At 46.2% G+C, this 57671-nt stretch carries 50 protein-coding genes and 1 pseudogene (1 of these 51 running past the window's edge); 45 read left to right on the top strand and 6 right to left on the bottom strand.

Annotated features, from left to right (window positions below; all coding sequences use genetic code 11):
- The 8 genes from MKY66_RS25855 to MKY66_RS25820 form a co-directional block, all read left to right on the top strand.
- Positions 1-854 carry the 3' portion of a sensor histidine kinase gene (locus MKY66_RS25855; protein ID WP_076212837.1) on the top strand. It extends 79 nt beyond the left edge of the window, so the window shows 854 of its 933 coding nt (coding positions 80-933); the start codon falls outside the window, past its left edge; the stop codon is at positions 852-854.
- Positions 855-981: 127 nt separating this feature from the next.
- Positions 982-1905 carry an ABC transporter ATP-binding protein gene (locus MKY66_RS25850; protein WP_076212834.1) on the top strand — a complete coding sequence of 308 codons (924 nt, stop codon included), beginning with the start codon at positions 982-984 and terminating at the stop codon, positions 1903-1905.
- Positions 1898-2596 (top strand): ABC transporter permease, encoded by a 699-nt coding sequence (locus MKY66_RS25845; RefSeq protein ID WP_076212832.1) that lies wholly within the window; start codon positions 1898-1900, stop codon positions 2594-2596. The genes MKY66_RS25850 and MKY66_RS25845 overlap by 8 nt, the downstream gene beginning before the upstream one ends.
- Before the next feature lie 105 nt (positions 2597-2701).
- Positions 2702-3514, top strand: coding sequence for a bifunctional hydroxymethylpyrimidine kinase/phosphomethylpyrimidine kinase (thiD, locus tag MKY66_RS25840; protein ID WP_017692191.1), 813 nt, complete (start codon positions 2702-2704; stop codon positions 3512-3514).
- A gap of 252 nt (positions 3515-3766) precedes the next feature.
- Positions 3767-4447 carry a response regulator transcription factor gene (locus tag MKY66_RS25835; protein WP_076212829.1) on the top strand — a complete coding sequence of 227 codons (681 nt, stop codon included), beginning with the start codon at positions 3767-3769 and terminating at the stop codon, positions 4445-4447.
- Positions 4444-6192 (top strand): HAMP domain-containing sensor histidine kinase, encoded by a 1749-nt coding sequence (locus tag MKY66_RS25830; protein ID WP_076212826.1) that lies wholly within the window; start codon positions 4444-4446, stop codon positions 6190-6192. The genes MKY66_RS25835 and MKY66_RS25830 overlap by 4 nt, the downstream gene beginning before the upstream one ends.
- A gap of 21 nt (positions 6193-6213) precedes the next feature.
- Entirely contained in the window at positions 6214-6759 is a 546-nt protein-coding gene (gene pssA / locus MKY66_RS25825) for a CDP-diacylglycerol--serine O-phosphatidyltransferase (RefSeq protein ID WP_076212824.1), read from the top strand.
- A gap of 13 nt (positions 6760-6772) precedes the next feature.
- On the top strand, positions 6773-7258 hold the full coding sequence (locus tag MKY66_RS25820; RefSeq protein ID WP_076212821.1) for a DedA family protein: 486 nt from the start codon (positions 6773-6775) through the stop codon (positions 7256-7258).
- Positions 7259-7454: 196 nt separating this feature from the next.
- On the opposite strand, the pseudogene MKY66_RS25815 reads toward MKY66_RS25820, so the two are convergent.
- Positions 7455-7805, bottom strand: a pseudogene (locus tag MKY66_RS25815) (transcriptional regulator); the annotation flags it as partial.
- 212 nt (positions 7806-8017) lie between these two features.
- A complete protein-coding gene (locus tag MKY66_RS25810) occupies positions 8018-9208 on the bottom strand; it encodes a cation:proton antiporter (protein ID WP_076212818.1) in 1191 nt (396 codons plus the stop codon).
- A gap of 378 nt (positions 9209-9586) precedes the next feature.
- Between MKY66_RS25810 and MKY66_RS25805 the strand changes: the two genes are divergently transcribed.
- From MKY66_RS25805 to MKY66_RS25780, 6 genes are all read left to right on the top strand, one after another.
- Positions 9587-10159 (top strand): DUF420 domain-containing protein, encoded by a 573-nt coding sequence (locus tag MKY66_RS25805; RefSeq protein ID WP_017692198.1) that lies wholly within the window; start codon positions 9587-9589, stop codon positions 10157-10159.
- Positions 10160-10232: 73 nt separating this feature from the next.
- Positions 10233-10976, top strand: coding sequence for a 2,3-diphosphoglycerate-dependent phosphoglycerate mutase (gpmA, locus tag MKY66_RS25800; RefSeq protein ID WP_076212816.1), 744 nt, complete (start codon positions 10233-10235; stop codon positions 10974-10976).
- Positions 10977-11148: 172 nt separating this feature from the next.
- Positions 11149-11322, top strand: coding sequence for a hypothetical protein (locus MKY66_RS25795; RefSeq protein ID WP_179088546.1), 174 nt, complete (start codon positions 11149-11151; stop codon positions 11320-11322).
- A 178-nt stretch (positions 11323-11500) separates the two neighbouring features.
- On the top strand, positions 11501-12409 hold the full coding sequence (locus tag MKY66_RS25790) for an aldo/keto reductase (protein WP_076212813.1): 909 nt from the start codon (positions 11501-11503) through the stop codon (positions 12407-12409).
- Between the two features lie 85 nt (positions 12410-12494).
- Positions 12495-12821 carry a thioredoxin family protein gene (locus MKY66_RS25785; RefSeq protein WP_076212810.1) on the top strand — a complete coding sequence of 109 codons (327 nt, stop codon included), beginning with the start codon at positions 12495-12497 and terminating at the stop codon, positions 12819-12821.
- A 248-nt stretch (positions 12822-13069) separates the two neighbouring features.
- A complete protein-coding gene (locus MKY66_RS25780) occupies positions 13070-13252 on the top strand; it encodes a hypothetical protein (protein ID WP_076212808.1) in 183 nt (60 codons plus the stop codon).
- Positions 13253-13521: 269 nt separating this feature from the next.
- Here the strand turns inward: MKY66_RS25780 and MKY66_RS25775 are convergent, their stop codons facing one another.
- Positions 13522-14307: an undecaprenyl-diphosphate phosphatase gene (locus MKY66_RS25775; RefSeq protein WP_256704276.1), complete on the bottom strand. Its 786-nt coding sequence runs from the start codon at positions 14305-14307 to the stop codon at positions 13522-13524.
- A 238-nt stretch (positions 14308-14545) separates the two neighbouring features.
- On the opposite strand from MKY66_RS25775, the gene MKY66_RS25770 reads away from it, so the two are divergent.
- From MKY66_RS25770 to MKY66_RS25635, 28 genes are all read left to right on the top strand, one after another.
- A complete protein-coding gene (locus MKY66_RS25770; protein ID WP_076212805.1) occupies positions 14546-15178 on the top strand; it encodes a TetR/AcrR family transcriptional regulator in 633 nt (210 codons plus the stop codon).
- A gap of 114 nt (positions 15179-15292) precedes the next feature.
- Positions 15293-16144 (top strand): transporter substrate-binding domain-containing protein, encoded by an 852-nt coding sequence (locus MKY66_RS25765; RefSeq protein WP_076212803.1) that lies wholly within the window; start codon positions 15293-15295, stop codon positions 16142-16144.
- A 32-nt stretch (positions 16145-16176) separates the two neighbouring features.
- The gene (locus tag MKY66_RS25760) at positions 16177-16821 is read left to right on the top strand and encodes an amino acid ABC transporter permease (protein ID WP_017692207.1); all 645 of its coding nucleotides are present in this window, start codon (positions 16177-16179) and stop codon (positions 16819-16821) included.
- 16 nt (positions 16822-16837) lie between these two features.
- Positions 16838-17584, top strand: coding sequence for an amino acid ABC transporter ATP-binding protein (locus MKY66_RS25755; protein ID WP_076212787.1), 747 nt, complete (start codon positions 16838-16840; stop codon positions 17582-17584).
- A gap of 100 nt (positions 17585-17684) precedes the next feature.
- Positions 17685-18107: an OsmC family protein gene (locus tag MKY66_RS25750; protein WP_017692209.1), complete on the top strand. Its 423-nt coding sequence runs from the start codon at positions 17685-17687 to the stop codon at positions 18105-18107.
- Between the two features lie 331 nt (positions 18108-18438).
- On the top strand, positions 18439-20229 hold the full coding sequence (locus MKY66_RS25745; protein ID WP_076212785.1) for a histidine kinase: 1791 nt from the start codon (positions 18439-18441) through the stop codon (positions 20227-20229).
- A complete protein-coding gene (locus tag MKY66_RS25740; protein WP_076212782.1) occupies positions 20222-21814 on the top strand; it encodes a response regulator transcription factor in 1593 nt (530 codons plus the stop codon). The genes MKY66_RS25745 and MKY66_RS25740 overlap by 8 nt, the downstream gene beginning before the upstream one ends.
- Before the next feature lie 175 nt (positions 21815-21989).
- Positions 21990-24899, top strand: coding sequence for a glycoside hydrolase family 2 (locus MKY66_RS25735; RefSeq protein WP_076212779.1), 2910 nt, complete (start codon positions 21990-21992; stop codon positions 24897-24899).
- Between the two features lie 277 nt (positions 24900-25176).
- Positions 25177-26160 carry a sugar ABC transporter permease gene (locus MKY66_RS25730; RefSeq protein ID WP_036606891.1) on the top strand — a complete coding sequence of 328 codons (984 nt, stop codon included), beginning with the start codon at positions 25177-25179 and terminating at the stop codon, positions 26158-26160.
- Positions 26161-26175: 15 nt separating this feature from the next.
- Complete coding sequence (locus MKY66_RS25725; protein ID WP_036606894.1) at positions 26176-27078, top strand: carbohydrate ABC transporter permease; 903 nt, start codon at positions 26176-26178, stop codon at positions 27076-27078.
- 187 nt (positions 27079-27265) lie between these two features.
- Positions 27266-28954 carry an ABC transporter substrate-binding protein gene (locus tag MKY66_RS25720; protein ID WP_076212777.1) on the top strand — a complete coding sequence of 563 codons (1689 nt, stop codon included), beginning with the start codon at positions 27266-27268 and terminating at the stop codon, positions 28952-28954.
- A gap of 376 nt (positions 28955-29330) precedes the next feature.
- Positions 29331-31034 (top strand): ABC transporter substrate-binding protein, encoded by a 1704-nt coding sequence (locus MKY66_RS25715; protein WP_076212774.1) that lies wholly within the window; start codon positions 29331-29333, stop codon positions 31032-31034.
- A gap of 332 nt (positions 31035-31366) precedes the next feature.
- Positions 31367-33052, top strand: coding sequence for an ABC transporter substrate-binding protein (locus tag MKY66_RS25710; protein WP_026081466.1), 1686 nt, complete (start codon positions 31367-31369; stop codon positions 33050-33052).
- A 187-nt stretch (positions 33053-33239) separates the two neighbouring features.
- Positions 33240-35621 carry a glycoside hydrolase family 95 protein gene (locus MKY66_RS25705; protein ID WP_076212771.1) on the top strand — a complete coding sequence of 794 codons (2382 nt, stop codon included), beginning with the start codon at positions 33240-33242 and terminating at the stop codon, positions 35619-35621.
- Between the two features lie 16 nt (positions 35622-35637).
- Complete coding sequence (locus MKY66_RS25700; RefSeq protein ID WP_076212768.1) at positions 35638-36999, top strand: GH1 family beta-glucosidase; 1362 nt, start codon at positions 35638-35640, stop codon at positions 36997-36999.
- Positions 37000-37358: 359 nt separating this feature from the next.
- On the top strand, positions 37359-37622 hold the full coding sequence (locus MKY66_RS25695) for a hypothetical protein (protein WP_036606904.1): 264 nt from the start codon (positions 37359-37361) through the stop codon (positions 37620-37622).
- A 318-nt stretch (positions 37623-37940) separates the two neighbouring features.
- On the top strand, positions 37941-38915 hold the full coding sequence (gene cyoA, locus MKY66_RS25690; RefSeq protein WP_076212765.1) for a ubiquinol oxidase subunit II: 975 nt from the start codon (positions 37941-37943) through the stop codon (positions 38913-38915).
- Between the two features lie 21 nt (positions 38916-38936).
- Positions 38937-40907: a cbb3-type cytochrome c oxidase subunit I gene (locus MKY66_RS25685; RefSeq protein WP_076212762.1), complete on the top strand. Its 1971-nt coding sequence runs from the start codon at positions 38937-38939 to the stop codon at positions 40905-40907.
- Positions 40908-41528: a cytochrome o ubiquinol oxidase subunit III gene (gene cyoC / locus MKY66_RS25680; protein ID WP_036606911.1), complete on the top strand. Its 621-nt coding sequence runs from the start codon at positions 40908-40910 to the stop codon at positions 41526-41528.
- Positions 41529-41858: a cytochrome o ubiquinol oxidase subunit IV gene (gene cyoD / locus MKY66_RS25675; protein ID WP_036606914.1), complete on the top strand. Its 330-nt coding sequence runs from the start codon at positions 41529-41531 to the stop codon at positions 41856-41858.
- Between the two features lie 223 nt (positions 41859-42081).
- On the top strand, positions 42082-43065 hold the full coding sequence (locus MKY66_RS25670) for a zinc-dependent alcohol dehydrogenase family protein (protein ID WP_076212759.1): 984 nt from the start codon (positions 42082-42084) through the stop codon (positions 43063-43065).
- Positions 43066-43225: 160 nt separating this feature from the next.
- A complete protein-coding gene (gene kduI, locus MKY66_RS25665) occupies positions 43226-44065 on the top strand; it encodes a 5-dehydro-4-deoxy-D-glucuronate isomerase (RefSeq protein ID WP_036668043.1) in 840 nt (279 codons plus the stop codon).
- A gap of 87 nt (positions 44066-44152) precedes the next feature.
- A complete protein-coding gene (locus MKY66_RS25660; protein ID WP_076213059.1) occupies positions 44153-44911 on the top strand; it encodes a DeoR/GlpR family DNA-binding transcription regulator in 759 nt (252 codons plus the stop codon).
- Between the two features lie 77 nt (positions 44912-44988).
- Positions 44989-45741: a 2-dehydro-3-deoxy-D-gluconate 5-dehydrogenase KduD gene (gene kduD / locus MKY66_RS25655; protein ID WP_076212756.1), complete on the top strand. Its 753-nt coding sequence runs from the start codon at positions 44989-44991 to the stop codon at positions 45739-45741.
- Between the two features lie 37 nt (positions 45742-45778).
- Positions 45779-46624, top strand: a complete 846-nt coding sequence (locus MKY66_RS25650; RefSeq protein ID WP_076212753.1) for a sugar phosphate isomerase/epimerase — start codon at positions 45779-45781, stop codon at positions 46622-46624.
- A 238-nt stretch (positions 46625-46862) separates the two neighbouring features.
- Positions 46863-48170, top strand: a complete 1308-nt coding sequence (locus tag MKY66_RS25645) for a homocysteine synthase (RefSeq protein WP_076212732.1) — start codon at positions 46863-46865, stop codon at positions 48168-48170.
- 420 nt (positions 48171-48590) lie between these two features.
- Positions 48591-50603, top strand: a complete 2013-nt coding sequence (locus tag MKY66_RS25640; protein ID WP_076212726.1) for a heavy metal translocating P-type ATPase — start codon at positions 48591-48593, stop codon at positions 50601-50603.
- A 130-nt stretch (positions 50604-50733) separates the two neighbouring features.
- Entirely contained in the window at positions 50734-51543 is an 810-nt protein-coding gene (locus tag MKY66_RS25635) for an alpha/beta hydrolase (protein ID WP_076212723.1), read from the top strand.
- 123 nt (positions 51544-51666) lie between these two features.
- On the opposite strand, the gene MKY66_RS25630 is transcribed toward MKY66_RS25635, so the two are convergent.
- Positions 51667-52398: a ZIP family metal transporter gene (locus MKY66_RS25630; protein WP_076212721.1), complete on the bottom strand. Its 732-nt coding sequence runs from the start codon at positions 52396-52398 to the stop codon at positions 51667-51669.
- A gap of 256 nt (positions 52399-52654) precedes the next feature.
- Between MKY66_RS25630 and trxB the strand changes: the two genes are divergently transcribed.
- Positions 52655-53596 (top strand): thioredoxin-disulfide reductase, encoded by a 942-nt coding sequence (gene trxB, locus MKY66_RS25625; protein WP_036668032.1) that lies wholly within the window; start codon positions 52655-52657, stop codon positions 53594-53596.
- 62 nt (positions 53597-53658) lie between these two features.
- Positions 53659-53889, top strand: coding sequence for a glutaredoxin family protein (locus MKY66_RS25620; protein ID WP_076212704.1), 231 nt, complete (start codon positions 53659-53661; stop codon positions 53887-53889).
- A 139-nt stretch (positions 53890-54028) separates the two neighbouring features.
- Here the strand turns inward: MKY66_RS25620 and MKY66_RS25615 are convergent, their stop codons facing one another.
- Both MKY66_RS25615 and MKY66_RS25610 read right to left on the bottom strand, forming a co-directional pair.
- The gene (locus MKY66_RS25615; RefSeq protein ID WP_017692236.1) at positions 54029-54226 is read right to left on the bottom strand and encodes a hypothetical protein; all 198 of its coding nucleotides are present in this window, start codon (positions 54224-54226) and stop codon (positions 54029-54031) included.
- A gap of 147 nt (positions 54227-54373) precedes the next feature.
- Entirely contained in the window at positions 54374-55540 is a 1167-nt protein-coding gene (locus tag MKY66_RS25610; protein WP_076212702.1) for an ROK family protein, read from the bottom strand.
- 198 nt (positions 55541-55738) lie between these two features.
- Between MKY66_RS25610 and xylA the strand changes: the two genes are divergently transcribed.
- The gene (gene xylA, locus MKY66_RS25605) at positions 55739-57055 is read left to right on the top strand and encodes a xylose isomerase (protein WP_036606941.1); all 1317 of its coding nucleotides are present in this window, start codon (positions 55739-55741) and stop codon (positions 57053-57055) included.
- Positions 57056-57671 lie beyond the last annotated feature (616 nt).

The following is a 57671-nucleotide window of genomic DNA, read 5'->3' as shown; positions in this document are numbered from 1 at the left end:
CCCAACACCTGTCCTATATTCATCAGAAAATATCCGCTATTCTGGATCAAGGCACCTTTGAGCGTTTGCTTGTATTCAATAGTGATGACCAAGTCAGTCAGCTTCTGAAAGACATGAACCAGCTGCTGGATCATGCGCACCGCGCCAAAGCAGGGTATGCGAACCAGGAGAAGGAGATGCGTAATATGCTCTCGAACATTTCGCATGATCTGAAAACGCCACTCACCGTTGTGCTGGGTTATAGTGAGACCTTACTGCACAGTCCATCATTGTCCGATCAGGAACGGAAGATGATGACGGAGAAAATACAGGATAAGGCGCAGGAAGTGCTGCGTTTGATCCATTCCTTTTTTGATCTGGCGAAGCTGGAATCCGGAGATACGGAACTGGTGCTTAGTCGAGTGAATATAAGCGAATTATGTCGGTTGAAGATGCTTTCCTTTTATGAAATGTTGACGAATCTCGGATTGCAAGTCGAGCTGGAGATACCTGCTGGTGATATCTTCGTGCAAGCGAATGAAGAAGCATTGGACCGTGTGCTGGATAATCTCATAACCAATGGAATGAAATATGGAGCAGAGGGTAAGGTAATGGGGCTTTCACTGGATCATTCGATAGGTGGACCTGTGACGTTACAGATCTGGGACCAGGGAAAAGGAATTCCGGAGAGCGAGCATAGTCGTGTGTTTGAACGCATGTATACACTGGAGGATTCCCGCAATCGACTCTATCAAGGCAGCGGCCTGGGTCTGACCATTACGAAACGGCTAGTTGAGCGGATGGGTGGAAGTATTCACTTGCATAGTGTGCCACATCAACGGACTGTATTCTCGGTTACCTTAAAGGCTTGGTAGACCCTGCGTTGGCGTGTCCGGTCAGACTTAAGGTTTTTGTAAGATTTGATTAATAAAAAAGAAGACTTTTCTCTTTACAATATAGATATAGGAACCCGGACAGGGGACGTAAAGGAGAACAAGGACGATGAATTATATCGCACGAACAATAGATGTGACCAAAGTATATGAAGGGGTGGAGGTTGTATCCAACTTCAATATGAATATTAAGCAAGGTGAGATCTATGGATTCCTCGGTCCGAATGGTGCTGGTAAAACAACCATCATGAAGATGCTCACCAATCTCGTCAAACCAACCACAGGGGAGATAGAACTGTTTGGGGAGAAGCTTACGCCGACCTCCTATGAAGTGCTGAAGCGAATGGGCAGTATTATTGAATATCCTTTTTTCTACGATAGACTGTCTGCTCGCGAGAATCTGGAGCTTCACTGTGAATACATGGGGTTTCACAACAAAAAGATTATCGACAATACGATGGAAACGGTAGGGCTGAAGGATACAGGCAAGAAACCGGTCAAGGACTTCTCCTTGGGCATGAAGCAGAGGCTCGGACTGGCTCGTGCACTAATAACCACACCTGAACTGCTCATTCTGGATGAACCGATCAACGGATTGGACCCTGTAGGGATCCGGGAGATGCGAGATTTGTTCAAGCGCCTTAGCAATGAGTATCGCATTACCCTGTTGGTCTCCAGTCACATTCTTGGCGAGATCGAACAGATTGCGGACACAGTTGGTGTCATTCGCGGCGGTCGTTTGGTGGAGGAAGTATCGATGGAGAGCATTCGTGGAAGTCAAAATGAGTACATTGAGTTACAGGCGGTGGATATCCGCAAAGCGACCTATGTCATTGAACACCAGCTTGGTTTGAGTAATTATAAACTGGTTGATGACCAAACGTTACGCATCTATGATCCGGGAATCATTCCATCGGAACTGAACACCAAGCTGATCCAACACGGCATTGAGATCGAATCGATATCCAAACGGGCTCATTCCCTGGAAGAACACTTCATGAAGCTTGTGAAAGGGGATGAAGACGTTGCTTAAACTCATCAGACTTGAGTTGCGGAAGCACCGTTTTGCACGTAATTTTGCAGGTGCAGGTATTGCCAGTATAGCCATTCTTCTTTTCCTGATCATGATTGGATTCGTGGATGTGGGAGCAGAAGATTATGCCTATGCCGATTACCAGACCGCCTTTATGATTATCGATACGTTTGTGAGAGCGACCTTTATCATATTTGCAGGAGCTTTATTATCCAAGCTGGTGATCAGTGAGTATAGAAATAAAACGATGAACGTCATGTTCACCTATCCCATCCAGCGTCATAAAATCATTGCTGCCAAATTGATTATCGTGTTTGGTTTTACATTTGTGATGATTATGGTTACCGATCTGTTGATGGGTTCACTGCTGTTAGTTGTTAATCATTTCTACTCCTTCATTCCTGGATCATTGACGAATCAGGATATATGGGGACTTCTGGCGAAGTACAGTATGAGTTCTTTATCGGCTGCGTGTATGGCACTCATTCCCCTATTCTTCGGTATGCGTAAGCATTCTGTTACAACTACAATGGTCTCGTCCATTTTGCTGGTTTTGATTGTCTGCTCCGGATTCAACGGGTCGGAAGTTTCCATTCATTCGCTTATTATTATCCCTCTGACCCTTGGAGCAATAGGGATATGGATTGCTTCGATGTCCATGGTTCGTCTGGAGACAAAAGATGTGAACTGAATCATTCGGAAAACCATGCTCTGTATGGCTTCAGATGCCATTGACATCCGCTCGTACAAGGGATAGGATAATGTCAACTGAGACACGAAGGAGAATGCAACTACCATGACGATTCCAAAAACATTAACAATAGCTGGTTCGGACACGAGCGGCGGTGCAGGTATTCAAGCTGATTTGAAAACTTTTCAGGAGCTGGGTGTGTATGGCATGACCGTACTGACTACGGTTGTGGCAATGGAGCCCGAAACATGGGATCACCAGGTCTTTCCTGTTGAATTAAATGTAGTTGAAGCGCAGCTTCGCACTGTTCTGGACGGTATCGGTTTCGATGCCATGAAGACAGGTATGCTCGGTTCTGTAGATATTATTGAACTGGTAGCAAAACATATTCGCCGCAGCGGTCTGCCACAGATCGTTATCGATCCGGTAATGGTCTGCAAAGGTACAGACGAAGTACTGCAACCGGAAAATACGGAAGCGATGATCGAATTCCTGTTGCCAGGTGCTGATTTGGTTACCCCTAATCTGTTCGAAGCATCCCAACTGGCGAAGAGTGGACCGATTCGCTCCAAGGAACAGATGGAAGCAGCGGCAGCAGCAATTCATGCCCATGGCTCGAAACATGTCCTGATCAAGGACAGAGGTGTCATTAGCCCGGGTAAAGCAATGGATCTACTCTATGATGGAACCAACTACGAATGGTTTGAAGCCGATGTTGTCGGCTCCGGATATACGCATGGTGCGGGCTGCACGACGTCTGCGGCGATTACCGCTGGATTGGCTCGTGGTCTTTCAGTGAAAGAGGCTGTTCGTGAAGGTAAAGCCTTTGTGACCAAAGCGATTGCCGGCGGATTCCCGCTGAACCGTTTTGTTGGTCCGACACTGCATGTGGCACACCGTCTGGAGCAACAACGCTAAGTGTTGCCAGGGAGCGCACAGTAGCCCATCAATTCTGGATAACACACTTCGATTTCATTCAAGTAGCTGTCAATGAGCAGGAGCTTGCTCGTTGATAGCTTCTTTTTTTATGCGAATTTTTATAAAAAATAGTAACTTTTGGCTTATATTAATCGTATATATCATGGGAGCATTCCAAAACAATGTATGGACACATGAACGACACATGGAATAGGTATGTTAACATCAGAAATCTAAAAAGGAGAGTCGGTCATGATCAGAACAGTGCTTCTGGTGGAAGATGAAAGCCGCATTCGTGAGATTGTGGCCGATTATTTCATAAAAGAACAATGGAACGTCATAGAAGCAGAACATGGAGTACAGGCACTGGAACTGTTGGCTCTGCATGAGGTGGATCTGGTTATTCTGGATGTTTTGATGCCTGAAATGGATGGATGGACGTTATGTGGGCATATTCGATCCCAATCCACCGTACCTATTATCATGCTGACTGCACGGTCCGAGGATGACGATAAAATTCATGGATTTCAGCTGGGCGTAGACGATTACGTTACCAAGCCGTTTAGTCCACGTGTGCTGGTTGCACGTGCAGAGACATTAATGAAGCGTGTTGAAGGTGCATTTGGACGAGAGCAGGGTGTGATTCGCTTTGGTCAGGTAACCCTTGATCCATGGGCCAGACGCCTGGAGAAGGACGGAATTGAAGTGGAACTTGCACCAAAGGAATATGATCTGTTGCTTTATTTGGCACGTAATGCAGGCATTGTGTTGTCCCGGGATGCCATTTTGAATCGGATCTGGGGATTTGATTTTGAAGGGGACTCACGTGTTGTGGATACTCACATCAAGAAGTTGCGCAGCAAATTGGGTGATGAAGCCAAGTGTATCCGGACGGTGATTGGCACTGGATATCGTTTCGAGGCAGAAGCATGAGAAGAAATGGCGTAACGATGAAGCTTTTTCTGGTCATGGCAGGATGTCTGGTTCTTCTATATGGTACGACGGTTTTTGCCCAGTTGGTCTGGTTCCCCGACTTCTATCAGCATCAAAAGGTCAGCAGTATGAAGAAAAAGCTGTCTAAGTTCGAACAGCAATATTCCAATGGACATTGGAGTGATTTACAGCTAGCCAAGGAGACCGGGAAATTCATGCGTCAGAATCAGTCACATCTGGTCATTCTGACGAATACCGGAAGACTGGTTAATGACCCGTTCCACATTACGTTGCTTCAAGAAGATGGAAGTCACGTGAAGGTGTCCTTGTCCTTGTTTATCAATAGTGAGAATGCTGGCTGGATTACATCCCATCTGAAATATGGGCAAGAACTGACGGTGAAAGGTCCGGCCAGCGAGTCCATGGTCTATCCATTCAAAATCCAGGATGCCACTTCTGCCGCATGGGGAACAGAAAGCTTTCAGGAATCAATTGAACCGGTAAAGGAATGGTCCGGCGTATTGACCGAGGTCGTTCTTCCCAATCTGGCAACGTGGAGTCAGAGGCAGGGCCTGCTGGTGCAAGCACTGGATAGCCGGTTCCCTTTGTCCACCGAAGACCAACTGGCCTTGGCGAATGGCAAAATGCTCAATGAAGAATGGATGGATAGCTGGAGCGGTGTTCGCAATGTCATCACCATTGCTCCAGTGCATCGTTCCGGACCTGAGCAACAATTGATCTTCTCGCTCACCTCTCTACAGGAGATGAGGGAAGCGAATGAGGCAACACGATTGTTCTATGCGTATTTCGGCATAGGGGCATTTATATTGATTCTGTTGCTGGCGTTACTCCTGTCCCGAATTGTAACGAAGCCGCTCTTGGCCTTGAACCATGTCGCCAAGAAAATGTCTACGTTGGATTTCACGGTGAAATCACCCATCCGGCGTAATGATGAGATCGGCAGTCTGTCTAACAGCCTTAATGCCTTATCGGGAACCTTGGGTCAGACACTGGAAGAGCTTAGGCAGGCCAACACGCAGATGCGTACAGATATGGAAATGAAGCAGGAGATTGAACAGCGTCAGCGCAAGTTTTTTGCCGATGCATCACATGAACTTAAGACGCCAATCAGCATTATTAAAGGATATTCTGAAGGGCTGAAGGATGGCGTGAGTGAGAGCAAACGGGAGCGTTACATTGAGATCATTGCCGATGAGGCGATCAAAATGGAAACGATGGTTGAAGAGATGCTGGATCTGGTGCGACTTGAATCCTCAGCGGTTCAATTGAATACGGATGCTGTTGCACTGGCTGACATGATTGAAGATATCGCCGGCCGTCTGGGTCCGCAACTGAAGGACAAAGGATTGGATGTGGTGCTTGTATCCACAACAGAACAGACGGTTGAGGGTGACCGAAGCAAGCTGGAGCAAGTTATTTTCAATATCATGATGAATGCTATACGTCATGCGATACCACATACCGATATAACTATTGAGATTAGCAGGCGTGAAGGTTTTGTCCATATTTCCATTGAGAACAAGGGCGAGCAGATAGCTGAAGCTGAGCGGCAGTATATATGGGAGAGGTTCTATCGGGTAGAGCGCTCACGTAATCGTAAAATGGGGGGGACCGGGCTTGGTCTGGCCATTGCGAAGCAGATTCTTGATCTGCATGGGTGCAGTTATGGAGTGGAGAACACACCGGATGGAGTCCGTTTTTATATTATTTTTCCTAAAGCCTAGTACGAAAGGGAGTCAAATCTTATGAAGTCTTTACCATCGATTTTAACCTTGGGGAATCTGAGTTCAGGCATGCTGGCAGTCATAATGGCTATTCATGGTGAATTTGCCTTTGCTGTGATGATGATATGGGTAGCGATGTTCTTTGATCTGTTTGACGGGTATGCGGCTCGTAAGTTGCATTGTGAGGGTGAGTTCGGCAAGTCCCTGGACTCACTTGCGGATGTAGTTTCATTCGGAACAGCACCTGTGCTGATTCTGTACCTGAATTCCATGCTTGAAGTGAGTGTGCTGGGGATGGCACTGACTGCATTGTTTCCGGTTTGTGGTGCTTTGCGTCTGGCCCGTTATAACTGTCAGAAGACAGCAAGCAGTGGTTTTGTCGGGATGCCGATTACATTTGCCGGAGGTCTGATGTCCTTTTTCGCACTCTGGAGTCCTTATTTCACACATGGTGTAGCCTATCTTGTCATTATTGTATTATCCGGTCTCATGGTGAGCCAAATCCGATTCCCGTCTCTAAAACAAGTGTTAGCCTCACATGAGAAGGATATTGTGGAACCGAAATAAGGAGCGAGTCAGTATGGAATTTGCAAAAGAATTTATTGGTCAATATGGTTATTTCGCAATATACGGACTTCTGGCTCTTGGTGTTATTGGCATGCCGATTCCGGATGAGGTGATGATGACTTTTGTCGGTTATCTCGCCTCTATCTCGGTATTGAATTACTCCGTATCCATCGCCGTCAGTTTCGGTGGTGCATTTACCGGAGGGCTGCTTAGCTACATGATTGGCAAGAAAGCGGGCAGGCCGCTGGTTGAAAAATACGGCAAGTGGGTCGGCGTTAATGCCAAACGATTCAGCAGGGTGGAGTCGTGGTTCATCAAATATGGGTATTGGTCCATCATTCTGGGTTACTTCATTCCAGGCATTCGTCATCTGATGTGCTGTTTCTCCGGGATTAGCCGCATGGCGATTGGCAGGTACGTAGTTGTATCCAGCATTGGTGCATTCGTCTGGTGTGTTGTCTTTATCTCGATTGGTTTTTATGTTGGCGTGTTAACTTAAAATGGGACAGCCTGTTGTAGTAACGGGCAAGGATGGAAGACCTCTTGAGTGTAAGGTGGTCTTTTTTTGTTTTTCTATATATGGTCGGAGACCTCATTCTAAGTAATTTAATCGACTACAAGTAACTTACCCTTGGAACTGTAGGCTAGCCCGCAAGATGTTTCAAGAAAATTCAAGCTCAGAGCTGTTTCTCCGAGTAATTCTCCGGCGTTAGCAGACAATGCCGCCAGCATAAATCTTTAAAACGCCGTACATCCAGATCACGGGCATGTGGCCCGTATCCTTGGATTTCAATACCTCCTTTAACGCCGTTACCTGGCATGTATGCAAGATACAGATACCGATAGCCGTTATGAAAGTCTCGAACTTCCCATTCGGGTTACAAATGGTTAAACTTTTTCATCACCGGAAACCAGACTGAATGCAAAAATTCCAATGTGCCATGTTCAAGTCCATTTTCTAGTCTGGACAGCACTCTGGGGTTCGTTTCCTCCTCCAAAAGGGAGTGCATCCAAACTTCGTAAGCCTCGTCAAAATCAATGCTCATCGTCTTCATCTCCTCTAAAAAATAAAATAGAACGAACGTGAACAGGGCTTCAGGTCGTCATGTAAAAATACAAAAAGCCGCTCCGACCATTTCCAACCTTCGCGTTGAAGGGGAAAATGGATCAAAGCGGCGTGTGCTTCACGACCGATATATTACATTTCTAAAGCAAGTATAGCTTTAAATACGGAATAATTTCAATACCTTTCAAACAGTTACCCACTTAAATGAGATTCTTCAATTCCTCTTTCGACTTGTTTTTCCCCTTTTTTGCGAGCAAAGGTGATTTTGAGGAGTGGTGGAGTGACCAGTGTAGTCACAATGACCATGATCACGACACTCGTGAAGTATTCCGGATCAAGTAATCCGGAAGCAAGACCGGTTGAAGCGATAATCAGTGCAACCTCACCTCTTGAAATCATTCCTGAGCCAATGGCAAGAGACGATATTCGATCAAATCCGGTAAGACGTGCACCGGCTCCGCCGCCAAGAAGTTTAGTTGCAATGGCAATGAGACTGATAACAACAATAAACCAAATTTGTGAACCCACGCCATCAAAGGTGACATTTAAGCCAATACTTACAAAGAACACTGGAACAAAAATTCCGTAGGCGATCGGTTCCAGTTTGGTTTCAACTTCATGTTTGAAGTTGGTTTGAGAGATGGCAATACCAGCGGCAAAAGCACCAATGATTCCAGCCACACCCATCCACTCTGCGAAGTAGGAAAATCCGAAACAAATAATCAGTCCCGCAGTAATAACGGTCTCCGTTACCTTCAGTGGTGCCATCCACTTCATAATGCGTGGAACAAGGAACCAGCTGGCAGCGATGATGATCACAAAGAACAACAGCTTCTTACCAATAAGCAAAGAGATCGAAGTGTCTCCTCCACCTGTACCTAACAAGCTCATCATAACGGCAAGAATGACAACGACCAGGACATCATCAACGACAGCTGCACCAAGAATTGTTGTACCCTCACGTGAGCTGAGTTGATCCATGTCTTTCAGTGTCTGAACCGAAATGCTGACGGAAGTGGCACAGAATAAAAGTCCAAAGAACAGAGCATGCGTTGTCGACATACCAAAGGCTATGGCCGAGCCGTATCCTCCGATAAAAGGCAAAATAATACCGCCGACCGCTACGGCAAAGGCCGCCTTCCAGTTTTTCTTTAATTGCTCCAGATCAGTTTCCAATCCGGCAATGAACATTAACAGTAGTACCCCGATCTCGGCCATATAATGAACGAAATCACTTTGCTGAACCCAACCGAGCAGTGCAGGCCCGAGGACGACACCTACAATTAATTTTCCCAAAACGGATGGCTGACCCAATCTTACGGATAGATCACCAGCAAGTTTGGTAAAGATCAAAATAAGTGCAAGAACCAAAATAAATTCCATAGGTGTACTCCTCTCCAGTAGTTGCGTTTTTATAGGATTACCTGCCCAAGGGCGATCCATTCTCAGCTTCAAAAAGACAAAAAGACACAGAAAGGCATTAGGAAAAGTGCCGTTCTGTGCCTGAAAAAGACAAAGAGGGGCCCTTGGTGACAGGCTCCTCCAGTTTCAACGCGTATGTGATTAATTGCATTAATTATACCACAAATATGGACTTGGGTAAATGGGAGCTGGTTTGGATTTGATTGAAAATGGCCGTAAAGGGGCATTTTATCATGTAGTACTAAGGTTTTTGTTCAGAGTGTTGTCACTTAACAGTCCGGAATTGCCGAGATATAATGATATAGAACATAGAAGTTAGGATATGAGGAGGATTTTGCATTGGGCAAAAATAACAAAGGGGAGCCGAACATTCCATCCCCGACGAGTAATAAAAATTTCGCAGGCATCATTATCACCATTTCCATTCTCGCTAATGTCATTATTTTATTATTGTTCTTCGCGCCGTCGATTGGTTACAAAGGTGATGTAACCTTTGATATTACGGTGTTGCCGCGGTTTAATGCCGTGTTTAACAGCTTTACCTTCATCTTCCTGCTCGCAGCCCTTATTGCGATTATCAAGCGGAATGTGAAGCTGCACAAACGATTTATTCTTGCTGCATTCTCAACAACACTGTTATTCCTTGTGACCTATCTGACGTTTCATTACCTCTCACCAGAGACGTCCAAATACGGCGGCGAGGGCATCATTCGTTCGATCTATTTCTTCATTCTGATTACCCATAGTATACTGGCAGCCCTGATTGTTCCATTGGCATTGTTCACACTGGTCTGGGGTTGGACGAATCAATTGAAGAAACACCGCAAAATTGCACGTTGGACTATGCCAATCTGGCTCTACGTCAGTTCTACAGGTGTTGTAGTATATCTCATGATGGCACCATATTATTAATGTAATGAACGTTTCACTGTGCTAATTAGTTTGACTTGCGGGTAATGTTTCCATGGAAGGAGGGTTCACGTTTATGTACAGAGTTGTTTTGATTCGCCATGGACAGAGCATGTGGAATGTAGAGAATCGTTTTACCGGATGGACAGACGTGGATCTGACGACGGATGGTTACGGAGAAGCTCGTAAAGCAGGGAAGATCATGAAGGAACAGGGATTTGATTTTGATTACGCCTATGCATCCGTGCTGAAACGTTCTATCCGGACACTCGATATTGCGCTGGATGAAATGGACCTCATGTGGATTCCCATTACGAAGACTTGGAAGCTGAATGAACGCCATTATGGTGCGCTGCAAGGACTGAACAAACAGCAGACGGCTCTGAAGTATGGGGAAGACCAAGTAAAGGAATGGAGACGATCCGTGAATGTATCTCCCCCGGCACTGGACGAAACTGATGCCCGATATGTGCAGGATCTGGACAAGTACAAGCGGCTCGGATGTACCATCCCTTTTACGGAGAACCTGATGGATACCTCGAAGCGTGTACTGGAGTACTGGAATGCGGAGATTAAACCGATGGTGTCTGCTGGCAAAAGAGTGCTGATCTCTGCGCATGGTAACACGCTCCGTTCACTCGTCATGCATCTGGACCAATTGTCCGAAGCAGACGTGATGGCGCTCAATATCCCGACAGGCATTCCGCTTGTCTACGAATTGGATGAAGATCTGCATCCCATCGGACACTTTTATCTGACCGCCGATGGTTCGACCTACAAACATGAAGAAATGACCCATGTGGCAACGCAATCTGATTAAACGGGTGTGAACGTTTATGCCTCAACAGAGCAAGTGAAAGATGGCCTCTGAATTTTAATTCGAAGGTCATCTTTTTTTCTGCGATCAAGCCTGCACTTCGTTTCGTTTTGCTCCCACAGGGTAATTGTCAAGCAAGACACGATGTACATTTATCCTGAAGGAGGAGAAGCACATGTCTAAAAGAAGAGGAATTATCATGACGGCTATCGGCGCAGGTGTGACTTATCTGATGAGGAACAAACAAGCAAGAGATAAGCTGTTTAGCACTGTCTCGGGTATGATGAAAAACTCCAATTCGTCGTCCAATGGAACAAGTAAAACCAGACCACGCGTGGAAGTGAAATAGATTGCGATAGTTCGTTTATCGTTGAATTAAAATGATGATCATGAGAAACCTGGAGATGAAGTCGTTCCAGGTTTTTTTGTGCACTCAAAAGCAATCCTTTGCTTTTGTGTGTAAAGCGATTTTTGCCAGCAAGAATGATACAATGGATACTTGCAGAACGTATGGAGGGAGATGCAATATGAAGAAAAATCGTCTGGGTACATCCGAACTGATGGTGTCTGAGATTGGGCTGGGATGTATGTCACTTGGAACTGAAATGGATCATGCTATGGGCCTGATTCATGAGGCTCTGGATCATGGGGTCAATCTGCTGGATACTGCCGATCTGTACGACGCAGGGCGTAATGAGGAAATTGTAGGACAAGCTATTAAAGGGCGTCGGGACCAAGTCATTGTGGCGACCAAAGTAGGTAATCGTCGTCTGCCGGGTAAAGAGGGCTGGTCTTGGGACCCGTCCAAAGCCTACATTAAGCAGGCTGTACATGAAAGTCTGAAGCGATTGCAGACCGATTACATCGATCTGTATCAGCTGCATGGCGGGACCTTGGACGACCCCATCGAAGAGACGATCGAAGCGTTTGAGGAACTGAAGAAGGAAGGACTTATCCGATATTACGGGATTTCCTCCATTCGTCCCAATGTGATTCGGGAGTATGTAAAGAGGGCATCCATCGTCAGTGTGATGAACCAGTACAGCATTGCTGACCGCAGAGCGGAAGAAGAAGTGTTGCCTTTATTGGAACAAAAGGGAATCAGCGTAATTGCCCGTGGGCCTGTAGCTAGCGGAGTGCTTGCCGATTCCGGATCTGCCAAGGCAGACAAAGGTTATCTGGACTACACGCCAGAGCAACTATATACCATTCGGCATGGGCTAAGTCGTCTTGTTACAGACCAACGCAGTATGGCTCAGACGGCTATTCGCTACGCGTTATCCCATCCTGCCGTAGCAGCAGTTGTCCCTGGTGCCAGTTCAAGAGAACAGTTGCTGCACAATATTGCTGCTTCGAATTCGCCTGAACTCACCGCTGCGGAAATTCAGGAAATACGAGAACTCAGTCCCGCTAATCTGTACAAGCAGCATCGTTAACTTGATCCAGCCTATTTTCAATTGTAACTATACGAGGTACAATGAAGATCAGCCAAAAAAGGAACATATAAGGGAGAGAAGACATATGGAAAGAATTCAAAGTGAACAGCAGTATTTGGATACAATTAACTCTGATGGTTTTACCGTCATTAAATTTGATACAACCTGGTGTCCGGATTGCAAAAACCTGGATCGTTTTATCGGGGATGTTATCGACCAACATTCGGACAAAACCTTCTATGCCCTGGATGCAGAAAAGTTCCAGCCTTTTGCCGAAGAGAATGGTGTACGCGGCATTCCAAGCCTGCTCGTCTTCCAGAACGGCAAGAAAATCGCACATCTGCATAGCAAATGGGCTAAAACACCTGCTCAAATCTCCGAGTATCTGGAGACGCTGGAATCCAAAGTTTAAGCGTACGAAGGCATCAGTAGTTTGTTTAATTAACTTAGCTAAGGAGACCTCTTCTTGTCCTGCGACAGGAAGGGGTTTTTCTGCTTCATTCCAGCACGCACGATGTGCATTCAAATGTGCATTCAAATGTGCATTCAAATGTGCATTCGAATAACTCAAGTGGAGAAACAACGCTTGTTTAGAATTTGTTCAGTGCTCCCATGTATACTGTGAGAACAAACTGAATATTTGGAGTGAACAAGATCCATATGAAGAATGAAATTTTTGAGGAAATGCACCAATTAAGTCACAATGATGACCGGAGATATCGATTGTTGATGATCGGAGTGAAGCAATTGCTTCAGGAACAAAAGGAGAATAGATATAATCTGCGTGAGAGATTAAAGAGTCGAAAGAAACACCGGAACATTCAAGTGAAAAAGTGGTACTAGCCAGCCTGCATTTCAGAAGTGAACATAAATATGGATGTCCATGATACATAGTAAACCTAATCGGCATCACCCATGATCCAACCCAGCAAAGAAGGAAGTAATGAAGGGTCAAACTTCTTCTAATTACAGATATTCCTGTCTCTGAAGCAGGAACAGAATCGTGAAGCAACAGAAACGTAGCTCAGAATATAAAATATGGCGGCCTCGCTTCCCAAGGGAACGTGAGGCCGCCATTAATTTTGCCGTTCTAATTACTTGAATTGTAATGCTTACATCAAAATAATAAAGAACACGGCTGCCAAGACAAAGCGATACACAGCAAAGACGGTCAGGCTCAATTTTTTCAAAATGGACAGGAACGTCTTGATCGCAAGCATGGCGACGATGAAAGCAGCGATGAATCCAATCGCAAAGATTGGGAAATCACTACCGTTCAGGTGATCGATACTTTTGTACAGGTCATATCCCGTAGCACCGATCATAATTGGCACAGACACAAGGAATGTGAACTCCGCAGCGGCTACACGGCTTACCCCTGCAAAGAGACCGCCTGAGATCGTTGACCCGGAACGGGAGAAGCCTGGCCACAATGCCAAGATCTGAAATATACCCACCGTGAATGCCTGTTTGTAAGAGATATCGTCAACATCATGGGTAGTAATTCGTTCACTCTTACGGCTCCAGCGTTCGGCCACGATCATCAATATACCACCTATAACGAGGCTGTACAGCACTGTTTCCGGACCAAACAAATGTGCTTTGATCCAGTCGCGGAATACAAGTCCGATGACTACGGCAGGAACCATCGCCAGGAAGATATGTCCCAGATTGAGGCGGCGGGAGTAAGGTCTGCTCCCTCCGGTGAAGCGGAACATATCAATGAATTTGTTCCAATACAGTACAACAACAGCAAGTACAGCTCCGAGTTGAACAACCACCTCAAACGTTTTGACTGACTCGTTGTCCTCTGATAAACCGAGCAAATGGGCAGTCAGGATCATATGTCCAGTGGAGGATACGGGCAAAAATTCTGTCAAACCTTCGATGATGCCCATAATAATGGATGATATAATATCCAATTCTCTTCCTCCTTGAAATGCAGGTGACAGCACAGGCTGTCCTGCTTGACCATGCCTGTTCATTTGAACAAGGCTATCACCTATTATGATCACAAATGCACTCAACTTCAACTTCTGCTTGTAACCATTTGTTTAAAACTATATTGACAAAAACCTAGTTATCCCATAGGATATAAATTAACTGACTGACTGATCAATCGGGAGGGTTACATGAATGACCAAAATTAACGGTTTGGAACCCGGTGAAGAACGCCGGGACCAAATAATACGCATAGCGATGGAGCGTTTTGCAACCCAAGGCTACCATCAGACGAAAATTTCCGATATCGTCCGCGAGGCTGGTGTGGCGCAAGGGACATTCTACTGGCACTTCAAGAGTAAAGAAGCCATTGCTTCGGAGATTGTTTTAACGGGCAAGGAGGAGTTGCTTGATTCGATTGGGCAAGGGTACCGCAAGGATGCAGGATCGGTAGAGGATATGGTGAAAGCATCGGAAAGGCTGTTCACTGACTTGTTCTTGTTTGCTGCGCAGAATCGCTATTTTATGGAACTGTTGCTCAAAGGCATCGTGACAGAAGAATCCGTACAACGCCTGGTTGAGGAGACACGTAATGCTGTCGAAACTGCGTTTCGTCACAATATGGAACGAGCCATCGAGCTCGGTATGTTGCCTCAGGGCATGGATGTACCGCTTCGAGCAGCACTACTGGTAAGCATGATTGAAGGCATGATATCACGCTGGTTGTTCGGTTCCGATGAGTTGCACAGCAAATTCTCAGGCATGACAGCTTCATCGCTGGCAGCTGAGGCAGCAAGCTTTGAGTTTTACGGACTGCTAGGCACATAAGATTCACATGATTAAACAAATAGCAGGGAATAATGGGTACAACTGCGGTTTAGTCACAATAAAGTAACCCAATGTACATCCAGATTAATACACGACTGAGAGGAAGTTAACGTAATGAACAACACATATGGATCGAAAACTCGTAAAGGCTGGTCTTTGACAGCAATTCTGCTGATGACCGTGCTGGTACTTAGTGCTTGTGGAAGTAAGGCAACAGATGGTGGAAGCACAAATGGTGCACAGGCAAGTAATGAACTGGAGCAGATCAAGTCGGCTGGCGTTATCAAAGTGGGCATGATGGGCACATACGCACCGTACAACTTCCTGAACGATAAGAAAGAAATGGACGGCTACGATGCTGATATTGCACGTGAAGTTGCGAAGCGTCTTGGGGTTGAAGTTGAATTTGTATCCCAGGAGTTCTCCGGTCTGACACCAAGTCTGCAAGCCAAAAAGCTGGATGCCATTATCAGCCAGATGACGATTACCGATGATCGTAAGAAAGTACTGGATTTCAGTGATCCGTATATTACGAACCAAGTTAAAATTATAGTAAAAGAAGATAATAACGATATTACCAAGCTGGAAGACTTCAAAGGGAAAACGATTGGTGTAGGTCTGGGTACAAATGATGAATCATATCTGCGCAATGAAGTATTGCCAAAAGTGGGAGACTTCACGATCAAAACCTATGACGATGTCATCTCTTCACTCAAAGATCTGAATGCTGGACGGATTGACGCAACAATCAACAATATGTACGCTCTGAAACCGATTGTGGATGCCAACGGATTGAATATTAAAGCTGTAGGTGAACCGATTAAGAGTGACCAGGCAGGTATTGCTGTTCGTAAAGACAATCCGGAACTCGTAGCAGCACTGAATGATGCTCTCAAAGGCATGAAAGATGATGGCACGTACAATACCATTTTCAAAAAATGGTTTGGTGAAGAGCCTGCGCAATAACGAACCTGCAAGGCGAAGGGAAGATTTGACCCATGGAACTGGTATTTGAGAATATCCCCTTCTTTCTGAAGGGGGCTTATTATACGCTGTATGTAACTGTGATCTCCATGTTTTTTGCGTTCATCATCGGGGTGCTTGTTGCGATTGCTCGTCTGAAGGGACCGATGTGGCTTAGGTTGATCGCAAGGTTTTATGTATCCATCATGCGGGGAACCCCGCTGCTGGTGCAATTATTCGTTATTTATTACGGATTGGTCGATTATGGAGTGACCTTGGGATCACTCACCGCAGCATGTCTGGGACTGAGCCTGAATGCAGGAGCGTTTCTGTCGGAGACGTTCCGTGGAGCCATTCAGGCTGTACCAAAAGGACAGACAGAAGCTGCATATGCAACGGGAATGACCCCGGCTCAGGCGATGAGACGTATTATCTTCCCGCAGGCTGTGCGCATTGCCATCCCGCCGATGGGTAACACGTTTATTGGCATGTTGAAGGAAACATCACTTGTGGCGGCGATTGGTGTTACCGAGTTATTACGGTCAGCACAGCTGCTGGTATCCCAATATGCATTGAATATGCCTTTTTATCTGGCGATTGGTGTGATCTACTGGATCATGAGTATCGGCTTCTCGGCCATTCTGGAACAAGTGGAGCGCCGGCTGGCTCGGGCTTACTGATGGGAGGAGAGAACCAATGATTACAACAACTGGACTTACCAAACGTTTTCAGCAAAATGAAGTGCTTACGAACATCGATCTTCATGTCGATGCCAAAGATATTGTTGTATTGCTCGGACCGAGTGGTTCAGGCAAAAGTACCTTACTGCGCTGCCTGAATGGACTGGAAGAGCTGTCCGGAGGACAGATTGAAGTCAACGGCATTGTGGTTAACAGCGCAGATCCGCTGCGAGTCCAGCGTGCCAGGGTATTGGAGATTCGTCGCCAGACCGGCATGGTATTCCAGCAATTCAATCTGTATCCGCACAAGACAGTGTTGGGTAATGTGATGGAAGGTCTTGTTACGGTAAAAAAAATCAAGCGTGACGAAGCGGCTGAACGCGGCCGGATTCTGCTGGATCGGGTCGGCTTGTCGGACAAGCAGGATGCGTATCCATCCCGATTGTCCGGTGGACAACAGCAGCGGGTAGCCATTGCACGTGCACTTGCGATGGAGCCAGAAGTGATGCTGTTTGATGAGCCAACTTCAGCCCTTGATCCTGAACTGGTCGGAGAGGTACTATCCGTCATGAAGGAGCTTGCAGAGGAAGGCATGACGATGCTGGTTGTGACGCATGAATTGAAGTTTGCCCGTAATGTGGCGAACAAAATCGTCTTTATGGCGGATGGATCGATTGTGGAAGAAGCAAGTCCACAGGAGTTCTTTGAACAGCCGAAGCAAGAACGCACTCGCCGTTTCTTGCAACAAATTACTGAATTTTGATGAAGATAACAGCGATCGGAAGGTTATTCTGTCATCGGAGTGGTAAGTGCAAACCTTTTTCGCTTGAACTTAACCTATTCTAAGAAAGAAGGATAACATCATGAATGTAACAACCGTATGGAAAGGCAAACGTGCGTTTACTTCCGAAGGACCCTCTGGCTATGCCGTTGGCATGGATGCCACTGCTGCTTATGGTGGTGACAGCAAGGGAGCTACCCCAATGGAATTGTTGCTAGCGGGTCTCGGGGGCTGTATGGGAATCGATATTACGATGATTCTGGACGCTTTCCTGGACAAAATTGAGTCGATTGAGATTGAAGCGCAAGGCACACGCAGTGAAGAGATGCCTAAAGGGTTCACATCCATTGATCTGATCTTCAAAGTCGATGGGGATATTCCGGATTATCGCATCTGGAAAGCCATCCAAATGGCTGAGGAAAAATATTGTGCAGTCTCCGCTTCGCTGAACGCCGATATTCATCCTAAACTGATCCTCAATGGGGTAAGTACACCTCGTCCTTAATAGCTAGCACACGAGCAGATTCTATACTAAGCAGGCACTACCAATCGTGGGAGTGCCTTTTTTTTGCTTTTCTAACACTTCAACAGGGATTCCGCCCATTTAGGAGTCACTAAACTTCTGTCAGTAGAAAATAATTCAGTAAGCCCGGTCGCCATGTTAATGGCGGCCTCTTCTGCTGAGGTAGGCTGGCTTGTAGGCCTGGCAATATATTACCCATTGCAATGACAATCCGAATTCTGGCGGTTATGTGGTATGATTAATTCTGAGGACAGAACATCCTGATCCTGCTGTTTATATGTAAGCGCTTATACAGATGACGGAAGGTGCAGACATGTTTAAAAGGCTGATACGAACCACTAATAATCTCAAATTAAAGCATAAATTGCTCATTTCCTATGTACTGGTTGTCATGATTCCGGTCCTGATTGTTGGTCTTGCTGTGACCAGTTATTTTCGCCAGCAAGCCCTGGACAATGCGATAGGACAGACGATCATCAATGTAGACAAGATCAAGAGCCAGACGGCAACCATGCTGCGTGTACCAACCGATATATCCAATCTTTTAATGTTTAATGCGGATCTCAAGGAGATCGTGAATAAACGGTACAAGAGCGTTGTGGAGTTAACCTCAGCGTATCTTGCATACAAAGACTTTCAGGAGTACAGGCGTTTGTACCGTGAGATAGCGGGCATTCGTTTTTACTCAACTAACCCAACATTGATCAACAACCTCGAATTCATCCCGGTAGACAAGCAGACGGAAGAGAGCTACTGGTACCAACAGGCACTGAAAACAACCAGCATCGGTTGGTTCTACATTCCGGACAAGGAAGATAATCCTGTACACAAGCTCAGCCTGGTGCGCAAAGTACCTTTTGCCGAGTATCGGACAGAGGGCGTGTTGATGATTGTGATCAATCAGGATGAGCTGAATGGATTGTTGCGTCAGGAACAGTTTGAGACGATGATTACGGACGAGCAGGGCTATGTGGTTGCAGCCAAGAATACCGAGCTGGTGGGTAAAACGCTGGATGAGCTTGATTTTGGCGTTGATCTGCAGAATCAGGCGAAAGGCACCATAGAGGGGGATTTCCGGGGGGAACCATCTAATATTGTTATTGATGAGCTGGGCCCTGGATCGAGTATGAACAGCCTGAAGGTGATTTCGGTTTTTGCCACCAAAAATATCGTCAAAGACGCCAACACCGTTAGCTTGATCGGCATGATTTTTATTATACTGGTGCTGGTGATCGCCCTACTATTCGTATATATCATCTCGTTCCTCACTTCGAACCGATTGCTCCGGCTGAGTAAACACCTCAACAAGCTTGCATTAGGAGACCTGAACGTGACTTCACGGATAGATGGAAACGATGAGATTGGACAACTATCACGACAGTTCAACTATATGGTGAAAAGTATCAATGAACTCATGACGCAGGTGGTAGAAGCGACTGAACAGAACAATCAATTGGAAATCGCGCAAAAAGAGATTAAACTGAAAATGATGGCGAGCCAGATCAATCCCCATTTCTTGTTTAATGCACTGGAGTCCATTCGGATGAAAGCGCATATTAAGGGAGAAGCAGAGATTGCCAACATCGTCAGGCTGTTGGGCAAGCTGATGCGCAAGAGTCTGGAGATTGGCAGTGGAAAAACAACCTTCAGGGCTGAACTTGAAATGGTACGTTCCTATTTGGAAATTCAGAAATTTCGTTACGGCGACCGCCTTGCATTCCAGATCCATATCGATCCCGAGGTGGAGAAGATGTACATTCCGCCTTTGATTATTCAACCTTTGGTTGAGAATGCGATTGTCCATGGTCTGGAGAACAAAGAGGGGACAGTTCGTGTTGATATAAGTATTCGTTTAGTAGAGAACATTGTGCAGATCCGTGTGGATGACAATGGTGCAGGCATAACGCCAGAACGACTGGCTGAGGTGATGCAGTTTATCTGTGGACCGGAGGAACAGGAGAAGAGTCGGATCGGCATGCGTAATGTACATCAGCGCTTAACATTGACGTACGGCGAGCCATATGGATTACAGATTAAGAGTGTATATGGGGAAGGAACAGAGGTTTCTTTCACTTTGCCAGCAGGAGGGGACCAACATGTATAAAGTGTTTTTGGTGGATGACGAACCGAGCATACGTGAGGGACTGACAACCATTATCGAGTGGGAAAAATACGGATTCCAGGTCATTGCTACAGCTGCCAGCGGGCGTGAGGCCATTTCCCGGTTTGAGGAATTGGAGCCTGATCTGACGATTATTGATATTCGTATGCCCGGTATGACCGGGCTGGATGTGATTGAAGAAGTGCGCCGGAGTCATCCGGATTCGCACTTTTTGATATTAAGTGGTTACGCGGATTTTGATTATGCCAAAAAAGCCATCAGTTTTGGTGTGGATGGTTATCTGCTCAAACCGGTGGATGAAGAAGAGATTATTGGTGAACTGGAGCGTATTGCTACAATCCTGACCCGTGAACGGGAGACAATTGCACGTCATGCTGGTGAAGATACCGTTTTTAGGGAGCATCAGATCGAGGCTTTGCTCTTTGACAGTCTGGAGGGTGCGGGTAGCATGGAAGAAGATAGCCTGGGACTGCACTGGCCTCACTATCAGATTGTGCTGTTTGAGCTGCATGTAGCCCCCGACCTGCAACGGGGAAGTGTTATGAAACGCAAACTGATAGAAGCATTTGACCATAAAGACCGAGGCATTGTATTCTCGTTCCATTCAGGTCTGGGGTTGTTAAGTAAGGAAACAATCACATCCGAGTCATCTGCAAGAAATCTGTACAATGAGCTGGAAGGACTGCTGGGAGAATGGGAGGTTCACATGTACGGTGCTGCGGGAGAACCTGTACATTCCACTTCTGAAATTGCGCGGTCATACACGCAGGCGAATCGTTTACTCGGGGAACGCTTCTTGTTCACGGAGCAACGCATCATTCTGTGGAATGAAGAAAGCGAAAGCGTTCTTAAGCCAGAAGTTGAAGCTGTGGACGGAGCACATGAGCCAGTTGAGGACGAACTCGCGGACAAGCTGTATTATGCGCTAGACATCCGCAGTAGTGAGTCCGTTATGCGGGTGCTGGGTGAGATGGAAGAGCGCCTGGTTCCATATTACCGAACAGAGCAAGCGATCAAGACGGCGTTCTCACAGGTATTTTCCCTGGCGTTTAACAAACTTGCAGCGACGAATCAACATATGCACTCCATTATGCAGGAACATTCGGTTCTGATTAATGAAGTCTATCATCAATTTACGATGTCTGATCTCAAAGTGATGGCATCGGAACATTTGAATCGACTTATTCAACGTATGGGTGGGGGAAGCAAGGATACTGTATTGAAACAGATGATTGAATTTATCCAGCGTAACCCTGGCGAGAATCTCAAGCTCGAAGTACTGGCAGAAGTGTTTAACTACAACAGTAGTTACTTGGGTAAGTTGTTCAAGAATCATACTGGAGAGTATTTCAATGCATTTCTGGACAAGGTTCGTATGGAAAAGGCCAAAGAATTGCTGGACGAAGGACTAAAGGTCCATCAGGTTGCGGCGAGAGTGGGGTATGCCAATGTGGACTACTTCCACGGTAAGTTCAAGAAATATGTAGGGGAATCCCCTTCTGCTTACAAACAGGCCAGAACCCAATCATCAATTAAAGGAACGGCTACGGATACAAACGAGGAATAAGTGCGAAGTGCTGGGCCTTGCCCTTGCCTATTGTGTAAAACGTTTTCGGTATTGCTGAGAAATTCCCAGATTCATCATATTGTCCATGCACTTCCCATGATAAGCAATGGTCACGGAATGTTTCACATTTTAGACTGGATTTACAAGAATCCAGTTGAAGGGATGGCTATACGATATGAATGTATCTGATATAGGTGCTGTACGTCATACATTGAACTTAAATGGAACATGGCAGTTTTGTTTGGATCTGGAGTCCGATACACTCGTTGAACAAGAGATATTACCGCCATCACAGTGTGAAAACACATCATGGGAGTCCATTCAGATTCCCGGTTCATGGGAAGAGCAAGGATATGGAGATGAGCCTGAATATGAAAGGCTTGATACCTGGACCAAGGTACGCGAGTATGAAGGCTCAGCCTGGTATGCTCAGGATGTTCATGTTCCATCAGACGATCCCGGATGCCACCATGTATTCAGATTGGAAGGTGTCCGATGGACAACGCATCTCTGGATCAATGGACAGTATGCCGGGCAGCAGGATAGTCTGGTGAATCAACAGAAGTGGGATGTCACTTCTCTGGTGAAGCAGGGAGAAGTGAATCGGGTGGAGATCCGCGTGGATAATACGATGAAACTTCCGCTGGCGGGTAGCCATATTCATTCATTGCATACGGCCACAGCCTGGGGGGGGATCACAGGTGGTGTTTATCTGGACAGTATGCCCCCCTGCCGATTACATACGTTACGTATTCAACCAGATGCTGAGAACGGAACCATTCTGGTTGATTGTACTGTAAGCGCTCCCGCAAATGATTCCGCTAGATCGATGCAATTACATGTGGATATCCAGCATCCGGACGGCACATGGCTTGATCGATATAGTTGTCATGTGAATCTGAGTGATCCATCACATGTGGATACAAGCTCAGCAGAGTTAACTGAAAGTAACGCTGTAATAGATCAGTGGCGATTGGAACTTGGAACAGAGAAGTCTATCGCAAAATGGTCGGATGAATCCCCTGAATTATACAAGGCTGTAATCCGTCTCCATGAAGGTGAACAGGAACTGGATCGACTGGAGCAATCATTTGGTGTACGCTCCTTTGTAACAAAAGGGAAGCAGCTTGAATTGAATGGGACACCAGTATATCTGCGTGGATACGTCGATTGCTGTATTTTTCCACTGACGGGTTATCCCGTCTGGGACAAGGAGCATTATCTTCAGCAATTTCGAATCGCCAGATCGTATGGCTTCAATCATGTCCGACTGCATGGGTGGAGCGCGCCGGAGCCTTTCTGGGATGCTGCTGATGAAGCGGGCATGCTGGTGCAGGCAGAACTTCCCCATTGGTCTCGTTTCTTTGAACAATCAGATCAGTCTGCGCCAGCTGAAGTATTGACCTATCTGACACAAGAACTGGACGGGTTGCTTCAGTCGCTGCATAGACATCCCTCATTCGTTATGTTCTCCATGGGGAATGAACTCCTTGGTCCGAATGGCCACCCTGAACTCAATGCATTAGTATCTAGGGCAAGGGATATGGACCCGACCCGGTTATATACGGACAATACAGGTTTTGGACAGCTTCCGGCGCAAGGGCGGGAAGGTGATTATTATATTCAGTCGTTGAACTGGCATCCCCCGCTGGAATCCGCATATTCTGCTGTGCCGGATACCACGCTGGACTATCATGCAGTCACCCGGCTTGCGGAGCATCCCGTCATTGGGCACGAACATGCACAGTACACCATGTATGTGCGGCCCCAAGAGCGAGCCAAGTATACTGGCGTATTGCGTCCTAGCTGGTTACGACCGATCGAAGAATCGTTAACAAACAAAGGCATGATAGAGGACCTCAAGCATTTTCAACAGGTCAGTGGTACCCATCTGGTACGTTCCTTAAAAGAAGCCATGGAGCGAATTCGGCGAACACCGGACGCTGCGGGCGTACAACTTCTGGACATTCGCGATTTTCCAGGGCAGGGACATGCTACGACGGGCATACTGGATGTATTTTGGGATGACAAAGGCATTACAACACCAGAAGAAGTCATGCGTTTCAACGCAGATGTGGTGCTGTTATTAAGCTGCAAGGAGCGTACATTTTACGCCGGAGAATCCATTCATGTCGATGTGCGCATCTCTCACTACGGTAAGGAGCCGCTTGAGGACGCGGTCATTCAGTGGAGGTTAATAAGCGATGATGTGATACTCACTGAAGGAGAATGGAAGACCGGAGATATTCAATGTGGGTCTGTCATGTCACTGGGAAGCATCGTCGCTACAGCACCTCGGGAAGCAGCAGCGGCTTTTCGGATTGAGGCGGAGTTGATATCAGGCAATTCAGAAAGAACTGTAGCGAATGTATGGCAGGGCTGGTCGTTTCCTTTTTATCAGTCTCATCCGAATTCGAATCGGTTCTGGAATACCATGGCAGAGCTGCAGCCACTTCTCGGGGAAGCACAACATGATTGCGTAGATCGCATCGATGGATTTCAGTTGTTGAAAAATCGGGAGATTGACTTGGTTATCGTTCAGTCATTAACACCCAATGTCGTTGATTGTGTGGTTAACGGGGGGAGTGTTTGGCTACAGCCAACCGCAGAAGGGTTATATGATTCAGTGGAGACCAAGTATCTGCCTGTATTCTGGAATTACCTGATGTTTGCTACACAGCCTGGTGCAACGATGGGCATGGTTTTGAGAGAACAGCTAGCACTACTAGGCTCCTTCCCGCATGATGGGGCTTCGGACTGGCATTGGTATCACTTGGTGAACGGCACACCAGCGATATGTTTGGATACGTTGCCCGGGGTGGAGCCGTTGATCGAAGTGGTGGACCATTTCCATCGGGCCAAACGACTCGCTTATGCCTTTGAGGCAAAAGTAGGGAAGGGCAAGATTTTGATATCCTCACTTCCGTTTGCCAACCTGGCTGTAATGAAGCGTCCGGAAGCCGCCTTTTTATTTCAGGAGATACTTGCGTATCTGCATGGAGATCAATTCCGTCCAGCAACCTCCATATCCGTAGCGCAATTGCTCGGCATCGTTAAACTGCAAACCATTCAATTTACATTGTAATCAGAGGGACCCGAAAGGGTCCTTTTTGTATGCAATCAGGTTGAAGTAAACGATTTCTATAAAACGTTTTCGAAATTTACCAATTTAGATAATGTATTACTTAATATAACTTTTCTTTCATTTAAAAGTAGAATTTATCACTGATTTTAACGAATTAATGTCTGATTATATATGTCTATATCTAATTTTTATATGATTTTCTCTAAAATCCAGATGGTATTTTGAAAACGCTCTATCAGGTATGATTATTTTATAAAACAGAGGAGGGGGAACGGAGATGGAAACGCTAACAAAAAAATCCGCTTCCGCGAACAGAAGCAGTGACCCCAAACCGCCTTTAAAGAATCGGCGGAACGGAATTTGGGACAGAATGAAACAGCAGAAATATCTCTATCTCATGTCATTGCCATTCGTAGCTTGGGTTTTCGTATTTAACTATCTGCCACTATGGGGATGGACGATGGCTTTCCAAAATTATAAACCTGCCAGATCGTTTGGTGATCAAGAGTGGGTTGGCTTTAAACACTTTGTAGAGCTGTTCAGTGATGATCGTTTCTATCTGGTACTTCGAAATACGCTTGCAATGAGCTTGATGGGACTGGTTGTCGGTTTTATCGTGCCGATATTCTTCGCTATTCTCCTGAATGAAATGAGAGGCATGTTCTTCAAACGTGCCGTGCAAACGGTATCATATCTGCCTCACTTTGTATCCTGGGTCGTTGTGGCAGGTATTATCACCAAGATGCTCTCCACCGATGGCGGGATTATCAATGATCTATTGGTAGGACTGAACATTATCGATCAGCCGATCCAATTCATGGCCAAGGGGAACTTGTTCTGGTACATTGTAACCGCTTCAGATATGTGGAAGGAAACCGGTTGGAATGCCATCATCTATCTGGCGGCGATTACAGGTATCGACAATGAGCTGTATGAAGCTTCCCGTGTAGATGGAGCCAACCGCTGGAGACAGATGTGGCACATCACGCTGCCTGGCATACGGACCACGATTTCCGTACTTTTCATCATGTCAATTGGACATCTTATCAGTATCGGTTTCGAGAAGCAGTTCTTGCTTGGCAACAGTCTGGTCACAGACTACTCGGAAGTACTTGATCTATACGCGCTCAATTATGGTTTGAATATGGGACGATTCTCGTATGGTACAGCCATAGGTATATTCAACTCCGTTGTCAGTATCATCCTTCTGTTTACTGCGAACGGCTTGTTCAAAAAATTCACTAAAGAAAGCATCATGTAGGGAGGGGACGACATTATGGCGAACAAAGCATTCAATGCTACTCGGGGCGATAAACTGTTCGATATATTCAACATCCTCGCGATGACCATGGTGCTGGTTGTAACACTTTATCCATTCCTTAACGTACTAGCCATCTCACTCAATAACTCGACAGATACAGTACGTGGCGGAATTTACTTGTGGCCTCGCGAATTCACATTACAGAACTACAAAACGATTTTCCAATATGATGGATTGCTACAAGGTTTGCAGATCTCCATTCTGCGTACACTTGTAGGTACCGTTCTCGGATTGATCAGTTCATCCATGATCGCCTTTACACTGAGCAGACCTGATTTTGGACTTAGAAAATTTGTTTCCACTACGCTCGCGCTCACGATGTATTTCTCCGGTGGTCTGATTCCGGTGTACATTCTGATGCGTGACTTGAACCTGATCGGTACATTCTGGGTATATGTATTGCCTGGCATGATCAGTGCATTTAACGTGTTCATCATCCGTTCATTCATTGATGGCCTGCCATACTCATTGCAGGAATCCGCGAAGCTGGACGGAGCGAATGACTTTACAATCTATTACAGAATCATCTTGCCATTGTGTAAACCAGTGCTTGCTACCATCGCATTGTTCCTGGCTGTAGGTCAATGGAATGCGTGGTTCGATACGTACCTGTATAATGGTTCAAAGGCACATCTGACCACGCTCCAATATGAGCTGATGAAAGTATTGCAAAGTACGCAGCAAGGCTCAGGTGCTGGACGAAATGCCAATGATATGGCACAGCAAATGACACAGATTTCACCGGAATCGATCAAAATGGCGATTACGATCGTTGTAACGGTTCCAATCCTCATTGTATATCCATTCCTTCAGAAGTACTTTGTTGGCGGTATGACACTGGGCGCAGTAAAAGGTTAAACAATTGGGTACAGGCTGCCACATAGAGCGGCCGTACATCTACAAATGAAGCATCAGGATACCCGAAGCGCAGCCATTTGGTCTGCGCTTCACCGTATAGGGCTGCGGTGTGGTATTCATGAAGCTATAGACAGGGACAAAAAAGTCCCGGATAAGACAGACATATGAAACAGGGAGGATTACCATTATGGCAAGTTCCAAAATGAAGATTGCACTGGCACCAGTGCTTGCAATGTCTTTACTCGCAGGTTGCGGTGGAGGAAGCGGCAGTGATACGTCGTTCAAGGATACAAGCGCAGAGACAACTCCACTTACTTTTGATTTCTTCAGCGTTGACCCCAGTCCGAACTGGAATGGCATGAAGGATGAAGTAGGTAAAGTCCTTACGGAAAAAACAGGGATAACCCTTAACGGTGAATTTGCCGTTAGTGGTGGTCAAGATAAAATATCCTTAATGGCGGCGAGCGGAGACTATCCGGATATTGTCTCCCCCAAAGGAGAACTCAGCAAACTGGTGGATGCCGGAGCAATGCTCGATCTGACAGATCTGATCGACCAATATGCTCCCAATCTGAAGAAGCTGTATGGTAATTACATGGACCGGTTGAAATACAGTAATGAAGATCAGGCTATTTATGTGCTACCGACGTATTATGCGGTAGACCAGAAGTACTTTGATGCAGGTGGTGGATTTGGCATTCAGCACCGTGTACTAAAAGAACTCGGATACCCGGAAGTGCGTACACTTGAGGATTACGAGAATGTATTGAAGGCGTACAAAGAGAAACACCCAACAATTGATGGTCAGCCAACGATCCCGTTAACACTGGACGCGGATGATTGGAGAATCATGATTACCGTAACAAACCCTGCCTTCCAGGCAACAGGAGCTCCGGATGATGGTGAATACTACATCGATCCAGAGACGTATGAAGCAAGTCTGCATTACAAACGTCCAGAGGAAAAAGAGTACTTCCGCTGGTTGAACCATATGTACAATGAGGGACTGCTTGATCAGGACAGCTTCATCCAAAAAACAGACCAATACAAATCCAAAATTGCAAGTGGACGTGTTCTGGGTGTCATTGACCAGGATTGGGGTTATTCCGATGCAGAAAATGCACTGAAATCCGCGGGCAAGGATGAAGCAACGTATTCACACTTCCCGGTAACCCTGTCCGAGGATATCAAGGATCATGCCTACCAAGACCCAGGTTTTGTATCCGGTTGGGGTGTAGGGATTACCACATCGAATCCTGACCCGGTTCGTACGATCAAATTCTTCGATTACCTGGCTTCTGAAGAAGGGCAAGTGCTGATGAACTGGGGAATTGAGGGCAAACAGTACGAAGTGAAGGACGGCAAACGTGTCATTCCTGCCGACGTTCTGAATCAGAAAACCAATAATGCAGCCGTATTCCAGAAAGAAACGGGGATTGGACTGTACACCAATATGTCTGGTCACTATGGAGACGGTGTGAAGGATTCAACGGATAACTACTACACTACGAATTTCCCTGAACAGATCGTGGCAGCATATTCCGATGCAGAGAAAGAAACACTCAAAGCTTACGGTGCTACGACGTGGAAAGATCTGTTCCCGAGTGAAGACGAGTTCCCGATCAAACCATGGGGAGCAGCATACAATCTGCCAACACCAGGTGACTCCAACTACAACGTCATCTTCAAGAAAACACAGGATATCATCCGGAAACGTATCCCGGAAGCCATTCTGAGTACTCCTGAGCAGTTCGATGCCATCTATGACGGCATGATTGATGAAGTGAACAATGCAGGAGCAGAGGATATGGAGAAACAATACACAGAACTCGTTCAAAACCGTGTTCAATTGTGGAGCGGTGAAGAGGCTAAATAAACGATTAGCAATGCAGATCTAAAACGAGTAAGAACCCCGAATATCGGGGTTCTTTTTTTATCTAAAACGTTTTCTAAAAAACGTTTTCAATTTTATAAATTCACTATTGACAAGGGATATAGGAGCGATTATTATTCAAGTATGAAAGCACTTACATTTGCTTGTACATCATGTGATATACACCAGAATCTCAAAGTTAACACTTGCAGGAATGAAGAGGAATAAGGTAAGAGAAGAACATTTTTTTATTTTAAGAAAACGCTTCTAATGTTATAAAAACAAGAAAATTACATTTGTTTCATCTGGTCACGGTATGTGCAGGTCAGCCTGTTATACAAATATACAGCTTCATTAATATCCATAAGGGGGATTACACATGAAGGGCAAAACACCAAAAACATTCGCAATGCTTCTGTTAGCCAGTGCACTTGCAATTACAGCAGGATGCAGCGGCAGTGGAGGAGGAACTAACGCTTCAGAAAAGCCGGTTGATTCCGGAGATACAACCAGTCCAGTGACCTTTACATTCTTTGGTGCAGATGCAAGTCCAAGCTGGAACAACATGAAAGATGCAGTGGGCCAAGAGATTACCAAAAGAACAGGTGTTACAATTGAAGCAGAATACGATGTGAATAATGGTGGCGACCAAAAGATACCTTTGATGGCTGCCAGCGGTGATTACCCTGATATTATCTTTCCTAAAGGTAACCTGTCGAAGCTGGTGGATGCAGGCGCAATGCTGGACCTGACTGACCTGATTGAGGAACATGCACCTAACCTGAAAAAGATATATGGCGATCAGATGAATCGTTTGAAATACAGTCTGGAAGATCAAGCGATCTATGCTATTCCAACCAACATGGGTGTAGATAACGTCGCTTTTGATGCAGGTGGTGGATTCGAAATTCAGCAAAGAGTGTTGAAAGAACTGGGATACCCAGAAGTGAAAACACTTGAGGATTACGAAAACGTTCTTAGAGCGTATTATGAAAAGCATCCAACGATTGATGGTCAACCAACCATTCCACTGACACTCAATGCAGATGACTGGAAGATCATGATCACGGTAACGAACCCGGCCTTCCAGGCAACAGGTGCACCGGATGATGGGGAATATTACATTAATCCTGAAACGTATGAAGCGATGCTTCACTACAAACGTCCAGAGGAGAAAGAATACTTCCGCTGGTTGAACAAAATGTACAATGAAGGCCTGCTGGACAAAGATACTTTTGTTCAAAAAGATGATCAATACAAATCCAAAATCGCCAGTGGCCGTGTCCTCGGTCTGATCGACCAAGACTGGAACTATGGCGAAGCTGAGAACGCTCTCAAAGCAGCAGGTAAGGACGAAGCCACATATGCTCACTTCTCCGTGTCCCTGAACAAGGACATTGTGGATCACACATTCCAGCCAACAGGATTTGACGGTTATGGCATCGGGATTACAACTTCGGCCAAAGATCCGGTACGGATTATCAAATTCATGGATTGGCTCGCTTCCGATGAAGGCCAAGTGTTGAGAAACTGGGGTATTGAAGGCGAACACTACAATGTAGAAAATGGCAAACGTGTGATTCCTGACGAGGTTCAGGAACGTAAAACAAATGACAACTCCAATTTCACGAAAGAAACAGGAGTTGGGTTGTACAATATTTTCAGCGCAAGATACGGTGATGGTGTAAAAGATTCTACAGACAACTACTATACAACGAACTTCCCAGAGCAGATCCAAGCAAGCTACACTCCAGCTGAGAAGGAAACGTTGAAAGCATACGGTATCACAACATGGAAAGATTTCTATCCATCCGAAGACGAATTGAAATTGAAAGATTGGGGCGCAGCGTATAATATGCCTGTACCTTCTGACACAGACTACAACGTAACGTTCCAGAAAACACAGGATATCATCCGCAAACGGATCCCAGAAGCGATCCTTGCCAAACCTGAGAACTTTGACAGCGTGTATGACAGTCTCCTGGCTGAACTTGATAAAGCAGGTGCAGTAGAAATGGAGAAACAATACACGGTTTGGGTGAAAGAACGTGTCTCCCTGTGGACTGGAAAAGATGTGAAATAAGCTTGAAAACGAAGCATTAAAATTAAGAATTTTCATAGCAAAAAAAGCCCTTGAGAAAGGGCTTTTTTTGTTGTTGACGTAAGGTGATGGATAGCCTATAATCTATCATGTAAGCACTTTCAGTAAGCGGTTTATTTCATTTCCGAAAACGTTTTACGTCTGTTAGCAGAATAATCTTTTTTTTACAGAATTGAAATGTCAACTTCACTAAAAACATCGGAATGAATGAACTCGAAAGCGTATTCAAAAAAAGTGGTATCCTCAGGCATAAAGCCTGTTATACAGATAAAACCTTCATAAATAATAGGGGGAACTAGACAATGAGAGGCAAAATGAAAGGCAATACACCCAAGACGTTTGCAATGTTGATGCTCGCAAGTGCAATGTTGGTTACAGCTGGCTGCGGGAATTCGGGAACCAAAGAGACTTCGGAGTCCAGCGGAACCGAACCGATCACAGTTACATTCTTCGGGGCGGATGCTAGTCCGACCTGGAACAAGATGCAAGATGCTGTTGGTAAAAAGATTACGGAGCAAACAGGCGTTACCATTGAAGCAGAGTATGATGTAAACGATGGTGGTAACCAGAAGATTGCACTGATGGCTGCCAGTGGTGACTTTCCTGATATGATCTACCCTAAAGGTAACTTATCTAAGCTTGTGGATGCAGGCGCGATGCTGGATCTCACGGATCTGATTGAGGAGCATGCTCCCAATCTGAAAAAAATCTATGGGGAACAGATGAACCGCTTGAAATACAGTCTCGAAGATCAAGCGATCTATACCATTCCAACCAATATGGGTGTCGATAATGTTACGTTTGACGCTACAGGTGGATTCGAAATTCAGCAAAGAGTATTGAAAGAGCTTGGGTACCCTGAAGTGAAAACACTTGAGGATTACGAGAACGTACTCAGAGCCTATTATGAAAAACATCCAACGATTGATGGTCAACCAACCATTCCATTAACATTAAATGCAGATGACTGGAAGATCATGATCACGGTAACGAATCCAGCTTTCCAGGCAACAGGTGCACCGGATGATGGGGAATATTACATTGACCCTGAAACATATGAAGCAAAATTGCACTACAAACGTCCAGAGGAAAGAGAATATTTCCGCTGGTTGAATAAAATGTACAATGAAGGCCTACTGGACAAAGATGCATTTGTTCAAAAGGATGACCAATACAAGTCCAAAATTGCCAGTGGCCGTGTCCTCGGTCTGATTGACCAAGAGTGGAACTATCAAGAAGCGGAGAACGCGCTTAAATCATCGGGCAAGGATGATGCCACATACGCTCACTTCTCTGTATCACTTAACGATGAAATTGTGGATCACACGTTCCAACCAGCCGGATTTGACGGTTATGGCATCGGGATTACTACTTCGGCCAAAGATCCAGTGCGCATCATCAAATTCATGGATTGGCTTGCTTCCGATGAAGGACAAGTTCTGAGAAACTGGGGTATCGAAGGTGAACATTACAACGTAGAAGATGGTAAACGCGTGATTCCAGATGACGTTCAGGACCGCAAAACGAATGACAACTCCAATTTCAGTAAGGAAACAGGAATTGGGATGTACAACGTATTTAGCGCCAGATACGGTGATGGTGTAAAAGATTCTACGGATAACTACTACACAACAAACTTCCCTGAGCAGATTGTAGCTGGTTACACCGCTGCAGAGAAAGAAACGCTGAAAGCTTATGGTATCACGACATGGAAAGAGTTCTATCCTGCTGAAGAAGATCTGCCAGTTAAGGATTGGGGCGCAGCGTATAACATGTCCGTACCTTCCGGTACAGACTATGAGGTAACGTTCCAGAAAACGCAGGATATCATCCGTAAACGGATTCCGGAAGCTGTTCTGACTACACCAGCAAACTTTGATGCAACCTATGATGCTTTACTGGCTGATTTGGACAAAGCGGGTGCAGTTGAAATGGAGAAACAATTTACGGTTTGGGTTAAGGAACGTGTCTCTCTGTGGACAGGAAAAGACGTAAAATAATACGAATTGTCTGCAAACCATGGTTACACAAGAAAGGGCCCTATATGGGGCCTTTTTTTGTGGATGATGTGATGATTTGCATTGACGCAAATTTTGAAATCACATATAATTTTATTATTGTAAGCACTTACCGAAAACGTTTTACGACATAAGATATATACAGCTGATTCAGGAACAGGAGCTAATCATGTCCCAACACAATAACCAAACTAAAATCAATCGTCTATGGTATCGACAACCGGCAAAACGCTGGGAAGAAGCATTGCCCATCGGAAACGGCCGTCTTGGAGGCATGGTGTACGGTGGCGCAGCAGATGAACGAATTCAGCTCAATGAAGATACATTATGGTCAGGGTTTCCACGGGATACGATTCAATACAGCAGCCAGCGGTATTTGAAGCAGACGCGAGAGTTGATTATGTCTGGGCAGTATGGTGAAGCTGAGGATTTGTTGAACCGTGAAATGCTTGGTCGTGATGTAGAGGCCTACCAGCCGATGGGTCATTTTCTATTGCACCATGAGGGTCTGGATGATCTTTCGTATGATGCATTTGAACGGGAGCTTGATCTGGAATCGGGTATTGCTACCACAACCTACTCATTGGAAGGAACTCAATACGTACGTGAAGTGTATTCCAGTGCTTCGGATGATCTGATGGTCTGCACATTGACTGCTGATCAGAAGGGCGCTGTGAGTGTAAGTGTTACGCTAGACAGTCCCCATCCTTATCGCGTTGAGACTTCGGGAGATGCTCTAACCATGTTCAGTCGGTGCCCAAGTCATGTGGAGTCCAATTACTTCAGAGATCACCCGGAATCCGTCCTCTATGAAGAGGATCGGGGGACGGCTTATGCTGTCCGTGTAGCATTTGCGGCATCTGGCGATCAGGTGAAGGTCTCCAATCTGGAAGGCAAGTTACATATTCAGGGGGCTGATCAGGTTGTGTTTTATCTGGCAGCAGCTACGTCCTTTGAAAGTTATGATGTTTTGCCTGTGAAGGATCATCTTGTATTGGAAGAGGAATGCAAGAAGATGATCTCCAAAGCGACCACACATGGCGCGGAAGCGCTTCGTGACCGACATATTCAGGATCATAGCGCGTTGTTTAACAGAGTCTCTATTGATTTAGGGGTATCGGCTAACGCTGAATTACCTACAGATGAGCGGCTGCAGGCTTATCAGGCAGGGCAACAAGACCCTGGACTGGAGGCCCTTTATTTTCAATATGGAAGATATCTGTTAATGGCTAGTTCGCGTCCGGGCAGCCAGCCTGCCAATCTGCAGGGAATCTGGAACCATCAGGTAGAGCCGCCATGGCATAGTGATTACACAATCAATATCAACACAGAGATGAATTACTGGCCGGCAGAAGTCTGCAATCTCAGTGAATGTCATGAGCCGCTGTTTGATATGCTGACCGATCTCAGTGATACAGGACGCAGAACGGCGCGGATTCTGTATGGAGCTCGTGGATGGACTGCCCATCATAACGTGGATATCTGGAGAACCACCACGCCTACAGGTGGAGACGCGAGCTGGGCATTTTGGCCGATGGGTGGCGTATGGTTGACCTCGCATCTATGGGAGCATTACCAGTTTACCGGTGATCAGCGTTTTCTTGAGGAACGTGCGTATCCCATCATGAAAGAGGCGGCGCTGTTCTGTCTCGATTGGCTGGTGGAAGGGCCTGATGGTTATCTGGTTACGATTCCATCCACTTCACCAGAGAACAAGTTTCTCACAGATGCTGGGGAGGCACGCAGTATATCCATGGCTTCAACGATGGATATGACGTTAATTCGTGAACTGTTCACCCGCTGTATTGAGGCCGCGAAGCAATTGAATCTAGATGAGTCATTGGCGAGTGGGTGGGGTGAGGCTCTGGACAAACTCTATCCATTCCGAATTGGAAGCGAAGGACAATTGCTGGAGTGGTTTAAGGATTTTGCCGAATCCGAGCCAGGGCATCGTCACGTCTCCCATCTGTATGGGCTGTATCCGGGGGAGCAGATCAATCGAGTACACACACCGGAATTGGTAGAAGCAGCCCGGGTATCGCTTGAACGTCGAATCTCACAAGGTGGCGGGCATACAGGATGGAGCTGTGCATGGTTGATCAACCTGTATGCACGACTGCTGGATAGCAGCCAGGCACATCAGTTTGTGCGCACGTTGCTGGCCCGGTCCACACATCCAAATCTGTTTGATGACCATCCACCATTCCAGATCGATGGTAATTTTGGAGGCACGGCCGGGATCGCGGAGATGTTATTGCAGAGCCACTTGAACGAGTTGCATTTGTTGCCGGCACTACCCGAACTCTGGACTCAAGGTCGAGTTGAAGGGCTTCGTGCAAGAGGTGGTTATACGGTAGCCATAACGTGGACGGACAACAAGCTTGCGTCAGCGATTATTAAGGCAGATCGAAGTGAGTCGCTGACCCTTCGCAGTGCTTATCCGCTACGCGTGGAAGGACATGAACAAGCCAAGGCAGAGCTTACGCCTCAGGGCGATTATGTAATTATTTTAACCATGACCGCAGGACAGACGATCCGCGTGTCATCATGAGACGGAGGAGCCAACCATGACCATTTTTAAATTTCCGCAAGATTTCCGCTGGGGTACAGCAACAGCTTCCTATCAAATAGAAGGAGCGGCACAGGAAGGTGGACGCGGGGTATCCATCTGGGATACGTTTGCGCGCACACCTGGTAAGGTATATAACGGAGACAATGGGGATGTCGCATGTGACAGTTACCACCGTTACGAGGAAGACATCGAACTGATGAAGAAACTCGGGATTAATACGTACCGGTTCTCCATTGCCTGGCCACGCATTATTCCTGACGGAGATGGGGAGATCAATCGGGAAGGTCTGGACTTCTACCATCGCTTCGTGGATGCATTGATCGAGGCTGGAATTGAACCGTTCCTCACACTCTATCACTGGGATCTTCCGCAAACGCTGGAGGATGACGGAGGCTGGGGCAACCGCAGAACTGTGGATGCTTTTGTGAAATATGCCGAAGTGATCTTCAAAGAATTCTCTGGCAAAATCAACTTCTGGCTTACATTCAACGAACCATGGTGCATCGCGTTCCTCTCAAACCTTCTGGGGATTCATGCGCCAGGAAACAAAGACCTGCAAACTTCTATTAATGTGGCACATGGATTACTGGTTGCTCATGGTAAAGCCGTTCAATCTTTCCGTCGCTTGGGAACAACCGGTCAGATTGGTATTGCTCCGAACGTGTGCTGGGCTGAGCCGTACAGCAAATCTGCCGAGGACCAAGCTGCGTGTGACCGATCAATTGCGCTTAATACCGATTGGTTCCTTGATCCAATCTACAAAGGTTCATATCCGCAGTTTATGGTGGATTGGTTTGCAGAAGCGGGGGCTACTGTGCCAATTCAGGAAGGTGATATGGAGATTATCTCGCAACCGATCGATCTGCTCGGCATTAACTATTACACGATGGGGATCAATCGCTTCAATCCGGAGGCAGGTGCTCTGCAATCGGAAGAAGTTGATATGGGCCTCACCAAAACCGATATTGGCTGGCCTGTGGAATCACGTGGTTTGTATGAATTTATGCATTACTTGCAAAAGTACGGCAATGTGGATGTATATATCACAGAGAATGGTGCCTGCATCAATGATGACCTGGAGAACGGAAAAATTAACGATGATCGCCGGATTTCATATTATGAGCAGCATTTGGCTCAAATTCACCGCATCATTAATGACGGCATTAACCTGAAAGGGTACATGGCATGGTCACTGATGGATAATTTCGAGTGGGCAGAAGGCTACCGTATGCGTTTTGGTCTTGTTCATGTGGACTATCGTTCTCTCGTGAGAACGCCGAAGGAGAGTTATTACTGGTATCAGAACGTCATCAAGAATAATTGGTTGGAGACACGGAACGAACATAATCCCCAATAGTTTGGGTGGCAGGTTTTAGGGGAAGAGCAGTCCTCATTATATACGGTTCCCTTATTCAAGATGAGAACGACGGTAACATTGGAGTATTCCAATGTGCCGTCTTTTTTTATATTTTTACCGTTGGAAATGAGTAGTTCATAAAGGTTTCATAAGGTCAAGTGCAGTTCCTGTTATGAAGAGACGTTTTTTGGGTTATAAGAAGTATGAATGAATTGAGAAATATTTTGTCAACAGTTGAAATCGAAATAAAGTGTCTAATTTGCGAAGAAAATTTGAACATTTGTTGACTAAAAATCATACTGATGTGGTATATTGGTATAAGGAAAGCACTTACAAAAAGGGAAAAGGAAGTGTTTACTATGGCATCGAAGACAGCAATGGTTAGCCAATTGGAGCGCAAAGACAAAAATATGCGGCGCGCCGTCTTGACGATGACAGTTCTGGCATGGGTCGCACTCATTACGGGAGTGATCATGTGTCTGATCAATCTGAATGAATTTAATGATCGTAATCTTGGCTTGATGGTTGGTATTGGATTCCTTGTAGGTAGTGTGTTTATTTACGTTATTGCCAAAGCGATTGGCCTTGTTCATACACGCCGGGAAGACGAAGGCGCCGATTAATTATAATCCTGCGTTTATTCGTTCATAATAAGACTGGATAAGTACCCGGAATCCAGTCAATAAAGCCCTTTGCGGATTCGTTGACATTGTTCAACGAGACTGCAAAGGGTTTTATTTTGTGACTTGATGTGTAAAGATTACAATAAGCAAATATCAACCATACAAGCGATTTGTGAGAAAAAATTCACACATTTAAGGTGTAAAATCGACAAATTTGTTAACAAGAACAAAAAAGTTGTTCATTTCTGATATCTTTAGTAGGAAGAGAGTAGTATACTGATTTTTCAGTATGAGCGAATTTAAGGAGAGGGGATCAAAATGAACAAGAAACCTAGGTCGCTAACCCGGATTATCATTCCGGTTGTCCTGACGTTGGTTACAATTGCATTGATTGTCTGGCCAATGCTGGCAGGCGGGCAGTACGTTGTTCTGGATCCGAAGGGACCAATTGGCGCTTCGCAGAGAGATTTGATTGTCATCTCGACAATTTTGTGTGCTGTCATCATTGTGCCAGTACTCATTTTGTCTGCCGTAATTGTATGGCGTTACCGCGATAAGCCGGATAACAAAGCTGCTTATGAACCTAACTGGTCTCATAGTACGAAGGCGGAGGCAATCTGGTGGACGGTTCCAATTATTATTATTGGAATACTGGCAATTGTAACGATTCGTTACACGTATGATCTGGAGCCTTCGAAGCCGTTGGCTCACGAAAAAGCACCAATTACCATCCAAGTGTCTTCACTGGACTGGAAATGGTTGTTTATGTATCCTGAGCAAGGGATTGCAACGGTCAATACGCTGAATATTCCGGCAGATCGGCCCGTGAAGTTTGAACTCACTGCGGATTCACCGATGAACTCATTCTGGATTCCGCAACTTGGAGGACAGATTTATACGATGTCGGGTATGGCAATGACCTTGTATCTGCAGGCAGATCATGAAGGCAAGTACTGGGGTTCAGGCGCTAACTTCACAGGTGAGCATTTTGGAGAAATGCGTTTTGATGTGAATGCTACATCGGACGAAGATTTTGACAAATGGGTAGCTGAAGTGAAACAAAGTTCCCAAGAATTGACCACAGAAGGTTACAAAGCACTGGCTGAGCCAGGAACAAGCAATGTTGCTTATTATTCTGCCTTCCCAGAAGGATTGTTCCAAAATATTGTGACCAAGTATGTAGTAGATGGTCAAAGTGCTCACAGTAAGCATGGGACTTCAAGTGAAGCTTCTGGAGCCATTCAAAATGCAATTGATACGTCCAATAAAGACGAGGACAAGAGTGCTAACTAAAGATTCGAAAGGAGGCCCCCAATGTTAGAGGGACTTAAAGAGTTTGCATCGGAGTTTTTCGTAACCGGTGATCCGCTCATTTATGGTGCGATGGTAGCTATCGGAATTACCATGATTACTATTGTAGCGGTACTAACTTATTTTAAAAAATGGGGCTGGCTCTGGCGTAACTGGTTAACTACCGTCGATCATAAAAAGATCGGTATCATGTATATCATCGCTTCCATTATCATGTTATTCCGTGGTGGTGTGGATGCGCTAATGATGCGCCTTCAGCTGGCTATGCCTAACAATGAATTTCTAAATCCTGAGCATTATAATCAGGTCTTCACAACTCACGGTACGATCATGATCTTATTCATGGCGATGCCATTTATGTTTGGTCTATTTAACGTTATCGTGCCATTACAGATCGGAGCAAGGGACGTTGCGTTCCCGTTCCTGAATGCACTGAGCTTCTGGTTATTCTTCCTGGGAGCAATGCTGTTTAACCTGTCATTCGTTATTGGTGGTTCACCGGATGCAGGATGGCTAAGTTATCCGCCTCTATCGGAGCTGTCACACAGTCCAGGGGTAGGACAGAACTTCTATATATGGGGTATACAGATATCGGGTATCGGTTCCTTGGCTACCGGTATTAACTTCCTGGTTACCATCATTAAAATGCGTGCGCCAGGCATGAGATGGATGAAAATGCCGATGTTCACATGGTCGGTATTCTCCACTTGTATCATTATCTTGTTTGCTTTCCCGATCTTGACCGTGACACTTGCATTGTTATTCCTCGACAGGTTTGCCGGGGCGCATTTCTTCACACTTGATCTGGGCGGTAACCCAATGATGTATATCAACTTGATCTGGATGTGGGGTCACCCTGAGGTATACATTGTCGTCTTGCCGGCATTCGGTGTGTTCTCCGAGATTGTAAGTACCTTCTCTCGGAAAAAACTGTTTGGCTACAAGTCGATGGTATTCGCAATGTTGATCATCAGCTTCCTGTCCTTCTTCACATGGGCGCATCACTTCTTCACGATGGGTTCCGGAGCAGACGTGAATGCATTCTTCGCCGTAACTACGATGTTGATTGCTATTCCAACAGGGGTTAAGATATTCAACTGGCTGTTTACCATGTATCGAGGAAGGATTCGCATGGCGACTCCGATGATGTGGACACTTGCCTTTATCCCGTGCTTTATTGTCGGGGGGATGACAGGCGTTCTGTTATCCGTTGCTCCTGCTGACTTCCAGTTCCACAACAGTTACTTCCTGATTGCCCACTTCCACCAAGTATTGATCGGTGGTGTTGTCTTCGGATACTTCGCAGGTCTGTACTACTGGTGGCCTAAAATGTTCGGTTTCCAACTCGAAGAGAAACTGGGCAAATGGGCATTCTGGACTTGGAATATTGGTTTCTATGTCTGCTTCATGCCGCAGTACGCTGTCGGCTTGATGGGTATGACACGTCGTCTGAGCACTTACGGCTGGGATACTGGCTGGTGGGAATTGAACTTCGTATCCACAATCGGGGCATTCCTGATGGGTGTCGGATTCCTGTTCCAAGTTGCGCAAATCGCAGACGGTATTCGCAAATACAAATCACTCAAAGCTCCTGCCGATCCATGGGATGGCCGTACGCTGGAGTGGTCAATTCCTTCACCAGCTCCTGAATACAACTTCGCCGTTACACCGCGCGGAGATGATATTGATGAGTGGTGGGAAGAGAAAGAACGTCGTGCCAAAGGCATCTATCCGCCAGAGCAACCGCTTGAGCCGATTCATATGCCGAAGAACTCTGGAATTCCGTTCATCATGTCTGTCTTCTGGTTCATTGCCGGTTTCGGCTTTGTCTTCGGATGGCTGTGGATGGCAATTCTCGGACTGGCTGGCGTAGGGATCTGTATGATCGCCCGTTCATTCTCATACGATACGGATTATTATATTCCGGTCGACGAAATTAAGCGTACCGAAGCGTCGTTAAGGGGGTCGGTATAGATGGCTCAAGCAGCCGCTAAGCACGGTGAGAATCATGCACATGGTCACGACCATGGACATCATGATCCACAGGAAATGAAAATTCTCGGATTCTGGTTCTTCCTGATTTCCGACGTTATCCTGTTCTCCGTATTGTTCGCAACCTTCATTGTGTTGCGTGACAATACGGCGGGCGGACCGATTTTGTCTGAATTGATCAAAATGCCTGGTGTTATTGCCGAAACGTTTATCTTGCTCACAAGTTCATTCACGAGCGGACTAGCCGTACTGGCGATGAATCAAGGCAAAGTAAAACAATTAATCAGTTGGTTGGCTGTTACAGCCGTTCTGGGTGCAAGCTTTATCGCACTGGAAGTATATGAGTTTATTGAGTTGATTCACGAAGGGTTCAGCTTTACAACGAGTGCTGCTTCTGGCGCATTCTTCACCCTTGTAGGAACTCACGGACTTCACGTATCGCTCGGTCTGATCTGGATGATTGGACTTATGTTACAACTGAAAAAACGTGGTATTACCGATGTTACTCGCGGTAAAATTAACGTCATCAGCTTGTACTGGCACTTCTTGGACGTCGTATGGATTTTCCTCCTGTCGATCGTCTATCTCATGGGGGTGATGTAGATGTCAGAGCACAACTCACATGATTCCCACGGTCATGAGCAACATGGTTCACTGAAGTCTTATGTCATCGGCTTCATTCTGTCCGTCGTTCTGACAATCATTCCACTTGTGGTGGTTCTCAATGATATGATGGAAAGAACAGGAACACTCATTGTTGTTCTTGGCACGGCAGCACTTCAGTTTGTGGTTCAACTCTTCTTCTTCATGCATATCCGTGAAACAGAGAAACCACGCTGGAATGTCATGGCCCTTATTTTCGGTTTACTGATTATGATGACCATCGTAATTGGTTCGATCTGGATCATGCTTAACAATGCTGTTGCACATTAATTGATATGATGAAAGAGCTTCACGACCTTGGTAATCAAGGTTTGTGGGGCTCTTTTTTTTCTAAGCAGAAGTTATCGCAAATTTTAATGAAAAAAAGTTGTATTATATCTTAATAAGTCGTTTATGAAATAATTTACCAGTGATATTATTGTTATACACTCAGTCAATATATTCAATATTTTAGCTAGGCTATTTTAGCAAAATTATTTTAGGAGATGTACCAATGAAAGCTAGGGTAATCCGTTATTATCGTTTTGGCGAACCAAGCGAAGTGTTATGTATGGAAGAAAAAGATGTGATACCCCCTGGCCCCGGTGAATTAGCAGTGAGGATGTATGCTCGGCCTATTAATCCCTCCGATATTATTCCTGTTCGAGGAGCTTACCCGCATCGTACCCGATTACCAGCTGTTCCCGGGTTTGAGGGTGTGGGGATAGTAGAAGCAGTAGGGCCGGGAGTATCCAATCAAATGTTGGGGCGCCGTGTCTTGCCGCTAAAAGGTGAGAATACTTGGCAGGACGTCGTGAAGACCTTGGATCGTCATACAATCATCTTGCCAAATGATATCGATGATCACTCAGCCAGTCAGCTCTATATTAATCCGGTTACGGCTTGGTTGATCTGTACAGAGGTGCTTAAGCTTACGTGTGATCATACCCTGATTGTGAATGCAGGGGGATCTGCAATCGGACGAATCTTTGCACAGATCTCAAAAATCTATGGATTTAAATTGATTGCGCTTACGAGAGATGATCGTCATACTGCTGAACTGTATCGTCTTGGAGCAGTTTCTGTTATCAATACAACGAAAGAGTTGCTACAGGCTAGAATTACGGAATTAACAGAGGGGCGCGGTGCTGATGCAGCCGTGGATTGTATTGGAGGGACAGACGGGGAACAGTTGGTCAGTTGCCTTAAGCCAAATGGTACGGTCATCAGTGTAGGACTACTTTCGAGGATCACACCGTTATGGCATGAAGCAACCCGGGGAACACAAGTTCATGTGAAACTTTTCTGGTTAAAACATTGGGTGGAACGCTGTTCGCAAGAACGCTGGGAACAGGTATTTCATGAGGTGATGGAGCTGGTCAGAGCAGGGAGGCTTGTCATGGCAAACACTGGGGCGACGTATAACCTAACGAATGTACAACAGGCTATTGCAGCGGCTGAATCGGGTATCGAGGGGAAGGTTCTCTTATTACATTAGTACATAAGACTTGGAAAAAAGTCTTAATCTCATTATCACATAAATTACTTTTTCGAAAATAAAGGTACACAAAAGATACATAATGAACTAAAATGAACTTATATGAACATGTTCAAACTCAATCCCAACTAATTTAAATGACGAAAGGAATGGATTAATAATGGAAAATCGTTATGCTGCACATCCCAATGAAGTGAAAACGTATGATACATCTCGCCTGCGTGAGGAATTTTTGATGGAACAACTGTTTGCAACCGATGAATTGGTAACGGTGTATTCTCATGTGGATCGTTATATTGTGGGAACGGCTGTACCTGAGAGCAAGGACATTACCCTTGAAGTGAACCTGAAAGATATCGGAACGAACTTTTTCCTGGAGCGTCGTGAAATCGGTATCATTAATGTCGGTGGTCACGGAACAGTGACAGCGGATGGACAAGGTTATGAGATTGGAGCGAAGGAATGTCTCTACATCGGTAGAGGTGTGAAGGAGGTTGTGTTCACGAGCAGTGACAAGGCTCAACCTGCCCAATTCTATTTTGTATCCACACCGGCTCACCACACCTATCCAACAGTAAAAGCAACACAAGAACAAGCTCAGCCGAATCATCTGGGCAGCATCGAAACTTCCAATGAGCGTACGATCTATCGTTACATTCACCAAGGAGAAGGTGGAATTCAGAGTTGTCAGTTGGTGATGGGCATTACCGAACTCAACAAGGGTAACATGTGGAACACGATGCCTGCACATACCCATAACCGCCGTTCCGAAGTATACTTGTACTGGAACTTGCCTGAAGACGGTGTTGTATTCCATATGATGGGTGAGCCAAACGAAACACGCCATCTGGTTGTACGCGACCGTCAGGCGATCATTTCCCCAAGCTGGTCCATTCACAGTGGTGTGGGTACAAGCAATTACACCTTCTGTTGGGCGATGGCTGGTGAGAACCAGACGTTCGAAGATATGGACGGCGTAGCGATGAAAGACCTGAAATAATAAATTACAGATGTCTGAGTTAAATTGACAGGGTGGACGCTAGAACACTCATTCATTTGACTCAGGTAGTATAGGAAGTTGATTATGATGAATCCATTGAAAAGACATGAAAAAATTATGGAGGCTCTGTTGGAGCGTCAGGAAGTAACCGTCAGTGATCTTAGTGATCTGCTGCAGGTGACTGGGAAGACTGTGCGAGAGGATCTCGACAAGTTGGAGAGTATGGGACTGCTCGTACGTGTCCATGGTGGTGCTATGCTGGCTCAGAATGACCAGTATGGCATCTTGAATAGCCGCGGAGTTACCGAGAAGCATCATTCGGAGAAGACGGAGATTGCTGAACGTGCCCTTGCTTACATTCGACCTGGAGATATCGTTGCTCTCGATGGTGGCAGCACCACGCTAGAGATGGCCAAACGTCTCGATAATCAACCGCTGACGGTGGTGACCAATGACCTGTTCATTATTGCGGAGTTGACCAAAAAGGAGCAAGTGCGACTGGTTGTGCCTGGCGGGGCGCGTGTACGGAATATGTTGGTTGGGGATGATACGGCTACGTTTATATCCAGTCTTAACATTCATAAAGCCTTTATATCCACGACAGCCCTTCATCCGGAATTTGGATTATCCATATACACGGGAGATCTGGTTCCTTTAAAAAAAGCAATGATATCTGCCTCGCAGCAAGTATACGGCGTTGTGGATCATTATAAATTCGGACAATTTGCACTGCGAACTTTCGCCCAGTGTTCGGAACTGGACTACATTATCAGCGATAGTCGTTTGGATGAAGAGACGGTTGCCTTATACGAGCAGAGCGGTGTCACAGTGGATTATCAAAGTTAACCTCATTCATTATTCATGGGATTAAAGAACGGACGGCTCTACGGATTGCATATCAAAACCATGCGGAGGAATCATTCATGAACCCATTTGATTTAAGCGGACAAGTTGCACTGGTAACAGGTACCTCGGGAGGACTTGGACAAGGGATGGCCATTGGTTTGGCAGAAGCAGGTGCTGATGTGGTGCTGGTCTCTTATTCCAAGCCTGCGGCAACGGCAAGTGCCATTGAAGCACTCGGACGCAAAGCTTATGTGATTGAAGCGGATTTAAGTCGTGAAGATGAGTTGTCGGCAGTGTTCGAACAGGCGCTTGCGTTCCAGGGCAGAATTGACATTCTCGTCAACAATGCCGGAATCATTCGTCGCACACCTGCGGTTGATCATGCAGGGCAGGACTGGCATGATGTAATTGGTCTGAACCTGAACACTGTATTTTTCCTAAGCCAATTGGCAGGCAGACATATGATTGAACGCGGAAGTGGCAAAATCATTAATATTGCATCCATGTTGTCCTATCAAGGTGGGATCAACGTGCCAGGGTATACAGCCAGTAAACATGGCGTTGCCGGTTTAACCAAAGCACTCGCCAATGAATGGGCAGGGAAGGGAATCCAGATTAACGGTATCGCACCTGGTTATATGGAAACCGATAATACTACCCAGATCCGTGCGGACGAGAATCGTTACCGGGATATTACAGCCCGTATTCCTGCGGGGCGTTGGGGAACACCTGAAGATCTGAAAGGCCCGGTTGTCTTTCTGGCATCTGCCGCTTCGGATTATCTGAATGGTCATGTGCTGAATGTCGATGGCGGCTGGATGGCACGTTAATCACTTGATAATCGGATTAGCATAAGGAGGCAGTGAGATGAAACTTGGTATTCTGGCGCATACATTTGGCAAACAGCCTACAGCACAGCTTGCGCAGACGATTGCGGATAATGGATTTAATTCCGTACAGCTGGCGCTGGCCAAAGCATTATCCGATGTGGACTCATCGAATGGCAAGCTCAGCCCTGGACTGGCAAATGAGATTGGAGATCAATTTGCACAGCGCGGGGTGAAGATTGCGGTACTGGGCTGTTATATTAATCCGATTGACCCTGATCCGGTAAGACGACGTGCGGACATTGATCGATTCAAGGAGCATCTGCGTTATGCCCGGGATTTTGGTTGCAGCATGGTAGCAACGGAGACCGGGAGCTTGGACACCTATCAGGATACACATCCGGATGGATATGAAGAGAAGGCGTGGAGTGTGCTGAAAGAAACGGTTGAGGAGTTGGCTGAGGAAGCGGAGAAATGGGGCGTGCATGCGGCGATTGAGCCTGTGTCCACACATACTCTTCATACCCATGAACATATGACACGTTTGTTTGAAGAGATTCCTTCATCGAATCTGGGGATGCTGTTCGATCCGTGTAATCTGATCAAACAACCACATGCAGCAGATCAAGGGGCTTTCTTGCGCGAGGTGATGGAATCGCTGTATCAGCGCATGATTGTGATCCATGCCAAAGATGTAGCCTTTGATGCACAGGGAGAGAAGTACAATCCGGTACCTGGGGCAGGGATACTGGATTACCCGTTATTTTTTGAATTGCTAAAAACGTACAAGCCGCATATTGATATTTCACTTGAAGGCGTAACTGCGGAGGAAGCTGTACCTGCAGCCAAACATTTGCGTGAAGTATGGAGTGCAGTTCGGGTCTAACCAACCCCTGGATGAGGTATTGCATGCCGAAGCCAAAGTAGCTGAAAAACCTTTGCGAGTGCAAAGGTTTTTTTGGTACAGAAATCGATAAAGCACATATTTAATATTTCTTATCGGAACAATCGGAAATAATTCTTTTCAAATACGACATCTTGTGAGAGAATATGGAAAACATACGCCACCATGCGAAGACATCAGGAACTTCAAGAACGTATATATCGAGGGAGGATTCAGATTTATGTCAAACGAACGTGAGCTTTCATTTGAAACATTGGCAATTCATGCAGGCCAGGAGATTGATCCAACCACCAACGCACGAGCTGTACCCTTGTATCAGACAACATCCTATGGATTCAAGGACACCGAGCATGCAGCTAACTTGTTTGGTTTGAAAGAGTTTGGCAACATTTATACCCGTCTGATGAATCCAACAACCGACGTGTTTGAGCAACGGATTGCGGTGTTGGAAGGCGGGGCTGGAGCGCTGGCTACAGCTTCTGGTCAGGCAGCCATTACGTTTTCACTTCTGAATATTGCTGGTGCAGGCGATGAGATCGTGTCTTCGGCAAGTTTGTACGGAGGTACATACAATCTGTTCTCGACGACTTTGCCGAAACTGGGTCTGGACGTGAAATTTGTGGATTCCAGTGATCCTGAGAATTTCCGGGCAGCGATTACGGAGAAAACGAAAGCATTGTATGCCGAAACGATCGGTAATCCAAAGGGGAATGTACTGGATATTGAAGCGGTGGCAGCGATTGCTCATGAACATGGAATTCCTTTGATCGTGGATAATACGTTCCCAAGTCCGTACCTGCTTCGTCCAATCGAACATGGCGCAGATATTGTCGTTCACTCTGCAACGAAATTTATTGGCGGTCATGGTACATCCATTGGTGGCGTTATCGTGGATAGCGGAAAATTTGACTGGAAAGCAAGTGGCAAGTTCCCTGGATTGACGGAGCCGGACTCCAGTTATAACGGTGTTGTATATACGGAAGCGGTTGGACCGATTGCTTATATTATCAAAGCTCGTGTACAACTTCTGCGTGACTTGGGTGCAACAATTTCTCCATTCAACTCCTGGTTGTTGCTGCAAGGACTGGAGACATTACATCTGCGCGTAGAGCGTCATAGTAGCAACGCCCTTGCGGTTGCGGAATTCCTTGAGAAACATGGGGATGTGTCTTGGGTAAGTTATGCAGGTCTGCCGAGCCATGGTTCTTATGAGCTTGCACAGAAGTATCTACCAAGAGGGCAGGGTGCCATTCTGACCTTTGGCATCAAAGGTGGTGCGGACGCAGGTCGCAAATTGATTGAAAGTGTCAAACTGTTCTCTCACCTTGCAAACGTGGGCGATTCCAAGTCACTGATTATTCACCCGGCAAGTACAACTCACGCACAGTTGACCGAAGATGAACAGACCGCAGCAGGGGTTAATCCGGAGTTGATTCGTCTGTCTGTGGGCACCGAGAACATTCAAGACATTATCTATGATCTGGAGCAAGCCATCAAAGCAAGTCAGGGAGCAAGTGTAGGCGCGTAAATGGCATTGGGTGGATGTGTAAATAATCACTTAAGTGGTAGGCCATAAACAGGTCATATTGAATATCAATAGATGGTTAAAGCCGTTGTCCTCCGGGACAGCGGCTTTTTGTCTTTTGAACACGCATGTATGACTATCCATCGAAAAAAGCCCATTTACAAATGAGGACCACAGGCATATACTGATTAAAAGTTGTATTGGGTAAAAATAATTGCATAAGCACAAAAATGATTATCATTCTCATTCTAGATTATTGCAAAATCATTCACAAACCATGCTGCTGCGGGATTCCCGCAGCAGCATGTGTCATTTTTAGGGCATTAACAATGGCTCTCATTCTCAATACAACTTCATTTTTGGGAGCGGAATTTAGCAGACTCGTCATCCGCAAACCTACCATTCGAAAGGAACGTGATTCATATGCAAGCGATACATCAACCTCTACACAGACAGAAACAAGCAGAACAACGCTCAGCCCAAACACCCGGCCCCAATCGGGGCAAGAAGCCTGATTTTCGAGCCATGATACAGAAAAAAGAGATGCAATCAGCATTGGGCAGCGGGCTGTTGATGCTGATTGCCTGGGGAACTGCACCGTATTTTGGTACCTTATCCATCATGCTCTACATTGTGGCGTATGCCGTTGGCGGTTGGACCAAAGCGAAGGAAGGCATCGAGACACTGGTCAAGGACCGTGATCTGGATGTAAACCTGCTGATGATTGCCGCATCCCTTGGGGCAGCAGCCATTGGTTACTGGAATGAAGGCGCGATGCTGATCTTTATTTTTGCACTCAGTGGTGCGTTGGAAAGTTATGCGACAGAGCGCAGTCATAAGGATATCTCATCGTTGCTGGCGCTCAAGCCGGAGACTGCACTGCGTATTGAGGACGGACAGATGAACCTTGTGGCTATTGATGATCTGGAGCCGGGTGATCTGCTGTTGGTCAAACCGGGAGAACTCATCCCAGCAGATGGTGTCGTGTACCGGGGGAGTTCTTTTATCAATCAGTCGTCCATCACCGGAGAATCCCTGCCTGTGGACAAAGTTGTGGGGGATGAGGTCTACGCAGGTACGGTAAACGGGGAGGGTGCCTTATATGTAGAGGTCACAAAATCGGCTGAAGGGTCACTGTTTGGCAAAATCATTAAAATGGTGGAAGAAGCACAGGCAGAAGTGCCGGATTCCCAACGTTTCATGGAGCGGTTTGAAGGAATATACGCACGCATTGTTGTAGGGGTGACTTTACTTGTGATTGCAGGAACTCCACTACTGCTTGGCTGGACATGGAATGAGGCATTTTATAAAGCGATGGTGTTTCTGGTTGTTGCTTCGCCTTGTGCATTGGTGTCTTCGATCATGCCTGTCATGCTGTCCGCGATGTCCAGCAGCGCCCGTCGTGGCATTCTCTTTAAGGGTGGTACCCATATGGAGAATATGGCTCGCACGCGGGTCGTGGCTTTTGACAAAACAGGTACATTGACCATGGGCACCCCTCAAGTCACCGATATTATTACGGCTGAACATGTAGATCGCGCCAAGTTGTTAGGTGCGGTAGCGGCCATTGAGAACCTCTCGATGCATCCTTTGGCTCGTGCCATCGTAGATCAGGCTAACAAGGAGAATATTACACTCCAGGAAGCGGAACACGTACAGGCTCTCACAGGCTGGGGCATCGAAGGAACTGTGAACGATGTGGTCTGGAGCATTGGCAAAACAGATGTACTGGGATCAATGCAGTCAGAGAAGATGACAGGCAGCAACGTTGATCCAGATGAACATGATGTTAACCCTGTGAAGGTATCTTCTGAGTGGGGCGATGTATGCTCCCGTCTTGAAGGGGAGGGGAAAACCGTATCCGCTGTTATGGCTGATGGTGAATTAGTCGGGCTGATCGCGATGCGGGACACGGTACGGCCACAGGCAGCAGCTGCAGTAAAAAAGCTTGAAGCGATGGGTGTAAAAGTTGCCATGTTAACAGGAGATCGAGCCAGATCAGCTTCTGTAATTGCGCGTGAAACTGGAGTAAGCATGGTCTATGCAGACTTGCTGCCTGGAGATAAAGTGAAGCAGGTCCAAGCGCTCCGCAAACAGTATGGTCCTGTGTTAATGGTAGGGGATGGTGTCAATGATGCACCGGCACTTGCAGCAGCTACTGTGGGTATGGGGATGGGATTGTCCGGCAGCGGAACTGCACTGGAGGTCGCTGATGCGGTACTCATGAACGATAACATTGAAGAGATCGCTTGGGTGATTGGGCAGGCTCGTCGAGCACAGCGCACGGTGAAGCAGAATATGTGTTTTGCCATCACCGTTATTCTGGCCTTAATTGCGGGTAACTTCCTCCAAGACGTCGCATTGCCTCTGGGTGTGGTAGGTCATGAAGGCAGTACAATTCTGGTTATTCTGAATGGGCTTAGGCTGCTACGGTAATGAGATTAGAAGAGGAAATGGCTAATTGGTCTCGCTGGTAGTATGCGGCTGGTTGAACGGCTTACGTTTGAACCTTGGGTCAGCGGGTAATGATTCGAAGAGACGATTCGATAATAAGGGAGCTGTGAATATGGGACGTTATGTACAAGTGGAACCAAATGTAAAAGTATATGTTGAAGATATTGGCGAAGGAACCCCGGTTGTCTTTTTGCACGGCTGGCCTGTTAATTATAAAATGTTTGAATACCAATTGAACGTACTGCCGAACCATGGCATTCGTGCCATTGCGATAGATTTTAGAGGATATGGCTTATCGGATAAGCCTTCCACAGGATATGATTATGATCGCATGGCAGACGATGTTCGTGCCGTTATTGATGATCTGGAGCTGAAAGGCGCGGTACTCGCAGGATTCTCTATGGGTGGAGCGATCGCAGTACATTACATGGCTCGCCATAAGGGACATGGTGTCTCCAAGCTGGCCTTGTTATCTGCGGCAGCACCTGTGTTCACACAGCGTGAAGGTTATCCGTATGGATTGACTTCAGAGCAGCTGAACGAGCAGATCATTGAGCCGATCTTTGCAGATCGTCCGAAGTTACTGGAGACGTTTGGCGGCATGTTCTTCGCGAAGAAACACAGCCAGCCCTTCATGGATTGGTTCCACGCCCTCGGCATGGAAGCTTCATCTTATGGTACCATTCGCAGTGCAATGGCGTTGCGGGATGAGGACTTGCGAGATGACCTGAGTTCCATTCAGGTGCCAACAGCCATTTTGCACGGGAAAAAAGATGAGATCTGTTCGTTTGAGTTCGCCGAGCAGATGCACCAAGGCATCGCTTCGTCTCAACTTATTGCTTTTGAAGAGAGCGGTCATGGTGCATTCTATGATGAATTGGAAAAATTCAATTCGGAACTGATTCGTTTCATCCAATCCTGATCAGGAGTGGGCGCAATACCTCTGACAGACGATCCCAGTAATTTCATGGAATCTTCATTTGTGGCTAAACAAAGAACCCGGTCGACAGTCTTGGACTGTTCGCTCGGGTTCTTTAGTCTTCAATTAAAACAGTTCGGTCAGACCAATCATCGTGATGAGCCCGAGTAAAAACGACATCGTCGCCACACGTGCATTACCATCGCCGTGACTCTCAGGGATAAGTTCCTTATAGACGATGAACATCATCGCACCGGCTGCAAAGGCCAGACCATAAGGCACAAGACCAGCTACGAGACTGCTCAAGGTGTAACCAATCATAGCTGTAATAATCTCTACCGCTCCGGTCAGGGTGGCAATACCCAGCGCTTTGAAGCGGCCAATGTTCTGGTTCACGAGAAAGAGGGCCACCAAGAATCCTTCCGGTGCATTCTGCAATCCGATGGAAAAGGCAATGAGATTGCCCAGGCTCTCATCTGAGCTTGCATAGCTGACGCCAACGGATAACCCTTCCGGCAGGTTATGCATGGTGATGGCTGCAATAATCATGAAGGCTTTGGTTTCAATTTTAAAAGGCATTTTCTCGGGATTCTCCAGATCGACGTGTGGAATCTTCATCTCCAGCACCAGTAGAACCAGGCTACCAAGTAAAATACCAAATGCGAGTACAAAAAGATTTGATTGGCCAAGTGCTTCCGGAATAAGGTTATACACTGAAGCCGAGGTCATAATACCTGCGGCGTAGGCCAGCAAAATATCACGCAGACGGTGCGATATTCTGCGCATAAATAGAATCGGTACGGCCCCTAGGCCGGTAGACATGGCTGATATAAAACTGCCAATGAGTGCATCGTTCATGCTTCCATTTTCCCTCCTGATGAAGACTTCTTCATAATCGCTGCCGAGCATTGACACCGTACATAAAAGAGATCATAATGAACAACAGATTAGAATGATTATAAATTAGAATTCCGTTTCTGCATAGGGCAATTCTCATTTCGCAGGCAGGACTTGTGGACATGATGTGGGCTTTTCGTTCTAGTGTATGCAAAAGCCTAAGCTTTTGATGCCGGAGGGCCTAACCTTTTTGCAGAACCCGGGGGAGGAACTATACATGTATAAATCAATTATTATTGGAACAGGCCCTGCAGGGCTGACAGCAGCAATCTATCTGGCACGTGCCAACTTGAACCCACTCGTTATTGAAGGACCACAACCTGGTGGCCAACTGACAACAACGACTGAAGTGGAGAACTTCCCAGGTTTCCCTGATGGTATTATGGGTCCTGAACTGATGGACAACATGCGTAAACAAGCTGAGCGCTTCGGTGCTGAATTCCGTACAGGCTGGGTGAACAACATCGACATGAGCGAGCGTCCATTCAAGATTCAAGTTGAAGGTATGGGTGAACTCGTATCGGAAACATTGATTCTGTCTACAGGCGCATCTGCTAAATACCTCGGTATTCCTGGCGAAGAAACGAACGTGGGCCGCGGTGTCAGCACATGTGCAACATGTGACGGATTCTTCTTCCGTAACAAAGAAATCATTGTCATCGGTGGTGGCGACTCTGCTCTTGAGGAAGCAAGCTTCCTGTCCCGTTTCGGTTCCAAAGTAACGCTGGTACACCGTCGTGAAGAACTGCGTGGCTCCAAAATCATGCAGGATCGTGCACGTAGCAACGAAAAAGTAGAAATGGCTTTGAACCGTACACCACTCGAAGTACTTGCTGGCGACAACGGCGTAACCGGACTGAAAGTGTTGAACAACGAAACAGGTGAAGAAGAAGTGATTCCGGCAAGCGGCGTATTCGTAGCGATCGGTCACACACCAAACACTGGTTTCCTTGGCGGACAGATCACGACGGACGAACATGGTTATATCCTGACTACACCAGGTACATCCGAGACAAACATCCCAGGCGTATTTGCATGTGGTGACGTACAGGATACACGTTACAAACAAGCGATTACAGCTGCAGGTAGCGGATGTATGGCTGCCATGGACACAGAGAAATACATTGAGAGCTTGGAGCACAGCGCAGTTGTTCTGTAATAGAATGAGCTGATTCCAACCAAACTATAGATTAATATAAAACCATATGAGGTGAATTAAACATGGAAAACGTAATTGTATATACATCAACGAACTGCCCAAACTGCAAATCCGTAAAAACGTTCCTGGCTGACAAAGGTATCTCTTATGAAGAGCGCAACATCGAAACAAGCGATGAATATGCACAACAAGTATGGGACATGGGCGTACGTGCCGTGCCATTGACTGTCATTGGTGAACACCGCATTCTGGGTATGAACAAAACCCAATTTGCCAAAGCATTGGACGCTTAAATCAGGCTGATTATCTGAATCATCATGTGTTGAAAGAAAATTTCGATTCATATGCAATTCCGGTTTTCGCGAGCCGTTAGGATATAGAAAGAACCGTACCCGGAAGGGTACGGTTTTTTGTGCAAACGCAGAATATGATCTAGAAAAAAATACTCATGAAAGTCTGAAATACAACATACACCAGCAATCCTGACAGCATGTACATGAAACCAGCCTTCTTTTTGCTCTGGAACAATCGGAGTATGCCAAGGCTGAACAAGGGCGCAAGCACAATCAGGAACAGGAGTACGGTGACAAACATTTGCGCCGAGATATCTGAAGTATCCACGTAGGTCACGCTTCTTTTCACTCCGTTTCGTTATCGGAATTAACACAGCTTGATTCACACAGCCATGACAAAAATCACATAACCCCATTATACATCTGGATTTCTTTAACAAAAAGGGAGGAAATGGGGCAAAATGATGTCAATTTTCATCTATTATTAGACAGACACCCTGATTTTCCCTAAAAACTGGGATATTGCAGAGTAAGCGGCACCAACACGGGTGGAACGGCTGCCCAGAGCTGCCCATTCAATCTGCAAACTGCGGCGGTGATAAGGTAATGTACGTTCCTCGACAACTTGTTTTAACGCTGTTTCAATCCATGGACCTGCTTCAGAGAGCGGACCGCCAATGATAATACGTTCCGGGTTGAAACTGTTAACGATATTGGTAATGCCAATCCCCAGTTTGCGTCCAATCGTGTTGTATAATTCCTGAACAGCATCGTGGCCTTGCTCCGCATAATGAATTAGCTCCCGTGTGGTATGAGCAGGTAATTTTAGCTGATGATCCTGGTGCTCGTAAGCTTTTTCCGATGCGTATAACTCCCAGCAACCACGATTACCACAGGAGCAGGGCAGACCTTCCGCTTCAATGGACATATGGCCTGTTTCCCCTGCGTAGCCCCATGCACCTTTGTATAATTCACCATCTACCATGATGCCTGAACCAATCCCCATGCCTGCACTGATGTAGATCATGTGACGGACACCGATACCTGCCCCAAAATTCAGCTCTCCATGAGCACCCGCATTGGCTTCATTATCGATCGTTACAGGCAGTTCAAATTCTTCTTCAAGCATTGAGCGCAGAGTTACCTTCTCCCACCCCAGGTTGGGTGCAAACAGGACCGTTCCTGCCTCATCCACCATGCCGGGCACGCCGATGCCAATACCAATGACTCCATGAGGGGAAGCAGGAGCTGCTTCAATGAGCTGTTTTGCTGCCAATTTCAATTGCTCCAGTACAGAGGACACGTCATGATGTTCCAAGGTCACTGCGTACTCTGTAATGATGTGTCCTTCCAGATCTGTAAGCACGCCTTTCAAATGGGTCACACTGAGTTCCAGACCGACTGCATAGCCGGATGTCCCTCGGAACAGCAGCATGAGTGGTTTACGTCCGCCGCTGGATTCACCAGGGCCAATCTCCTGCACCAGGTCATCACTGATCAGATCAGCAACCAGGTTGGATACCGTTGCTTTGTTCAGCCCCGTAACCTCGGACACTCGTGCGCGAGAAAGAGGGGCATGGCGCCGGATCGTATCCAGAACGATCGACTTGTTTATTTTTTTGACCAGCATCTGGTCTCCGGTAATTTTCATATGGTTAAGGCACTCCTATTCTTCTGATAAAAGGGTTCTGACCCACATCCGAAACAAGTTATTCGACTATTATAGCGTAAACAAACATGTAAAAAACAATTTTATTTTACTTTGTTTAACCAATAGACAAAGTAAATTCGATGTGATAGGATAACGGTGTAAACGATTTCTTAAAACTATTGAGGAGGCATTTTACACATGGCCTATTTTGAATCCGTTAATAAAATTGCATTTGAAGGTAAAGATTCCAAGAATCCTTTTGCTTTTAAACATTATAATCCGGAAGAAGTGGTAGCCGGCAAATCGATGGAAGAACATTTCCGTTTCGGCATGGCTTACTGGCATACATTAACTGCAGGCGGCAGTGACCCGTTTGGTGCGGAGACAGCTGTTCGTTCGTGGGATAAATACTCGGGTCTGGACCTCGCGAAAGTACGAGTGGAAGCGGCATTTGAATTTTTGGAAAAAATGAATCTCCCGTTCTTTTGTTTCCACGATGTGGACATTGCACCAGAAGGCAACAACCTGCGTGAGTTCTACAGCAACATTGATACAATTGTTGATCTGATTGAAGATCATATGAAATCCAGCGGCAAAAAACTGCTCTGGAACACGGCGAACATGTTCTCGAACCCACGCTTCATGTTTGGTGCAGCATCCACTTGCAACGCAGATGTGTATGCTCACGCAGCAGCACAGATCAAAAAAGGTCTGGAAGTTGGTAAACGTCTGGGCGCTGAAAACTATGTATTCTGGGGCGGTCGTGAAGGTTACGACACATTGCTGAACACAGACATGCAACTGGAGCAAGACAACATTGCTCGCATGTTCCACATGGCTGTAGACTACGCGAAGGAAATTGGCTTTGATGCACAATTCCTGATCGAGCCTAAACCAAAAGAGCCAACGAAACACCAATATGATTATGATGCAGCAACTTCCATTGCTTTCTTGCAAAAATACGGTTTGGACAAACACTTCAAACTCAACCTGGAAGCGAACCATGCTACTCTGGCTGGTCATACATTCGATCACGAAATCCGCGTTGCTCGTACAAACGGCATGCTCGGATCCCTCGATGCAAACCAAGGCGATATGTTGATCGGTTGGGATACGGATGAGTTCCCGGTTGATATGTACGATGCTACGTTGACAATGTATGAAGTATTGAAAAACGGCGGTATCGGCCGTGGTGGTGTGAACTTTGACGCGAAAGTACGTCGTGGTTCCTTCGAAGCTGACGATCTGTTCCTGGCACACATTGCAGGTATGGACACGTATGCAAAAGGTCTGAAAGTAGCAGCGAAGTTGATTGAAGATCGCGTATTCGATGACTTCATCGAAAAACGTTACAGCAGCTTCAGCGAAGGTATTGGTGCAGATGTGGTTGCAGGTAAAGCAACACTGGCTTCCCTTGCTGAGTACGCGTTGAACAACGAAAGCCCACGCAAAAACCAATCCGGACGTCAGGAATTGCTGAGAGCACAACTTAACCAGTACATCTTGGCTGACTAATAGCGCATAAGGCAGGGTTGGTGCACGTCGACCACCGATGGTTACTCAACTCATATGTGTTGGACATTAGTATCCAAACTAGCCTATGCACAAGATTAGCTTGTACCATGGAACGCCTGAACAAGCATGACATTCGGACCGTCCCCGACTTTCCCTTGGGAAGACGAGGGCGGTTTTTTGGTTAAAAAATAACGCGGTTTTTTAAAATTTTTGATATAAATGGTTGTCTAAGATGGAGCATGCAGAACGAAGTGAGCAGAAAGGACCCGAGGAAGCGGAGCGGTCGCATTTATCCCCGGATTTCTCCCTTTTCAAAGGGATTAAAGTGAATCTAGGGGTAACGGCGATCTGAGGGTTTTCTGATCACGAAGTGACCACATGAGCATCAAGGTTTCATTTATATACCAATGACGGATAGACGTCGTTGGCACGATTTTTGGCTACAGAAACGAGTACGTTTTACTCGTTTCATATCCATGTGTGTCCAGGATCATCATGCAGAACGAAGTGAGCAGAAAGGACCCGAGGAAGCGGAGCGGTCGCATTTATCCCCGGATTTCACCCTTGCTAAAGGGTATAAAGGAAATCTGGGGGTAACGGCGATCCAAGGGTTTTC

The organism is Paenibacillus sp. FSL R5-0766, assembly GCF_037971845.1.
Classification (GTDB): Bacteria; Bacillota; Bacilli; order Paenibacillales; family Paenibacillaceae; genus Paenibacillus.
The sequence above is the reverse complement of the archived record's forward strand: the minus strand, read 5'-3'. Positions and strand labels throughout refer to the sequence as shown.

Bases quoted from the DNA above. Each gene is read 5' to 3' on its own strand.
- MKY66_RS25850 (WP_076212834.1), top strand. From the start codon at position 982: ATGAATTATATCGCACGAACAATAGATGTGACCAAAGTATATGAAGGG.
- thiD (WP_017692191.1), top strand. From the start codon at position 2,702: ATGACGATTCCAAAAACATTAACAATAGCTGGTTCGGACACGAGCGGC.
- MKY66_RS25835 (WP_076212829.1), top strand. From the start codon at position 3,767: ATGATCAGAACAGTGCTTCTGGTGGAAGATGAAAGCCGCATTCGTGAG.
- MKY66_RS25830 (WP_076212826.1), top strand. From the start codon at position 4,444: ATGAGAAGAAATGGCGTAACGATGAAGCTTTTTCTGGTCATGGCAGGA.
- pssA (WP_076212824.1), top strand. From the start codon at position 6,214: ATGAAGTCTTTACCATCGATTTTAACCTTGGGGAATCTGAGTTCAGGC.
- MKY66_RS25820 (WP_076212821.1), top strand. From the start codon at position 6,773: ATGGAATTTGCAAAAGAATTTATTGGTCAATATGGTTATTTCGCAATA.
- MKY66_RS25810 (WP_076212818.1), bottom strand. From the start codon at position 9,208: ATGGAATTTATTTTGGTTCTTGCACTTATTTTGATCTTTACCAAACTT.
- gpmA (WP_076212816.1), top strand. From the start codon at position 10,233: ATGTACAGAGTTGTTTTGATTCGCCATGGACAGAGCATGTGGAATGTA.
- MKY66_RS25795 (WP_179088546.1), top strand. From the start codon at position 11,149: ATGTCTAAAAGAAGAGGAATTATCATGACGGCTATCGGCGCAGGTGTG.
- MKY66_RS25790 (WP_076212813.1), top strand. From the start codon at position 11,501: ATGAAGAAAAATCGTCTGGGTACATCCGAACTGATGGTGTCTGAGATT.
- MKY66_RS25785 (WP_076212810.1), top strand. From the start codon at position 12,495: ATGGAAAGAATTCAAAGTGAACAGCAGTATTTGGATACAATTAACTCT.
- MKY66_RS25780 (WP_076212808.1), top strand. From the start codon at position 13,070: ATGAAGAATGAAATTTTTGAGGAAATGCACCAATTAAGTCACAATGAT.
- MKY66_RS25775 (WP_256704276.1), bottom strand. From the start codon at position 14,307: ATGGGCATCATCGAAGGTTTGACAGAATTTTTGCCCGTATCCTCCACT.
- MKY66_RS25770 (WP_076212805.1), top strand. From the start codon at position 14,546: ATGACCAAAATTAACGGTTTGGAACCCGGTGAAGAACGCCGGGACCAA.
- MKY66_RS25765 (WP_076212803.1), top strand. From the start codon at position 15,293: ATGAACAACACATATGGATCGAAAACTCGTAAAGGCTGGTCTTTGACA.
- MKY66_RS25760 (WP_017692207.1), top strand. From the start codon at position 16,177: ATGGAACTGGTATTTGAGAATATCCCCTTCTTTCTGAAGGGGGCTTAT.
- MKY66_RS25755 (WP_076212787.1), top strand. From the start codon at position 16,838: ATGATTACAACAACTGGACTTACCAAACGTTTTCAGCAAAATGAAGTG.
- MKY66_RS25750 (WP_017692209.1), top strand. From the start codon at position 17,685: ATGAATGTAACAACCGTATGGAAAGGCAAACGTGCGTTTACTTCCGAA.
- MKY66_RS25745 (WP_076212785.1), top strand. From the start codon at position 18,439: ATGTTTAAAAGGCTGATACGAACCACTAATAATCTCAAATTAAAGCAT.
- MKY66_RS25740 (WP_076212782.1), top strand. From the start codon at position 20,222: ATGTATAAAGTGTTTTTGGTGGATGACGAACCGAGCATACGTGAGGGA.
- MKY66_RS25735 (WP_076212779.1), top strand. From the start codon at position 21,990: ATGAATGTATCTGATATAGGTGCTGTACGTCATACATTGAACTTAAAT.
- MKY66_RS25730 (WP_036606891.1), top strand. From the start codon at position 25,177: ATGGAAACGCTAACAAAAAAATCCGCTTCCGCGAACAGAAGCAGTGAC.
- MKY66_RS25725 (WP_036606894.1), top strand. From the start codon at position 26,176: ATGGCGAACAAAGCATTCAATGCTACTCGGGGCGATAAACTGTTCGAT.
- MKY66_RS25720 (WP_076212777.1), top strand. From the start codon at position 27,266: ATGGCAAGTTCCAAAATGAAGATTGCACTGGCACCAGTGCTTGCAATG.
- MKY66_RS25715 (WP_076212774.1), top strand. From the start codon at position 29,331: ATGAAGGGCAAAACACCAAAAACATTCGCAATGCTTCTGTTAGCCAGT.
- MKY66_RS25710 (WP_026081466.1), top strand. From the start codon at position 31,367: ATGAAAGGCAATACACCCAAGACGTTTGCAATGTTGATGCTCGCAAGT.
- MKY66_RS25705 (WP_076212771.1), top strand. From the start codon at position 33,240: ATGTCCCAACACAATAACCAAACTAAAATCAATCGTCTATGGTATCGA.
- MKY66_RS25700 (WP_076212768.1), top strand. From the start codon at position 35,638: ATGACCATTTTTAAATTTCCGCAAGATTTCCGCTGGGGTACAGCAACA.
- MKY66_RS25695 (WP_036606904.1), top strand. From the start codon at position 37,359: ATGGCATCGAAGACAGCAATGGTTAGCCAATTGGAGCGCAAAGACAAA.
- cyoA (WP_076212765.1), top strand. From the start codon at position 37,941: ATGAACAAGAAACCTAGGTCGCTAACCCGGATTATCATTCCGGTTGTC.
- MKY66_RS25685 (WP_076212762.1), top strand. From the start codon at position 38,937: ATGTTAGAGGGACTTAAAGAGTTTGCATCGGAGTTTTTCGTAACCGGT.
- cyoC (WP_036606911.1), top strand. From the start codon at position 40,908: ATGGCTCAAGCAGCCGCTAAGCACGGTGAGAATCATGCACATGGTCAC.
- cyoD (WP_036606914.1), top strand. From the start codon at position 41,529: ATGTCAGAGCACAACTCACATGATTCCCACGGTCATGAGCAACATGGT.
- MKY66_RS25670 (WP_076212759.1), top strand. From the start codon at position 42,082: ATGAAAGCTAGGGTAATCCGTTATTATCGTTTTGGCGAACCAAGCGAA.
- kduI (WP_036668043.1), top strand. From the start codon at position 43,226: ATGGAAAATCGTTATGCTGCACATCCCAATGAAGTGAAAACGTATGAT.
- MKY66_RS25660 (WP_076213059.1), top strand. From the start codon at position 44,153: ATGAATCCATTGAAAAGACATGAAAAAATTATGGAGGCTCTGTTGGAG.
- kduD (WP_076212756.1), top strand. From the start codon at position 44,989: ATGAACCCATTTGATTTAAGCGGACAAGTTGCACTGGTAACAGGTACC.
- MKY66_RS25650 (WP_076212753.1), top strand. From the start codon at position 45,779: ATGAAACTTGGTATTCTGGCGCATACATTTGGCAAACAGCCTACAGCA.
- MKY66_RS25645 (WP_076212732.1), top strand. From the start codon at position 46,863: ATGTCAAACGAACGTGAGCTTTCATTTGAAACATTGGCAATTCATGCA.
- MKY66_RS25640 (WP_076212726.1), top strand. From the start codon at position 48,591: ATGCAAGCGATACATCAACCTCTACACAGACAGAAACAAGCAGAACAA.
- MKY66_RS25635 (WP_076212723.1), top strand. From the start codon at position 50,734: ATGGGACGTTATGTACAAGTGGAACCAAATGTAAAAGTATATGTTGAA.
- MKY66_RS25630 (WP_076212721.1), bottom strand. From the start codon at position 52,398: ATGAACGATGCACTCATTGGCAGTTTTATATCAGCCATGTCTACCGGC.
- trxB (WP_036668032.1), top strand. From the start codon at position 52,655: ATGTATAAATCAATTATTATTGGAACAGGCCCTGCAGGGCTGACAGCA.
- MKY66_RS25620 (WP_076212704.1), top strand. From the start codon at position 53,659: ATGGAAAACGTAATTGTATATACATCAACGAACTGCCCAAACTGCAAA.
- MKY66_RS25610 (WP_076212702.1), bottom strand. From the start codon at position 55,540: ATGAAAATTACCGGAGACCAGATGCTGGTCAAAAAAATAAACAAGTCG.
- xylA (WP_036606941.1), top strand. From the start codon at position 55,739: ATGGCCTATTTTGAATCCGTTAATAAAATTGCATTTGAAGGTAAAGAT.